Origin of the sequence: Prauserella sp. PE36 (assembly GCF_003311655.1) — a bacterium.
In the GTDB taxonomy this organism is placed as follows: Bacteria; Actinomycetota; Actinomycetes; order Mycobacteriales; family Pseudonocardiaceae; genus Prauserella_A; species Prauserella_A endophytica.
Map to the genome: position 1 here is coordinate 111,063 of NZ_QEQT01000087.1, position 56,645 is coordinate 167,707.

54 protein-coding genes (2 of these 54 cut by a window edge) are annotated in these 56,645 nt (G+C 72.3%); 32 read left to right on the forward strand and 22 right to left on the reverse strand.

The window, feature by feature from the left end:
- The 3 genes in view from DI005_RS25900 to DI005_RS25910 are tightly spaced (each overlapping or abutting the next) and all read right to left on the reverse strand, a layout consistent with a single transcriptional unit that may run on beyond the window.
- Nucleotides 1–209, reverse strand: the 5' portion of a protein-coding gene (locus DI005_RS25900; protein ID WP_112267331.1) for a TetR/AcrR family transcriptional regulator. It extends 400 nt beyond the left edge of the window; only the first 209 of its 609 coding nucleotides appear in the window; it begins with the start codon at nt 207–209; its stop codon lies beyond the left edge, outside the window.
- Nucleotides 206–2,569 carry an acetyl-CoA acetyltransferase gene (locus DI005_RS25905; RefSeq protein WP_113643912.1) on the reverse strand — a complete coding sequence of 788 codons (2,364 nt, stop codon included), beginning with the start codon at nt 2,567–2,569 and terminating at the stop codon, nt 206–208. The genes DI005_RS25900 and DI005_RS25905 overlap by 4 nt, the downstream gene beginning before the upstream one ends.
- Complete coding sequence (locus tag DI005_RS25910) at nt 2,566–3,663, reverse strand: MBL fold metallo-hydrolase (protein WP_112267327.1); 1,098 nt, start codon at nt 3,661–3,663, stop codon at nt 2,566–2,568. Before DI005_RS25910 ends, DI005_RS25905 begins: the two co-directional genes overlap by 4 nt.
- Nucleotides 3,664–3,871: 208 nt before the next feature.
- Between DI005_RS25910 and DI005_RS25915 the strand changes: the two genes are divergently transcribed.
- Nucleotides 3,872–4,486, forward strand: a complete 615-nt coding sequence (locus tag DI005_RS25915; protein WP_112267325.1) for a vitamin K epoxide reductase family protein — start codon at nt 3,872–3,874, stop codon at nt 4,484–4,486.
- A 140-nt stretch (nt 4,487–4,626) separates the two neighbouring features.
- Here the strand turns inward: DI005_RS25915 and DI005_RS25920 are convergent, their stop codons facing one another.
- A complete protein-coding gene (locus tag DI005_RS25920; protein ID WP_113643913.1) occupies nt 4,627–5,805 on the reverse strand; it encodes an HNH endonuclease signature motif containing protein in 1,179 nt (392 codons plus the stop codon).
- Nucleotides 5,806–6,002: 197 nt separating this feature from the next.
- On the opposite strand from DI005_RS25920, the gene DI005_RS25925 reads away from it, so the two are divergent.
- The 3 genes from DI005_RS25925 to DI005_RS25935 are packed head-to-tail and all read left to right on the forward strand — an operon-like array spanning nt 6,003 to nt 7,701.
- Nucleotides 6,003–6,368: a VOC family protein gene (locus tag DI005_RS25925; RefSeq protein WP_113643914.1), complete on the forward strand. Its 366-nt coding sequence runs from the start codon at nt 6,003–6,005 to the stop codon at nt 6,366–6,368.
- On the forward strand, nt 6,365–6,922 hold the full coding sequence (locus tag DI005_RS25930) for a class I SAM-dependent methyltransferase (protein ID WP_113643915.1): 558 nt from the start codon (nt 6,365–6,367) through the stop codon (nt 6,920–6,922). Before DI005_RS25925 ends, DI005_RS25930 begins: the two co-directional genes overlap by 4 nt.
- On the forward strand, nt 6,919–7,701 hold the full coding sequence (locus DI005_RS25935) for a 2-keto-4-pentenoate hydratase (RefSeq protein WP_112267317.1): 783 nt from the start codon (nt 6,919–6,921) through the stop codon (nt 7,699–7,701). Before DI005_RS25930 ends, DI005_RS25935 begins: the two co-directional genes overlap by 4 nt.
- Nucleotides 7,702–7,815: 114 nt before the next feature.
- Here DI005_RS25935 and DI005_RS25940 read toward each other — a convergent pair whose 3' ends face one another.
- The 4 genes from DI005_RS25940 to DI005_RS25955 form a co-directional block, all read right to left on the reverse strand.
- Complete coding sequence (locus DI005_RS25940; protein WP_113643916.1) at nt 7,816–8,583, reverse strand: tyrosine-protein phosphatase; 768 nt, start codon at nt 8,581–8,583, stop codon at nt 7,816–7,818.
- Nucleotides 8,584–8,635: 52 nt separating this feature from the next.
- Nucleotides 8,636–9,451 (reverse strand): thioesterase family protein, encoded by an 816-nt coding sequence (locus DI005_RS25945; RefSeq protein ID WP_113643917.1) that lies wholly within the window; start codon nt 9,449–9,451, stop codon nt 8,636–8,638.
- Entirely contained in the window at nt 9,448–11,010 is a 1,563-nt protein-coding gene (locus tag DI005_RS25950; protein ID WP_369973625.1) for a long-chain-fatty-acid--CoA ligase, read from the reverse strand. The genes DI005_RS25945 and DI005_RS25950 overlap by 4 nt, the downstream gene beginning before the upstream one ends.
- A 141-nt stretch (nt 11,011–11,151) precedes the next feature.
- A complete protein-coding gene (locus DI005_RS25955) occupies nt 11,152–11,790 on the reverse strand; it encodes a TetR/AcrR family transcriptional regulator (RefSeq protein WP_112267309.1) in 639 nt (212 codons plus the stop codon).
- A gap of 106 nt (nt 11,791–11,896) precedes the next feature.
- Between DI005_RS25955 and DI005_RS25960 the strand changes: the two genes are divergently transcribed.
- From DI005_RS25960 to DI005_RS25975, 4 genes are read left to right on the forward strand one after another with little or no spacing between them, the layout of a single operon-like run.
- Nucleotides 11,897–13,441, forward strand: coding sequence for an acyl-CoA synthetase (locus DI005_RS25960; RefSeq protein WP_113643919.1), 1,545 nt, complete (start codon nt 11,897–11,899; stop codon nt 13,439–13,441).
- A 12-nt stretch (nt 13,442–13,453) separates the two neighbouring features.
- Nucleotides 13,454–14,638: an acyl-CoA dehydrogenase family protein gene (locus DI005_RS25965; RefSeq protein ID WP_113643920.1), complete on the forward strand. Its 1,185-nt coding sequence runs from the start codon at nt 13,454–13,456 to the stop codon at nt 14,636–14,638.
- Nucleotides 14,639–14,649: 11 nt separating this feature from the next.
- Complete coding sequence (locus tag DI005_RS25970; protein WP_113643921.1) at nt 14,650–15,759, forward strand: acyl-CoA dehydrogenase family protein; 1,110 nt, start codon at nt 14,650–14,652, stop codon at nt 15,757–15,759.
- 15 nt (nt 15,760–15,774) lie between these two features.
- The gene (locus DI005_RS25975) at nt 15,775–16,656 is read left to right on the forward strand and encodes a crotonase/enoyl-CoA hydratase family protein (RefSeq protein WP_113643922.1); all 882 of its coding nucleotides are present in this window, start codon (nt 15,775–15,777) and stop codon (nt 16,654–16,656) included.
- Nucleotides 16,657–16,661: 5 nt separating this feature from the next.
- Here DI005_RS25975 and DI005_RS25980 read toward each other — a convergent pair whose 3' ends face one another.
- Both DI005_RS25980 and DI005_RS25985 read right to left on the reverse strand, forming a co-directional pair.
- Nucleotides 16,662–17,426, reverse strand: coding sequence for an SDR family NAD(P)-dependent oxidoreductase (locus DI005_RS25980; RefSeq protein WP_233520318.1), 765 nt, complete (start codon nt 17,424–17,426; stop codon nt 16,662–16,664).
- On the reverse strand, nt 17,423–18,259 hold the full coding sequence (locus DI005_RS25985; protein WP_233520319.1) for a crotonase/enoyl-CoA hydratase family protein: 837 nt from the start codon (nt 18,257–18,259) through the stop codon (nt 17,423–17,425). Before DI005_RS25985 ends, DI005_RS25980 begins: the two co-directional genes overlap by 4 nt.
- 111 nt (nt 18,260–18,370) lie before the next feature.
- On the opposite strand from DI005_RS25985, the gene DI005_RS25990 reads away from it, so the two are divergent.
- The 3 genes from DI005_RS25990 to DI005_RS26000 all read left to right on the forward strand — a co-directional run bounded on the left by DI005_RS25990 (nt 18,371) and on the right by DI005_RS26000 (nt 21,471).
- A complete protein-coding gene (locus DI005_RS25990; protein ID WP_113643924.1) occupies nt 18,371–19,648 on the forward strand; it encodes an acyl-CoA dehydrogenase family protein in 1,278 nt (425 codons plus the stop codon).
- Nucleotides 19,648–20,991 (forward strand): phosphotransferase family protein, encoded by a 1,344-nt coding sequence (locus DI005_RS25995; RefSeq protein WP_113643925.1) that lies wholly within the window; start codon nt 19,648–19,650, stop codon nt 20,989–20,991. Before DI005_RS25990 ends, DI005_RS25995 begins: the two co-directional genes overlap by 1 nt.
- A gap of 72 nt (nt 20,992–21,063) precedes the next feature.
- Entirely contained in the window at nt 21,064–21,471 is a 408-nt protein-coding gene (locus DI005_RS26000; protein ID WP_112267292.1) for a ChaB family protein, read from the forward strand.
- Between the two features lie 134 nt (nt 21,472–21,605).
- On the opposite strand, the gene DI005_RS26005 is transcribed toward DI005_RS26000, so the two are convergent.
- From DI005_RS26005 to DI005_RS26025, 5 genes are all read right to left on the reverse strand, one after another.
- Entirely contained in the window at nt 21,606–22,706 is a 1,101-nt protein-coding gene (locus tag DI005_RS26005; RefSeq protein WP_113643926.1) for an aromatic acid exporter family protein, read from the reverse strand.
- A gap of 45 nt (nt 22,707–22,751) precedes the next feature.
- Complete coding sequence (gene ligD, locus DI005_RS26010; RefSeq protein WP_113643927.1) at nt 22,752–23,756, reverse strand: non-homologous end-joining DNA ligase; 1,005 nt, start codon at nt 23,754–23,756, stop codon at nt 22,752–22,754.
- Nucleotides 23,753–24,832, reverse strand: a complete 1,080-nt coding sequence (locus DI005_RS26015) for an ATP-dependent DNA ligase (protein WP_113643928.1) — start codon at nt 24,830–24,832, stop codon at nt 23,753–23,755. Before DI005_RS26015 ends, ligD begins: the two co-directional genes overlap by 4 nt.
- 128 nt (nt 24,833–24,960) lie before the next feature.
- Nucleotides 24,961–25,917, reverse strand: coding sequence for a sigma-70 family RNA polymerase sigma factor (locus DI005_RS26020; RefSeq protein ID WP_113643929.1), 957 nt, complete (start codon nt 25,915–25,917; stop codon nt 24,961–24,963).
- A 56-nt stretch (nt 25,918–25,973) separates the two neighbouring features.
- On the reverse strand, nt 25,974–26,969 hold the full coding sequence (locus tag DI005_RS26025; RefSeq protein ID WP_113643930.1) for a GlxA family transcriptional regulator: 996 nt from the start codon (nt 26,967–26,969) through the stop codon (nt 25,974–25,976).
- 44 nt (nt 26,970–27,013) lie between these two features.
- Here DI005_RS26025 and DI005_RS26030 point away from each other — a divergent pair, with 44 nt between their 5' ends.
- Nucleotides 27,014–27,781 (forward strand): NAD(P)H-dependent oxidoreductase, encoded by a 768-nt coding sequence (locus tag DI005_RS26030; RefSeq protein WP_112267280.1) that lies wholly within the window; start codon nt 27,014–27,016, stop codon nt 27,779–27,781.
- Between the two features lie 164 nt (nt 27,782–27,945).
- Nucleotides 27,946–29,676, forward strand: a complete 1,731-nt coding sequence (polX, locus tag DI005_RS26035; RefSeq protein ID WP_112267279.1) for a DNA polymerase/3'-5' exonuclease PolX — start codon at nt 27,946–27,948, stop codon at nt 29,674–29,676.
- Here the strand turns inward: polX and DI005_RS26040 are convergent.
- Nucleotides 29,656–30,081, reverse strand: coding sequence for a MarR family winged helix-turn-helix transcriptional regulator (locus tag DI005_RS26040; protein ID WP_113643931.1), 426 nt, complete (start codon nt 30,079–30,081; stop codon nt 29,656–29,658). The genes polX and DI005_RS26040 overlap by 21 nt on opposite strands.
- 102 nt (nt 30,082–30,183) lie before the next feature.
- On the opposite strand from DI005_RS26040, the gene DI005_RS26045 reads away from it, so the two are divergent.
- From DI005_RS26045 to DI005_RS26060, 4 genes are all read left to right on the forward strand, one after another.
- Nucleotides 30,184–31,092, forward strand: coding sequence for an SDR family NAD(P)-dependent oxidoreductase (locus tag DI005_RS26045; RefSeq protein ID WP_112267276.1), 909 nt, complete (start codon nt 30,184–30,186; stop codon nt 31,090–31,092).
- A gap of 14 nt (nt 31,093–31,106) precedes the next feature.
- Nucleotides 31,107–31,985, forward strand: a complete 879-nt coding sequence (locus DI005_RS26050; RefSeq protein WP_113644019.1) for an amidohydrolase family protein — start codon at nt 31,107–31,109, stop codon at nt 31,983–31,985.
- Complete coding sequence (locus DI005_RS26055) at nt 31,982–32,440, forward strand: MaoC family dehydratase (protein WP_113643932.1); 459 nt, start codon at nt 31,982–31,984, stop codon at nt 32,438–32,440. Before DI005_RS26050 ends, DI005_RS26055 begins: the two co-directional genes overlap by 4 nt.
- Before the next feature lie 135 nt (nt 32,441–32,575).
- A complete protein-coding gene (locus tag DI005_RS26060; RefSeq protein WP_113643933.1) occupies nt 32,576–34,126 on the forward strand; it encodes an AMP-binding protein in 1,551 nt (516 codons plus the stop codon).
- Between the two features lie 6 nt (nt 34,127–34,132).
- On the opposite strand, the gene DI005_RS26065 is transcribed toward DI005_RS26060, so the two are convergent.
- Both DI005_RS26065 and DI005_RS26070 read right to left on the reverse strand, forming a co-directional pair.
- Nucleotides 34,133–34,885 carry a maleylpyruvate isomerase family mycothiol-dependent enzyme gene (locus DI005_RS26065; RefSeq protein ID WP_113644020.1) on the reverse strand — a complete coding sequence of 251 codons (753 nt, stop codon included), beginning with the start codon at nt 34,883–34,885 and terminating at the stop codon, nt 34,133–34,135.
- A 36-nt stretch (nt 34,886–34,921) separates the two neighbouring features.
- Nucleotides 34,922–35,863, reverse strand: coding sequence for an AraC family transcriptional regulator (locus DI005_RS26070; RefSeq protein ID WP_113643934.1), 942 nt, complete (start codon nt 35,861–35,863; stop codon nt 34,922–34,924).
- Nucleotides 35,864–35,980: 117 nt separating this feature from the next.
- On the opposite strand from DI005_RS26070, the gene DI005_RS26075 reads away from it, so the two are divergent.
- Both DI005_RS26075 and DI005_RS26080 read left to right on the forward strand, forming a co-directional pair.
- Complete coding sequence (locus DI005_RS26075) at nt 35,981–37,087, forward strand: MBL fold metallo-hydrolase (protein ID WP_113643935.1); 1,107 nt, start codon at nt 35,981–35,983, stop codon at nt 37,085–37,087.
- A gap of 63 nt (nt 37,088–37,150) precedes the next feature.
- Nucleotides 37,151–38,287 (forward strand): CapA family protein, encoded by a 1,137-nt coding sequence (locus DI005_RS26080; protein WP_113643936.1) that lies wholly within the window; start codon nt 37,151–37,153, stop codon nt 38,285–38,287.
- Here DI005_RS26080 and DI005_RS26085 read toward each other — a convergent pair.
- Nucleotides 38,241–39,170 (reverse strand): LysR substrate-binding domain-containing protein, encoded by a 930-nt coding sequence (locus tag DI005_RS26085; protein ID WP_113643937.1) that lies wholly within the window; start codon nt 39,168–39,170, stop codon nt 38,241–38,243. The genes DI005_RS26080 and DI005_RS26085 overlap by 47 nt on opposite strands.
- A gap of 71 nt (nt 39,171–39,241) precedes the next feature.
- Here DI005_RS26085 and DI005_RS26090 point away from each other — a divergent pair, with 71 nt between their 5' ends.
- The 5 genes from DI005_RS26090 (at nt 39,242) to DI005_RS26110 (ending at nt 43,999) form a co-directional block, all read left to right on the forward strand.
- Nucleotides 39,242–40,189 carry a threonine/serine dehydratase gene (locus DI005_RS26090; protein ID WP_113643938.1) on the forward strand — a complete coding sequence of 316 codons (948 nt, stop codon included), beginning with the start codon at nt 39,242–39,244 and terminating at the stop codon, nt 40,187–40,189.
- Between the two features lie 53 nt (nt 40,190–40,242).
- A complete protein-coding gene (locus tag DI005_RS26095) occupies nt 40,243–40,725 on the forward strand; it encodes a PH domain-containing protein (protein WP_112268269.1) in 483 nt (160 codons plus the stop codon).
- On the forward strand, nt 40,722–42,227 hold the full coding sequence (locus tag DI005_RS26100) for a PH domain-containing protein (protein ID WP_113643939.1): 1,506 nt from the start codon (nt 40,722–40,724) through the stop codon (nt 42,225–42,227). Before DI005_RS26095 ends, DI005_RS26100 begins: the two co-directional genes overlap by 4 nt.
- Nucleotides 42,228–42,237: 10 nt before the next feature.
- Nucleotides 42,238–43,266 carry an aminotransferase class V-fold PLP-dependent enzyme gene (locus tag DI005_RS26105; protein ID WP_112267260.1) on the forward strand — a complete coding sequence of 343 codons (1,029 nt, stop codon included), beginning with the start codon at nt 42,238–42,240 and terminating at the stop codon, nt 43,264–43,266.
- 73 nt (nt 43,267–43,339) lie between these two features.
- A complete protein-coding gene (locus DI005_RS26110) occupies nt 43,340–43,999 on the forward strand; it encodes a hypothetical protein (protein ID WP_369973626.1) in 660 nt (219 codons plus the stop codon).
- Between the two features lie 129 nt (nt 44,000–44,128).
- Here the strand turns inward: DI005_RS26110 and DI005_RS26115 are convergent, their stop codons facing one another.
- Complete coding sequence (locus tag DI005_RS26115) at nt 44,129–45,076, reverse strand: ferritin-like domain-containing protein (RefSeq protein WP_233520321.1); 948 nt, start codon at nt 45,074–45,076, stop codon at nt 44,129–44,131.
- Between the two features lie 100 nt (nt 45,077–45,176).
- On the opposite strand from DI005_RS26115, the gene rimP reads away from it, so the two are divergent.
- The 7 genes from rimP to DI005_RS26150 all read left to right on the forward strand — a co-directional run bounded on the left by rimP (nt 45,177) and on the right by DI005_RS26150 (nt 52,819).
- Complete coding sequence (gene rimP, locus DI005_RS26120) at nt 45,177–45,716, forward strand: ribosome maturation factor RimP (RefSeq protein WP_112267259.1); 540 nt, start codon at nt 45,177–45,179, stop codon at nt 45,714–45,716.
- On the forward strand, nt 45,713–46,762 hold the full coding sequence (gene nusA, locus DI005_RS26125; RefSeq protein WP_112267257.1) for a transcription termination factor NusA: 1,050 nt from the start codon (nt 45,713–45,715) through the stop codon (nt 46,760–46,762). The genes rimP and nusA overlap by 4 nt, the downstream gene beginning before the upstream one ends.
- A 140-nt stretch (nt 46,763–46,902) precedes the next feature.
- Nucleotides 46,903–47,145 (forward strand): YlxR family protein, encoded by a 243-nt coding sequence (locus DI005_RS26130; protein ID WP_233520324.1) that lies wholly within the window; start codon nt 46,903–46,905, stop codon nt 47,143–47,145.
- Between the two features lie 89 nt (nt 47,146–47,234).
- The gene (gene infB / locus DI005_RS26135) at nt 47,235–50,087 is read left to right on the forward strand and encodes a translation initiation factor IF-2 (RefSeq protein WP_113643940.1); all 2,853 of its coding nucleotides are present in this window, start codon (nt 47,235–47,237) and stop codon (nt 50,085–50,087) included.
- A gap of 70 nt (nt 50,088–50,157) precedes the next feature.
- Nucleotides 50,158–50,454 (forward strand): DUF503 domain-containing protein, encoded by a 297-nt coding sequence (locus DI005_RS26140; RefSeq protein ID WP_112267253.1) that lies wholly within the window; start codon nt 50,158–50,160, stop codon nt 50,452–50,454.
- 34 nt (nt 50,455–50,488) lie between these two features.
- Nucleotides 50,489–50,941: a 30S ribosome-binding factor RbfA gene (gene rbfA / locus DI005_RS26145; RefSeq protein WP_113643941.1), complete on the forward strand. Its 453-nt coding sequence runs from the start codon at nt 50,489–50,491 to the stop codon at nt 50,939–50,941.
- Nucleotides 50,942–51,229: 288 nt separating this feature from the next.
- Nucleotides 51,230–52,819, forward strand: coding sequence for an alkaline phosphatase (locus tag DI005_RS26150; protein ID WP_113643942.1), 1,590 nt, complete (start codon nt 51,230–51,232; stop codon nt 52,817–52,819).
- A 93-nt stretch (nt 52,820–52,912) separates the two neighbouring features.
- On the opposite strand, the gene DI005_RS26155 is transcribed toward DI005_RS26150, so the two are convergent.
- Both DI005_RS26155 and DI005_RS26160 read right to left on the reverse strand, forming a co-directional pair.
- Complete coding sequence (locus tag DI005_RS26155) at nt 52,913–53,947, reverse strand: TRM11 family methyltransferase (protein ID WP_113643943.1); 1,035 nt, start codon at nt 53,945–53,947, stop codon at nt 52,913–52,915.
- Between the two features lie 71 nt (nt 53,948–54,018).
- Nucleotides 54,019–55,551, reverse strand: coding sequence for an SDR family oxidoreductase (locus DI005_RS26160; protein WP_113643944.1), 1,533 nt, complete (start codon nt 55,549–55,551; stop codon nt 54,019–54,021).
- 81 nt (nt 55,552–55,632) lie between these two features.
- On the opposite strand from DI005_RS26160, the gene DI005_RS26165 reads away from it, so the two are divergent.
- Nucleotides 55,633–56,645: the 5' portion of an MATE family efflux transporter gene (locus tag DI005_RS26165; protein ID WP_112267243.1), read on the forward strand. It continues 304 nt past the right edge of the window; 1,013 of the gene's 1,317 nt are visible here — the first part of the coding sequence; its start codon is at nt 55,633–55,635; its stop codon lies beyond the right edge, outside the window.

The window sequence follows — 56,645 nt, forward strand, 5'->3', positions numbered from 1 at the left end:
GCGGCGAGCGCGTCGAGCAGCAGCTGCTCCTTCGTCTGCCAGCGCAGGTAGATCGACGCCTTGCCGACACCCGCAAGGCGCGCGACCGACTCCACACTGAACCCGGCCCAGCCCGCCTCGCCGAACAACTCCACCGCGGCGAGCGCGATGCGCCGGTCCACCTCCGGGTCACGGGGCCGGCCGGTGTGCGGAGAGGCGGACGCGGTCATCGGTTCCGCCACCGCGGCGGGCGTTTCTGGGCGAAGGCGGTGACGCCCTCGATGGTGTCCTCACTGACGAGCAGGTCGTCGAGCGCTGCCGATGGGTGGTTCACGGCCTCGATTGTGTCAGCGATGCCCTCGGTCTCGGCCATCATGCGCAGCGACGCGCGAACCGAGGTGGGGGAGCCCTCCAGGATCTCGGCGGCGAGCGCACGCGCTCCCTCCAGCGCCGTGCCCGCCCCCACCACCCGGTTGACCAGCCCGTACGAGCGCGCCTCGTCCACGCCCATCCGCCTGCCGGTGAGGATCAGCTCCGTCGCCACGGCCTTCGGGATCGCCCTCGGCAGCCGCACCAGCCCGCCCGCCGCGGCGGCGAGCCCCACCCTCACCTCGGTGAGCCCGAACTGCGCCGTCGCGTCGGCCACGACCAGGTGGCAGGCGAGCGCGATCTCCAGCCCGCCGCCGAGTGCGTAGCCGTTCACCGCCGCGATCACCGGCTTCGGCAGCTCGCGGCGCGACGTGAGCCCCGCGAAGCCGTTCTTGGGCATCCACAACGACTTCCCGGACGCGGTGTGAGCGAGGTCGTTGCCCGCGCTGAACGCCTTTTCGCCGGCGCCGGTGAGGATCGCGACCCACAGTTCGTCGTCGGCGAAGTAGGCGTCGAAGATCTCGTCGAGCTCGGTGTTGGCCTCCGGGTGCAGGCTGTTGCGGGCCTGCGGCCGGTTGATCGTCACCTCCAGCACGTGCCCGTCGCGGCGCACCAGCACGTGCTCGTAGGACTCGCGCAGCACGGCCGGTCTCGGCGGGAACAGCTCGGCCATCCGCGCCTCGCTCGTGGTGACACGGTTGCCGAAGCCGAACGAGCGCGCGAACACCCTCGTCCCGATGGGTTCACCGGTGCCGAGCAGGTCGAGCATCTCGTCGTCGCCGCGCAGGGTGTTGGCCAGGAACCGCTCACCGGACTCGAGGCGCCCGATCACCACGCCCGTGCGCGAGCCGTCGCGGCCGTACTTCACGGTGTAGGTCTCGATCGTCGCCCACCCGTCGGCGTGCATCACGTCCTCGGGCGCGGCCCCCGCGTCGATCCCGGCCTGCAGCTCGGCGTCGCGGCTCGTCCGCCATTCCGTTGGCGTCGTGGAGTAGACCCCGGCCGAGTACTTGCTCAGCAGTCCGCCGTTGGCCCCGATGAGTCCGTAGGCGCCAGGCTGCTCGCGCAGCCGCTGCACCAGCTCCGCGATGGCGTGCATCGAGTAGTTGTTGCCCGCGCCGCCGAAGAACGGCAGGCCGCCGGTGAGCGTGAGGCCGCGTGCGTCGTCGGTCGCGAGGCCGAGCCCGTCACACAGGGCGAACACCGCGATCGGGAAGCAGCTGTAGAGGTCCATGGCCGCGACGTCGTCGAGATCGATGCCCGCGACCTCCAGCGCGTGCCGCACGGCCAGCACGGCGGCAGGTGCCGCGCTGAAGTCCGCCCGCCGCAGCAGGTCCCGCTCACGCAGGTCCGCGTGCCCGTGCAGGAAGACCCACTTCTCGCGCGGAATCCCGAGCCTTCGCGCGGCGGCCACGGACATCACCAGCACCGCGGCGCCCTGGTTCACCTTCTCGCGCGCGACGACGTAGCGCGGGTACGGGTCGGTGATCGGCCGATTCGACTCCGACGGCGTCACCAGCTCGGCCGCGGTCCGCTCGACCGGCGCCGCCGAGTGCGGGTTGGTCGCCGCGATCTTGCTGAACGGCGCGAACAACTCGCCCATCGCCGCGGCATAGTCCACACGCGACAGTCCCAGCCGTGCCCTGCGCGCGTTCTCGAACAACGAATACTGGGTGGGTGGGTCGATCAGCTCGTGCAGCACCTGCTGCCGTGTGGCCAGCCCCCGCAGCCCGAGCCCCCGGTCCTCGAGGCTGCCCTCGACGTGCTCGGTGAAGTCCGGCTTGTCCTCCGCGCCGAGCAGGTGGGCCACGGTGGAGATCGCCTCGGACCCGAACGCGAGCGCCACCTCCGCGCCACCGCCGGCGATCGTGGCGGCCAGCTCGGTCACGAGATGCTGCGGTCCCTGCCCGCCCACGACCTCCAGGATCGCCCTCGCCGGCGACGCGCCGAGCCGGTTCGCCACCGACCGAGGGTAGTTGTCCGAGCGGCCCAGCGGAGCGAACGCCCCCGGCGTGGAGATCTCGAACTGCCGGATCCCGGCCACGGTGTCGATGGCGTCGGCTATCGCCGCGGTTTCGGCGCCCGTGTCGGCGAGCGCCTCCCGAGCGGCCGCGGCGGCCAGCTCCACCGCCGACAGCCCGCGGTAGCCGGGTTCCCCGATGCGCTCGGAGGACTGCCCCACGCCGACAAGGACGGGGGTGCGGGCGTCGAGATCGGTCACGTGGTGCTCCTGACGCGGATCGGGCTGCCGTTCTCCCCGTGCCGCCAGGCCAGCTCTCCCCGGCGCACGAGGTGGTCGATGTGGGCGCCCGTCTCCGCGAGGGCGCCGAAGCGCATGCGGCCGATCCGCTCCCATGGCCGGGACCACGTGAGGTGGCGGGCGACCTCCCACACCGTGGGCTCGCCCAGCCCGGCGACGACCGCGACCACCTCGCGGCAGCGCTCCTCGTGGTGCTCCCGCAGGAGCCGCGTGCGCGCGGCGAGCCCCCGGAAGCGGTACTCGTGCGCGGGCAGCGCGTCGTGGTCGTCGTACTCGCCCACTCGCTCCAGCGACTCGAGGAACCGGCCGAGCGGGGAGTCGGCCGAGTTCGGGTACAGCCCGATGTTCGGCGTGATCCGGGGCAGCACGTGGTCGCCCGTCAGCAGGAGCCGGGCGTCGGGCTCCTGCAGGCAGAGGTGGCCCGGCGTGTGCCCGGGCGTCCAGACGGCGCGGAGCCTGCGCCCCGCCATCGGCACCAGGTCGCCGTCCTCCAGCAGCACGTCCGGCTCAGCCATCGCCGCGCGGTCGTCGGCGGTGGCCGACTCGTCGAGTGGGCTCACGAGCTCCGCGATCTCGTCCTCCTCCGCCCCGGAGAGCCGCAGCCAGCCACCCGCGGTCGGCAGGGAGTTCCGGCTCGCCGCCACGGCGATGCGTTGCGGCAGCGTGTCGCGCTCAGCGGGGTGCATCGCCACCCAGGCGCCCGACTCCTCGCGCAGGCGGCCGGAGAGGCCGTGGTGGTCGGGGTGCACGTGGGTCGCCACGATGCCCGTCACGTCGGCCGTCGTCGCACCTGCCTCGGCCAGTCCGGCGAGCAGCGTGTCCCAGCCCTCGCGCGTGTTCCAGCCGGGATCCACCACCACGATGCCGTCGTCGCCGGGAACCAGGTAGCAGAGCGTGTACCGCAGCGGGTTGTCCGGAATCGGCACCGGCACCGACCACAGCCCGCCGGGAAGTCGTTCGACCGGCGGCAGCGTCCGGTCGAGCCAGGCGGCGCGCTGCGCCGTCCCGAGGACGCTGATCCCGGGCACCCCGGGATCGGTGGGGTCCGCTGTCATGGCTCACCGACTTCCTAGACGGCCTTCGTCTGTAATGACCTCGAACATAACGTGCCGTGGTGAGGCCGATCAACGAGTGCTCGATCACGTCACCCCTTGTGGCCGGTGCTCGAGGGGGTACCCGGAGCCCTGCCTCGGCGCCCCGCGCACCGAGTGCGTACCTTCGTAGGCGAAAGACGTTGACCTGCGACGCGAGGGAGTTCCCGGCATGTCCGCACCGGCGACGGAACCGCTCGTCGAGACCGGCGTGCCGCCGCGCCTGCGCACGATCGTCGCCTGGGTGCTCGTCGTCGGCGGCCTCATCGGAACCATTGCCGCGCTCGTGCTCACCGTCGAGAAGATGGCGCTGCTCGAGGACCCGTTCTACCAGCCGTCGTGTTCCATCGACACCACTCTTTCCTGCGGCTCCGTAATGCAGAGCGACCAAGCCGCCGCGTTCGGTTTTCCCAACCCCCTCATCGGCCTCGCGGCGTTCCCCGTCGTCGCCACCGTCGGCGTCGCACTCCTCGCCGGCGCCCGCCTGCCACGCTGGTTCTGGCTCGGTCTCCAAGCGGGCACCCTGTTCGGCGTCGGGTTCGTGCACTGGCTGATCGCTCAGAGCCTCTACAACATCGGCGCGCTCTGCCCGTACTGCGTGGTCGTGTGGGCGGTGACCATCCCGATCTTCTGGTACACCACCGTGCACAACCTCGCGGCCGGTCACCTCCCCGGCGGTTCCACGCTCGTCAGGCGGCACCTCGCACCCCTGCTGTTCTGGTTGCTGCTCATCGTGATCCTCATCGTGCAGCGCTTCTGGTCGTACTGGTCGGGCCTGTTCAGCTGAGCCGGTCGAACGGCCTTGTCCACTCTGGCCGCTGTCGCCGGAGCAACCCTGGCCCGACTGGCTCGGTTTACAACCGCGACGACCAGGCGTGGCGGTTCTACAAGTGCCGGCCAGTGACTGCGCGAACGAGGCATTGATGTTCACGCTCCAGCCCGAACAGTGAAAGAACGGCGTCGAGCTGATGGACCCCGTCGTCTATTGGGACTGAGGCAGACCGGTTCCTGAGCGCCCGGCGTGCTGGCGTATCGCATTCCCGCGGGTGTGGTGATCGTCAGCACGCCGGTGTCGCGCTCCAACTCGTAGCGCCAGCCGGGCCGGTCCTTGAGGCGGTGGTGCCGTCGGCAGTAGTTGACGAGCTGGTCGGTGTCGGTATCACCGTGACGGCCCCACGGCCGGTGATGGTCGTTGTCTCCGAACTGGGCGGGCCGGTTACAGCCAGGGAAGCGGCACTCCCGGTCCCGCACCCGCACGAACCGGTCCGTGACAGCGGGTGGACGATAGCGTTGCCGCCCCACGTCGATTGGTCGGCCGTTGAGCGGATCGGTGACGATCCGCCTCCAGGTACTTCCGGAATCGTGGGCGATCTGCCGCGCCAGCCATGCGGGAATCGGCCCGTACCCGGCCAGCTCGGCCGGCTGCTCATCGGCTCCGGCCAGCGTCTTGGCGTCGACGTAGACGAAGATCTCCGCCTTCGCGCCGCCGCCGCCGGACGAGCCGAGAACGAGATCGGCGAACACGTCGGCCCGCAACTGATCCAATGTCCGGCCTTCACCGTCGCCCCGAAGCTGCCGCGCAAGGCGATCCACCCGTGCATAGGCGGCTGAAGCGACCTCGGCGGGCAGCTCGGCCACGAGCGTCGACATGCCGTCGAAACCGGGTAACAGCTCGACTTTTCGCTCCTGGCGACGGGCCTGAGCCCGGGCCGCAGCACCATCAGGATCGACCCGGTGCACCGCGCGTGCAGCTGCTCGACGCAGCTGCCCGGGATTCCTGCCCTCCAGCCGATCGGCCATCAGGACATCGACCTGCCGGGCGTGCTCGTCGCTCAGCCAGGCAGTGGGCCCGGCAATGGCGCCGGCCCTCACCGAGTCGACGTCCCCACGCCGCATGGCCGCGAACGTGAGTGGCAGCCGATGAACGAGCGTGGTCGCGAGGTCTACCATCCGCTGTGCCTTGTGGACGGTGACCGCCAACACCAGGGCCAGCTCCTCGGCCACGTCATCCCGCTGCTCGGCAAGCATGGCGATTGCCTTGTACTGCAAGGCTTCCAGTTTCGCGCGTTGTCGTTCAAGCGCGATGATCTCAATGATTTCCCCCATGCCACAACCATAACACCACACGTAGCCGCCTACCATTAGTCGATCCGGGTGAACAAGGTGATGTGCGTGCCCCTCCGTGTATGACTGTCGATAGTGGACAGTGAGCGTACGCCGACCCGTGGAGCGACGGTTTCCCGCGGCGCGCCGGATTCGTGCTGGAAACGCCTCGCCGCATCGCAAAGGGCTACCGTATCGGCATGCGCCGCATCGACTACGTGATCTGGTACGTGCAATCGCTCAGCCGCTCCACCGCCTTCTATCGCGACGTCATCGGACTGGACGTCCGTAAGGAAGGCGACGGCTACGTCGAGTTTTCCATGGAGAACACCAAGTTCTCGCTCTTCGAACGTTCGAGACTGCCCGAGCTGATCAACCGGGAGCCGGGCCGAGCGCCATGCGGAGAGATCGGTTTCATCGTCGAGGACGTGGACGCCGAAGCGGCTCGCCTCCGCGCCGCGGGAGCGGACATCCTGACCGGCCCGGTCGACCGCCCGTGGCGCGAACGGACCCTTCACGTCGCCGATCCGGATGGCAACGTCGTCGAGTTCGCCCAGAAGCTGTGAACGACGCAGACCGGCTGCGCTGGAACGAGCGGTACGCCGCCAGCCCGCCCGATTTCGCCCCGCACCCGATACTCGCCCAGGTCCTCGAAGCCGGCATCCCCGAAGGGCCTGTCCTCGAACTAGCCTGCGGCCGCTCGGGAAACGCGCTCGCACTCGCCGTCGCGGGCCGGACCGTGACGGCCGTGGACATCTCGGGCGTCGCCCTCGCGCAACTCCGCGAGGAAGCGGTCAACCGAAGCCTGCGGCACGCGATCCGGCTCGTCGAAGCCGACGTGCCCACCTACATCGCCGCCGACCCCGGCCGCTACGCACTCGTCCTGGCCACCCGGTACTGGGACGCGGCGGCGTTCGAAGCGGCATGCCACGCGGTCGCGGACGGTGGCCTCCTGGCGTGGGAGGCGCTCGCGCTCGAACCCGGCGAATCGGACCGCCCGTTCCGCGTCCCCCACGGCGAGCTGGGCAGGCGACTACCACCCGGCTTCGAGGTCGTCACCGAACAGCCCGGCGAGCGCACGACCCGACTGCTGGCGCGCCGGGCTAGGGTGCGGACATGACCGAGTGGGGCATCGAGCGCGCCGTGACGGAACTCCTCGACCGCGAGGCGACGCGCCGCGTCGGCGGCCGGATCACCACCGAATGGCCCGGCCTCGACCTTGCGACGGCGTACGACGTGCAGGACGCGTTGGTGCGGCGCAAGGTCGACGCGGGGGAGAGCGTGGTCGGGGTGAAGCTCGGCCTGACGTCGCGCGCGAAGCAGGAGCGGATGGGCATCGACTCGCCGCTCACGGCGTGGCTCACGGACGCGATGGTGCTGCCAGCGGGGGAACCGGTGCCGCTCGGCGAGCTGATCCATCCCCGGGTGGAGCCCGAGATCGTCTTCGTGCTGGGTGAGCAGCTCCGCGGCCCCGGTGTGACGGCCGCGACCGCGCTCGCGGCGGTGCGCAGCGTGCACGCGGGCTTCGAGGTGATCGACAGCCGGTACCGGGACTTCAGTTTCGCGCTCCCGGACGTCGTGGCGGACAACGCGTCGTCGGCCCGGTTCGTGGTGGGCGCCAAGGGACTCCCGCCGTCGGCGATCGATCTCGGACTCGAGGCGTGCCTGCTCGGGGTCGACGGCAAGGTGGTGGCGTCGGCGACGGGGGCCGCCGTGCAGGGCCACCCCGCCGAAGCGCTGGCTCTCGCGGCCAACGCGCTCGGCCGAAGGGGTGTCGCCTTGGAACCGGGGTGGATCGTGCTGACCGGCGGCCTGACCGACGCGGTGTTCGTGGAACGCGGCCAGGAGGTCACGGCGGACTTCACCAGCCTCGGCTCGCTGAGCGTCACGGGTCGGTAGACGCCGCGCGGGAGCGCAGAACTCGCGGTCCGGAGCGGGGCACTCGCGGTCGGGAGCGGGGGACTCGCGGTCGGGAGCGGGGGACTCGCCGTCGGGAGCGGGGGACTCGCGCGGTCAGCTGCGCAGTTTCGTGCGGAGGGCGCTCGTCTCCTCGGCGGTGAAGCCGTTGGCGGTGAGCACCTCGGTGACCCCGCCGTAGCGGGCGTCGATCTGCTCGAGGAACTCGGCCATCGACTCCGGTTTCGGGGTGTGCCGGTCGAGGGACACGCGCATGACGTCCTCGGCGTAGGTCTGGGAGGCGGTCAGCCGTCGGACGATCGCCTCGATCCGCTCGGCGGTCGCGGCGTAGTCGGCGACGATGGCCTCCCGCCGTGCACCGGCCACGCTGAGTGCGAACGCCGTCACCACGCCGGTGCGGTCCTTGCCTGCCGCGCAGTGCACGAGCGCCGGCCCCTCGGAGCGCAGGATCGCGCGCAGGGCGCCGACGATGCTGTCCGGGCGTTTCTCGACGTAGCCGAGGTAGTGCGAACAGGTGCGGTCACCCGCGTAGCGGGCCTCGTCCTCCCGCCTGCGCGTGAGCAGCGCGTCCGGGGAATTGTCGCCCCACGCCTGCTCGGGTAGCAGCGAGTGGTGGACGTGCGCCACGTGGGCGTACTTGGTCAGCGGCGCGGGACCCTCCGCCTCGATCTCCGACGCGGTGCGCAGGTCGACCACGGTGCTCAGGCCGATCGTGTCCACGAGGTAGTCGAGGTCGCCGCGCGACAGGTCCTGGAGGTTGTCCGCGCGGAGCAGCCGGTTGCGGGCGGTCGTGCCGCCGTCCTCGGTGGGGATGCCCCCGACGTCGCGGATGTTGACGGCGCCTTCGAGCTCGAGCCACAGCACGTCGCCAGTCTGGCAGCTTCCCGCCCCGGCCCCACCCGGTTTCCGGCCCATCTCACAACCGCCGCGCCGAGTTCGCGTCGGCGAGGGCGAGCTGGCGGGACATGACGACGAGCCTGCCGCTCTCGTCCCACAGCAGTCCGTCCTCCTCGAGGTACGGCTCGTTGACGACCCGTGTGGTGAACCGCCCGGCGAGCCACGAGCTCGACGGCTTGGCGCGCACGTGCACGGTCAGCTCCAGCGTCGGCACGTGGGCGACGGGCAGGGCGTCGAAGATCGCGGGCGGGAACCCGTCGGCGAGCACGGCCAGCGACGCGTCGTCGTGGGGCCGGTCGTCGGACATGCGAGCCCACCCGGTCACCTCGGCGCGCCCGCTCGGCCTGCCGTGCGGCCACCCGACGTCGGGGTGGATCCGCACGTCGAGCGTCGAGCGGTAGTCGGGCGGCCCGTCCCCGGGTGGCGCGCCGTGGACCTGCACGCACTCCTGCGGCGGCGGCAGGATCGGAGGCTTCAGCTCGGTGTCCGGCGGTCCCGGCGGCAGCGTGCCGAACACGGCGAGCACGCGCACGGTCTCCTTGCCGTCCTGGCTCAGCGTCGCCTGCGTCGTCGCGTGCGCCCTGCCGGAGCGCAGCACCTCGGCGGTCACGTGCGCGGCGCCGGGCATCGTCGGGCGCAGGAAGTGGGCGGTCGCCGTGAGCAGGTCCGGATGCGGCGCGCGGCGCCCCATCGCGGTGACGGCCATGCCGAACAGGACGCCGCCATGCGCCGCGCCCGCCGGTGTCCACGCCGGTGGCACGTCCACCGCCCAGCCGTCGCCGGAGGGCATCAGCGTCAGGAAGTGATCGAGCGCGTGACGGGAGGGCGTGCTCAAGCGCCCTCCACACCGAGCTTGCCCGCCGCGCGGTCGGCGCGCAGCTGTGTCTTGAGCACCTTGCCGCTGGGGTTGCGGGGCAGTGCGGGCACGACCGCGATGTGGCGCGGCCGTTTGTACCCGGCGAGCCGGTCGGCGCACCATTCGTGCAGGTCGGCCACCGTGGGCGGGTCGTCGGCCTCGCGGGGCGCGAGGACTGCGAGCGGGGTTTCGCCCCACTTCTCGTCCGGGATCCCGATGAGCGCGACCTCTGAGATCTTCGGGTGCGCGGCGAGCACGTTCTCCACCTCGGCGCAGTAGATGTTCTCACCACCGGAAATGATCATGTCCTTCTTGCGGTCGACCACGAAGTAGTAGCCGTCCCCGTCCTGTCGCACCAGGTCGCCGGAGTGGAACCAGCCGCCGCGGAACGCCTCCGCCGTCTCCTCGGGCTTGTTCCAGTACTCCTTCATCACCATCGGGCTGCGGTAGACGATCTCGCCGACCTCGCCCCGCGGCACGTCGTTCATGTGGTCGTCCACCACGCGCACCTCGACGTTGAGCATGGGCGTGCCGACCGAGCCGATCTTGCGGATGGAGTCCTCGCCGCGCAGCAGCGTCGTCACGGGGCTGCACTCGGTCTGCCCGAACGCCGTGGTGATCTCGGCCTGGGGGAACGTGTCGATCATCGTGCGCAGCAGCGTGGTCGACGCGGGCGCCGCGCCCCAGGACGCCTGCCGCAGCGCGGACAGGTCGCGTTCGGCCAGCCCCGGCACCGCGCAGATCGCCTGCCACTGCGCGGGAACGAAGAAGACCGCCGACACGCGCTCGCGCTCGAGGAGGTCCACGGTCGCCACCGGGTCGAACTGACCGGAGGGCAGCAGCACCGTGCGCCCGCCGCGCAGCAGGCACGGCAGCATGCCCGAGAGCCCCGCGATGTGGAACAGCGGCGCGGCGGCGAGCCACACGCGGTCCTCCGGCGGTGAGCCGAGTGTCGCCATGTTGCTGAACGCGTGCATGAGCAGGTTGAAGTGCGTCAGCACGGCGCCTTTCGGCCTGCCCGTGGTGCCCGACGTGTACATGATGAACGCGGCGTCGTGCTCGTTCACCCTCCGCTCGGGGAACGTGGCAGGTGCGTCGGCGAGCGCGCGCTCGTAGTCCTCGGCGCCCGGGCCCGCGGCCTCGGCGGGGCCGCCGAAGGTGAGGCACACCGTGTCGGCCGACAGCTGTTCGCGCGCCTTGGCCATCGCCTGCGCGAGCGCCGCGTGCACGACGATCGCCGTGGTGCCGCTGTCCTCGAGCGCGTAGGCGATCTCGTCGGCGACGAGCCGGAAGTTCACGGGCACGCACACGGCGCCGAGCCGGGTCGAGGCGAAGAACGTCTCGATCACCTCGAGCGTGTTGAGCCCGAGCACGGCGACGCGGTCGCCGGCCGACACGCCCCGGTCACGCAGTGCGCCCGCGAGCCTGCTGACGCGCTCGTCCAGCTCGGCGTAGGTGCGGTTGGTGCCCTCGAAGGTGAAGGCGACCTCGTCGCCGATGGTGCGCGCGTGCCGGGCGAGCTGGTCGCCCATGGTCATGCCGCGGCCGAGCAGCCGCGGGATCTCGGGGGAGACGGGGGACGAGGCGGTGCTGGACTCTGACATCGGCAACCTCGGCGATGGTCGGGAGTGGCGGACCTCATGCTGACGCGGCCGCCAGCGCGCAGTCAACCCTGACTGTTATTCGGGGCCGTCGGCGAAGAGCAACGTGCGTGCCACCGACTTCCAGATCGCGACGTGCTTGTCGCCGGCGGGGGAGCGGTCCTCGAACGCGTACGGCAGTGCCGCGCCGCGCATGCTCGTGAACAGCAGCTCGCGCAGCTCGTCGTAACGCGGGTGGGCGCACACCTCGGGGCCCCAGATCCGGTCGGCGACGCCCCGGATCGCCTCGCGCAGCGCGCGTTCCGCAGGCCGCAGCGCCTCGGCGAGCGCGGGGTTGGTCCGCGCCGCCGTCCACAGCTCCATCGCCGCCCAGAAGTGCGGCTCATGGAAGGTCACCCACAGCAGCTCGATGCACCGTTCGACGCGCGCGGGGCCCTCGGGTTCACCGGTGAGCGCCTCGGCGACGCGCTCCTCGGTCCGGGCGAGCCTTCCGGTGGCAAGGTGTTGCGCCGCCGCGACGAGCAGCCCGTCGCGCGAGGGGAAGTGGTGCAGCAGCCTGCCCCGCGAGACGCCAGCCTTCGCCTGGATCGCCAGCGTCGAGGCGCCCGCGTAGCCCAGCTCCACGAGGCAGTCCACGGCGGCGTCGAGGATCAGCGCACGGCTGTCCTCGGTGCGCTCCTTACGGCTGCGCGGAGCCGTGGACACGGATCGGGTCATCGGGACAGCCTACCCACCGCGTGCGAGAAAAACAGTCGGCATTGACTGTCCGGGTCCGGGACTGACAGGCTGCGAGGAGGAACACGCCGGTTCGAGGAGGAGCCGAATGTATCCGGGCACCCACGCGGCCGTACGGCCCGACCACCCCGCCGTGATCATGGCGGGCTCCGGGGAGACACTGACCTACCGCGAGCTCGACGAGCGCTCCGCGCGACTCGCGAACGCCTTGCGCGACAAGGGTTTCCGGCCCGGCGACACCGTCGCGCTGCTCACCGACAACACGATGCGCGCCTACGAGGTGTACTGGGCCGGCGTGCGCTCCGGCTGCTACATCGCCGCGGTGAACAACCACCTTTCGCCGTCCGAGGTCGCCTACGTCGTCGAGGACTCCGGTGCGAAGGCGCTCGTCGTCTCGGCCGCGCTGGGGGAGTTGCCCCGCGAGGTCGCGGAGCTCGTCCCCGGCGTCGGCGTCCGGCTGGCCTACGGGGGCGAGGTCCCCGGGTTCGACGACTACGACGCCGTGCTCGCCGCGGCGTCGGCCGCGGTTCCCGACGACCAGCCCGCCGGGGCCGACCTGCTGTACTCGTCTGGCACCACCGGGCGGCCCAAGGGCGTCCGCGTCGCACTGCCCGAACGGCAGATCGACGAGCCGGGCGACCTGCTGCGCCCGCTGCTGGAGGCGATGTACGGCTTCGACTCGGGCATCGTGTACCTCTCACCGGCGCCGGTCTACCACGCCGCGCCGCTGCGGTTCGGCGCGTGCGTGCACGCCGTCGGCGGCACGCTGGTGATGATGGAGCGCTTCGAGCCCGAGGCCGCCCTGCGCGCGATCGAAACCCACCGCGTCACCCACAGCCAGTGGGTGCCCACGATGTTCGTGCGCATGCTCAAGCTGCCCGAGGACGTGCGCACGCGTTACGACCTGTCGAGCCACCGGGTCGCCGTGCACGCCGCGGCGCCGTGCCCCGAGGAGGTCAAGCGCGCCATGATGGACTGGTGGGGGCCGATCCTCTACGAGTACTACAGCTCCACCGAGGGCGCGGGGCTGACGTTCATCTCGCCACAGGAGTGGCTCGCCAAGCCGGGTTCCGTCGGCAGGGCAGGACTCGGCATCCTGCACGTGTGCGCCGACAACGGCGACGAGCTGCCTCCCGGCGAGATCGGCACCGTCTACTTCGAACGCGACGAAGTGCCCTTCAGCTACCACAACGCGCCCGAGAAGACCCGCGAGGCGCAGCATCCGGCGCACCCGACGTGGGCGACCAACGGCGACGTCGGCTACGTGGACGAAGAGGGCTACCTCTTCCTCACCGACCGCAAGGCGTTCATGATCATCTCCGGCGGCGTGAACATCTACCCGCAGGAGGTGGAGAACGTGCTCACGCTCCACCCCGCCGTTGACGACGTCGCCGTGATCGGCGTGCAAGATCCGGAGATGGGCGAGTCGGTCAAGGCCGTCGTGCAACCGTCGTCCACGGTGGAACCGGGGCCGGAGCTGGCCGACGAGCTGCTGGCCTACGTGCGGGAACGGATCGCCCACTACAAGGCGCCGCGCAGCGTGGACTTCGTCGACGAGCTGCCACGGACGCCCACCGGCAAGCTCGTCAAGGGCAAGCTCAAGGAACGGTACGCGGCCACCACCGCGCGCTGAGAGGAGACGCACATGTCGTTCCGGGAAACGGTGCGCGCCTGGCTCGCGGAGAACGTGCCGAAGACCGTCGAGAACGCGTCCGCCGAGGAGCGGATCGCGACCGCTAAGCGGTTCCAGGCCGCGCTGCACGACGCGGGGCTCGCGGGCCTGACGTGGCCCGCCGAGTACGGCGGGCAAGGCCGCACGGCCGCCGACCAGCAGGTGTTCGACGAGGAGGCCGCGGCCTACGACCTGCCGACCGACGTGTTCATGATCAGCATGGGCATGTGCGGCCCGACGATCGTCGACCTCGGCACCCACGAGCAGAAGGCCCGCTACGTCCGGCCGCTGCTGCGCGGCGAGGAGATCTGGTGCCAGCTGTTCTCCGAGCCGGGCGCGGGCTCCGACGTCGCGAGCCTGCAGACGCGGGCCGTGCGTGACGGCGAGAGCTGGGTCGTCAACGGGCAGAAGGTGTGGACGTCCGGCGCCCAGCACGCCGACTTCGGCGCGCTGCTCGCCCGCACCAACCCCGACGTGCCGAAGCACAAGGGCATCACGATGTTCATCGTGGACATGCACGCGCCGGGCGTGACCGTGCGGCCGCTGAAGGACATGACGGGCCAGGCACCGTTCAACGAGGTGTTCTTCGACAACGTGCGGCTGCCCGCCGACGCCGTGCTGGGCGAGGTGGACGCGGGCTGGTTCGCCGCGGTGACGATGCTCGGGCACGAGCGCGTGTCGATCGGCGGCTCGGTGCGCCGCCGCTACGACCCGCTCACCTATGCCAACCTCGCGGACCTGGCGCGGCGGCTCGGCCGCGCGCGGGATCCCGTGGTGCGCACGGAACTGGCCGGGCTCTACGCCGCCGAGCGGGCCCTGTCGCTGTTCAACACCCGCCTGCGGCAGGAGGCCGACGCGGGCTCCCCGCCCGGCGCGCGGGGTTCGGTCGCCAAGCTGGCCGGTGCGGAGCTGCTGTGGCGCGCCGTGCGCGTCGCCGGCCTGATCGCCGGCGTGCGGGCGGCGGCATGGGACGAGGGCGACCCCGCCGCCGAAGAGCTGGCCATCGCGATCAACGCCACCCCCGCGTCGAGCATCGCGGGCGGCACCAACCAGATCCAGCGCGGGATCATCGGCGAGCGCGTGCTCGGCCTGCCGAAGGAACCACAGGTCGACCGCGACGTGCCGTTCCGCGAGCTGCGCGTCGGCACACAGGCTTAGGAGGCGTTGGCATGGAACTGGTGCTCGACTCCGAGCAGCGGCAGCTGCGCGAGGCCGTGCGGGAGCTGCTCGCCGACCACTGCCCGCCCGCGCGCGTGCGCGAGATCATGGGGGGCGACGAGGGCTGGGACCGTGCACTGTGGTCCCGCCTGGCCGGGCTGGGCGTCGCGGGGCTGGTGATCCCGGAGGAACACGGCGGGTCGGGCGCGGGCCACGTGGAGCGGTGCGTGGTGCTGGAGGAACTGGGCAGGGCGCTCGCACCCGTGCCGTTCCTCGCCTCGGCCGTGCTCGCCGTGGACACCGTGCTGGCGCTGGGCGACGCGGAGCTGTCGGCGGAGCTGCTGCCGCAGCTCGCCACAGGGGAGCTGGTTGCCGCCGTGGCGGTTGCGGGCGACGAGGGCACGTGGGGCTCGGCCGCGCACAGCATCGCGGTGACGCGCCGCAACGGGGTCTTCGCGCTGGACGGGCACGCGTCCTTCGTGGTCTCCGGCGACGCCGCGCACCTCGTGCTCGTCTACGCGGGCACGCCCGACGGCCCGGGTTGGTTCGTGGTCTCCGGCGAGGCCGCCGGGCTGCGCACCACCCGCCTGCGCACCCTCGACCCCACGAGGGCACTCGCCCGTCTCGACTTCGCAGGCACTCCCGCGCGGGCCGTCGCCGCCGCCGACCCCGCCGCCGTGCTGGAGGCCGTGCGCGACCGCGCCGCCTTCGCGCTCGCCGCCGAGCAGCTCGGCGGGCTCGACCACGTGCTGGAGACCACTGTGGACTACGCAAAGGTACGCGTGCAGTTCGGCAGGCCCATCGGCTCCTACCAGGCCGTGAAGCACGCCTGCGCCGACCTGTACTCCACCGCGGAGCAGGCGCGCTCGGTGGTGCGCCACGCGGCGTGGACCGCCGACCACGATCCCGGCGCGCTACCCGTGGCCGCCGCGCTGGCACAGGTGGTGCTCGGCCCCGGCTACTTCGACTCCGCCGCGGCGGGCGTGCAGCTGCACGGCGGGGTCGGCTACACGTGGGAGCACGACGCGCACCTGTACTACAAGCGCGCCAAGACCAGCGAGCTGCTGCTCGGAGCGCCCGAGGAGCAGCGGGCACGCCTCGCCGACCGCCTCGCCCTCTGAGCCGGGAGCACCGACTTGACCTACCGAGAGATCGACTACGACGTCACCGACGGCATCGCGACCGTCACCCTGAATCGGCCCGACCGGCTCAACGCCTACACGATCACGATGGCGCGGGAGCTGATCGACGCCTTCGACCGCGTCGACGCCGACGACGGCGTGCGCGTGGTGCTCGTGACCGGTGCGGGCAGAGGCTTCTGCGCCGGAGCCGACCTCGGCCGCGGCGCTGACACGTTCAACGCGGGAAAGAAGGACCACGACGTCCGTGAGCTCCTCGGCGAGATCGGCGGCGCGCCCAGGGACTCCGGCGGCGCCGTGTCCCTGCGGATCGCCGCGAGCCGCAAACCCGTGATCGCCGCGGTCAACGGCCCCGCCGTGGGGGTCGGGGTGACCATGACGCTGCCGATGGACATCCGGATCGCCGCGCAGTCCGCGCGCTTCGGTTTCGTCTTCACCCGCCGTGGCATCGTGCCCGAGGCGGCGTCGACGTGGTTCCTGCCCCGGATCGTGGGCATCTCGCAGGCAATGGAGTGGGTGGCGACGGGCCGCGTGTTCGACGCGGAGGAGGCGAAGGCCGGTGGACTCGTCTCGCGCGTGGTCCCCGATGCCGACCTGCTGACCGAGGCGCGCGGGCTCGCCGCGGAGATCGCTGACAACACCTCCGCCGTGTCGGTCGCCGTGGCCAGGCAGCTGCTGTGGGGCATGCTGGGCTCCCCGACTCCGTGGGAGGCGCACCGCCACGACTCCCTCGCGCTGTACGAGCTCGGCGCCGCCGCGGACGCCGCCGAGGGCGTGACGGCGTTCCTCGAGAAGCGCAAGCCCGATTTCCCCCTGCGGGTCAGCGAGGATGTTCCGTCCACAGTGCCTCGCTGGCCCCTTCGGCCCGAGGAGTACTGACGCGCTCAGAAGGCCAGGTAACCGCCGTCGACGGTGATGCTGTCGGCGGTGTGGAACGCGCTCGCCGGGCTCGCCAGGTACACGGCGAGGGAGCTGAAGTCGCCGGGGCGGCCCCAGCGGCCGACCGGCATCCGCGGCAGTACCTTCCGCTGGAAACCCTCGGACCGCAGTGCGGGATCGGCCAGCGGCGTGCTGACCCACCCGGGCAGGATGCTGTTGGCCCTGATCCCGTGCCGGGCCAGCTCCACCGCGATGCCGTTGACCATCGAGATCAGCCCGCCCTTCGCCGCCGCGTAGGCGTGCCCGCGCGGCTGACCCTGCCTGGCCGCGACGCTCGACGTGGCGACGAGGCTGCCGCCCTCGCCCTGCGCGACGAGCACCCGCGCGGCGGCCCGAAGCGTGAGGAACGCGCCGTCGAGGTCGACCCGGGTCACGCGGCGGAACTCGCTCAGCTCCGTGTCGACGAGCCTCGCAGGCACCCCGGTGACGCCCGCGTTGACGAAGCACGAGTCCAGCCGTCCGAAGTGGCCGGTGACTCGCTCCATGGCCGCGTCGACCTGCTCCTCGTCGCCGACGTCGCAGGGCACCGCGAGCACCTCGCCACCGTGACGGCGCAGCCGCCCGGCCGCATCGGTGTTGCGCTCGGTGCTGGTGCCCCAGACACACACGCCCGCCCCGGCCGCGGCGAGCGCGTCCGCCATAGCGAGCCCGATGCCGGAGTTGCCACCGGTGACCACCGCGACGTGTCCGGTGAGGTCGAACGGGTTCACGCGTACCCCTCCTCGCCGGGGTCGGTGAACACGGGGGCCCGCTCCTCCAGGTTGGCCCGCACCGCCTCCACCTGGTTGGGACTGCCGATCAACGCGCCGATCTCGCGCTGCTCGGCGGTGAAGCCGTCGGCCAGCCCGGTCCGGCCCGCGAGGTCGAGCAGCCGCTTGGCTCCCCGGATCGCGTCCGGATTCTTCCCCGCGATCTCGGCCGCCAGCGCCAGCGCCGCCTTCCTCGGGTCGTCGGCGACCTTCGTCGCCAGCCCGATCCGCGCGGCCTCCTCGCCGTTCACGACCCGGCCGGTAAAGGTCAGCTCCTTGGCGACGTCGCGGCCCACCAGCTCCGGTAGCAGCTGCGAGCCCGTCATGTCGGGGACGAGTCCCCAGCGGATCTCCATCACCGACAGCCGCGCATCCGGTGCCACCACTCGGATATCGGCACCGAGGGCGATCTGCAGACCGCCGCCGAAGGCCACGCCGTGCACCGCGGCGATCACCGGCACCGGCAGCTCGGCCCACACGTACGCGGCGCGCTGTCCCGTCGCCCGAGCGGGTCCGGTGTACGGGTACTCCTCCTGGTGGTTCAGGCGAACCGGTTCGTTGTCGGCCATGGCCTGGAACGAGCTCATGTCCAGGCCTGCGCAGAACGCGCGGCCGTTGCCCGACAACACGACCGCGCGCACGCCGGTGTCGCGCCGCAGCCGTTGCCCCGTGGTGATGAGCGCCGATGCCATCGCGGGGTCGAGCGCGTTCAGCTTCGCCTCCCGGTCGAGTCGCACGTCGGCGACTCCGTCGGTGACGGTGCAGCTCACGCGCCGCTCATCCGGATCGGTCACGGTGCCCTCCCACTTGATCGGCAGAACCATGCTGTGCCACGGCTTTCGCTCGTAGTCTGGCCTCCGTCCGGTCGCGAGGGCAAGGCGTGTCAACTCACGAAAGGAGCGTGCATGGACTTCGAACTGCCCGCCGGCCTCCGGGATCGGCTGTCGGCATTGGACGAGTTCATCGAGACCGAGATCCGCCCGTTGCAGGAGCAGGACGACAACGAGCGGTTCTTCGACCACCGTAGGGAGTTCTCCCGCACCGACTTCGAGAACGGCGGCACGCCGCGTCCGGAATGGGAGGCGCTGCTGGGCGAGATGTCCGACCGCGCCGACCGCGCGGGCTGGCTGCGTTACGGACTTCCGGAAGAGGTGGGCGGCAGCGGTGGCTCGAACCTCGACATGGCGGTGATCCGCGAGCACCTCGCCGCGAAGGGGCTCGGCCTGCACAACGACCTGCAGAACGAGTCCTCCGTCGTCGGCAACTTCCCGTTCGTGCACATGTTCCTCGCGTTCGGCACCCCGGAGCAGCGCGAGGAGTTCGTCGAGGGCATGATCACGCGCACGCGGCGGGTCGCGTTCGGACTGACCGAACCGGACCACGGCAGCGACGCCACATGGCTGGAGACCACCGCCGTCTCCGACGGCGGTGACTGGGTCCTCAACGGACGGAAGCGGTTCAACTCCGGGCTGCACTCGGCGACCCACGACGTCATCTTCGCCCGCACGTCGGGCAAGGCCGGTGACGCGAGGGGGATCACCGCGTTCATCGTGCCGACCGACGCCGAGGGCTTCTCCGTCGACTTCCACTGGTGGACGTTCAACATGCCCACCGACCACGCCGAGGTGACCCTGCGCGACGTGCGCGTGCCCGGCTCGGCCGTGTTCGGCGAGGTCGGCGCCGGGCTCGCGCTCGCGCAGCACTTCGTGCACGAGAACCGCATCCGGCAGGCCGCGTCCGGGGTCGGCGTCGCGCAGTACTGCATCGACCGCAGCGTCGCCTATGCCCGCGAGCGCGTGGCGTTCGGCAGCCCGCTCGCCACCCGGCAGGCCATCCAGTGGCCGCTCGTCGAGCTGCACACCGAGGCCGAGCTGGTGCGCACGCTCGTCCGCAAGACCGCATGGGAGCTCGACCGCACCGACCACCTGTTGCTCAGCGACAAGGTGTCGATGTGCAACTACCGCGCCAACCGGCTCGCGTGCGACGCGGCCGACCGCGCCATGCAGGTGCACGGCGGCCTCGGATACACGCGGCACACCCCGTTCGAGCACCTCTACCGGCACCACCGCCGCTACCGCATCACCGAGGGCTCCGAGGAAATCCAGCTGCGCAAGGTCGCCGGGTACCTCTTCGGCTTCGCCGGCCCTCGGCAGCGTCGTCCACATGCGACCGGTGAGCGCTGATGGACGCGGAACGGCTCGGCGCGCGGCTCGGCGAGCTGTGGGCGACCCCGACCGAGATCGCCGGGCTGCGCAGGCTCAGCGGCGGCGCCAGCAAGCAGACGTGGGTGTTCGAGGCCCGGCCGCGCGGCGGCTCGCCGGTCCGGCTCGTGCTGCGCTGCGACCAGCCGGGCCAGGGGAGACCGGGCGAACCGGCGCTTGAGGCCGCGCTGCTGCGGGCCGCCACCGCGGCCGGGGTGCCGGTGCCCGCGCTCGTCGACCACTGCGCGGACGACGGTGCGCTCGGCGTGCCGTACGTGCTCACGGAGTTCCTCGACGGCGAGACCATCCCCAGGCGCCTGCTGCGCGAACCCCGTTACGCGGCGGCGAGAGCCGGGCTGGCGCGAGAACTGGGGCGCGTGCTCGCACGGCTGCACCGCGTTCCCGTGGCGGACGTGCCCGGGTTGCCGGCGTTCGACCCGCTCGACTGGCTCACCGCCCGCTACGACGCGACGGGCGAACCGCTGCCCGCCGTGGAGATCGCGCTGCGCTGGCTGCGCGAGAGCCGGCCCGCGTCCTTCGGCGACGCCGTGGTGCACGGGGACTTCCGCAACGGCAACCTGATCGTCGGCGACGACGGGCTCCGCGCCGTGCTCGACTGGGAGCTGGCGCATCGCGGCGATCCGCTCGAGGATCTCGGCTGGCTCTGCGTCAAGGCGTGGCGCTTCGGCACCGCGCCACCGGTTGGGGGGTTCGGGCGGCGGGAGGAGTTGTTCGACGGCTACGCCGAGGTGGCAGGGAGACGTCCCGACCCTGATGCCGTGCGCTGGTGGGAGGTCTACGGCACCGCGAAGTGGGCCGTGCTCTGCCGCGTGCAGGCCGAACGGCACCTGAGCGGCCAGACCCGGTCGGTCGAGCTCGCGGCCGTGGGCAGGCGGGCGTGCGAGCAGGAGCACGACCTGCTGCTCGCGCTGGGAGCCGGCCCCGGTGAGATCCCCGGAGAGGTCACGGCACCGCCGTCCGACCTGCACGGCAGGCCCACGGCGGGGGAGCTGGTCACCTCGGTCGCCGAGTTCCTGCGCTCAGACGTGGTTCCCGGCACCGAGGGCACGCTGAGCTTCCACGCCAGGGTCGCCGCCAACGTGCTGGGCATCGTGGCGCGGCAGCTGCGTCTCGGCGAGGAGCAGGAGCGGCGGCACGCTCGGCGGCTCGCCGCGCTCGGCGTGGGCAGCACGGCGGAGCTCGCGGCCGCCCTGCGGGCAGGGAAGCTCGACCCGGCCGATCCGTCGGTGCTCGCGGCCGTCCGCGCCGACGTCACCGACCGGCTGGCCGTCGCCGATCCGCGCTACTTCGAGCACCCGGCGTAACCAGGCCGGGGCGATGGCACGTTTGGACCGGAGCTGCGTGGCAAACCTTCTGCCAGAGGCGAGGAGGTTGCGATGCCTGGACGTGAGGAACTCCCGAGTACGGTACGCCGCTCTCCGGAGAAGGCACGGCGAACCTGGGTCAAGGCACACGACTCCGCGGTGGAGAGCTACGGCGAGGGCAGGCGCGCGCACCAGACCGCGTACGCCGCGCTCAAGCACTCCTATGAGAAGGTCGGCGACCGCTGGGAGCCCAAGCAGCACGAGGGGCCGTCCGACGCGCAGGCCGAGGGGGGCGCGGGTCAGCGGCCGAAGCCCACCGCCGGGGGTGTGGACACCTCCGCCAGCAAGGAGCACCTGTACCGCCGGGCCAAGGAACTCGGCATCAGCGGCCGCTCCAGGATGAGCAAGCCGGAGCTCGTGCGGGCCCTCGAGAAGGCCAGCGAGCGCGAGACCGCGAAGGCCCGCGACAAGGGCAGGTGAGCCCCCACAGTCCGCGGGCACGTGTCCGCCCCGCAAGGCCCCTCAGGTGTCTGTCCCCCAAGGCCACCTTTGTTGCGTTCAACGCAACAAAGGTGGCCTTGGGGGACTTTCGCGGGGCCGATTCGGCGGGCGCCTCAGCGGGCTTCGAGCTCGCGTAGCGTGCGGCGCACCGGGATCAGCATGCCGACCAGGCCCATCGCCGGGCCGATCGGCGAGTCCGCCGTCAGGTACCCGTCCAGCTCGTCCAGCCGCTCGCGGCTGTCCTCGAGCGACTTCGTCAGGTCCTCCTCGGACGCCTCGGGGTCGCCGCGCAGGCGGACGGTCCGGGCGACCGCGTCGAGCAGCTCGGCGAAGCGGCGCCGCTCGTCCTCGCCGGGATGTCGGCTCGGCAGCTCCTCGTCCGCCATCGCGCGCAGCGCGTCGGTCAGCTGGCGGACGTAGGGCGCGAGGGAACGCAGCGTCGCCAACGGGAACCGGTACTGGTCGTCCGGCACCTTCACCCGTGAGCTGTGGGTGCGGATGTTGAGCCTGCGGCTCTCCTGCCCCCACTGCACGGCCTGCTCCGCCTGCACGACGAACCGCTCGACGTGCTCGGCCTCGCTCACCCAGTCCTGCGCGCGGTCGGCGACCTCGTCGCGGCGCAGCCCTTCGGCGACACCGGTGAGCAGCTCGGCCAGCCGGTCGGCGAGGCGCTGGACGGCCTCCCGCGCCCCACCCGCGTAGACGGGCGGGAACAGCACGGCGTTGACGAACGTGCCCACCGCAACGCCGAGCGCGCTCTCCAGCAAGCGGTCCAGCAGCAGGGATGCGCTCGTCGACGTGCCGAACGTGATGATGACGAGCGCCGTGATGCCCACCCACGGGCCCGAGGAGCCGAGCCGGTGCCACTGCCCGATCAGCAGCCCGGCCAGCGTCGCGACGCCGATGCTCGCGATGGTGGACGGGATCAGCAGGTTCGTCAGCCCGGCGACCACGACCGCGCCCACGATGGCCGCGAGCTGCTGGGCCGCGTAGCGCACGGACCGGTAGACGGTCGCCTCGACGACGAACACCGCCGTGTACGGGGCGAGAAACGGCTGGGGCAGCGACAGCAGCTCGGCGGCGATGACCCACGAGATCACCGCCGCGATGGCGGCCTTGGCGCTCTGCGCGAAGGCCCCGCGCTCGGTGCCGTTGTACCGCGCGGCCCGGCCGAGCCAGGCGACCGGCGCGCTCAGGGACTGCCGGATACGCACCAGAACCTGCTACCCGGCCGCCGGATCGGCAAACCCGCGCCGGGGTCAGCCGCGTTTCGCCCTGCTGGGCGCCACCCTTGGCGGCTCGCCGGGCTGCTTCGGGTACACCGGGGGCCACGGGGCGTCCATCAGTCCCGACGCCAGGTCGCGGCGCGACCACTCCAGCAGCGGCTCCAGCGACTGCGGCCGCTCGCTCATCCCCGCCCACGGATCGCCTCGCTCGGCGACGCGGGCCGGCACGGTCGCGATCGTCAGCTCGGCGGGCTCGACCGCGGCCAGCTCGTCCCAGCCGATCGGCGTGGACACCTGCGCGCCCGCCCTCGGCCGCACGCACCAGGCTCCGAAGACCGTCTTGTGCGGGGCGTTCTGGTTGAAGTCGACGAACACGCGGGCGCCGCGTTCCTCCTTCCACCACTGCGCGGTGACGAGCGACGGGTGGCGCCGTTCCAGCTCGCGCGCGAGCGCGACCGCGGCGGCGCGCACCTCGTAGCTGTCCCAGCGCGGCTCCAGCGCCACGTAGATGTGCAGACCACGCGAGCCCGTGGTCTTCAGGTGCGGCTCGATGCCGAGCGCGCCGAGCAGTTCCCTCGTCAGCACCGCCGCCTCCCGCACCTGGTCGAACGTGACGCCGGGGGAGGGGTCCAGGTCGATGCGCAGCTCGTCGGTGACCTCGGGCCGATCGGCGTGGTAGGGCCAGACGTGGAACCCGAGGCAGCCCAGGTTCACCGCCCAGAGCACGTGAGCGAGGTCGGCGGCCACCAGCGCGTCGCTCGTGGTGCCGTTCGGCGTCGACACCACGGTGGTGCGCAGCCAGTCCGGCACCGACTTCGGAACCCGTTTCTGGAACCACGACTTCCCACCGGCTCCCTGCGGGTAGCGCTCCATCAGCAGTGGCCTGCCGCCGAGCGTGGCCAGCAGCGGTCCCGCCACGGCCTGGTAGTAGCGCACCAGGTCCAGTTTGGTCTCCCCGCGTTCGGCGAAGAACACCTTGTCCGGGCTGGACACCGTCACCTGGGTGCCGTCGACGTCGAGCGTCACCGCCTCGCTCACCGGGACGCCACCTCCTCGAACAGGGCCGCCAGCTCGGCGGGCGGCGCCTCCTCCAGCTGGGCGTAGGTGCACGACTCGGGCGTGCGGTCCGGCCGGAACCGCACGAGCCTGCCGCCGTGACGGAACCGGCCGGCCTGCAGGTGCTCGTAGCGCACCTCGGCGACCAGCTCGGTGCGCAGCGGCTCCCACGACAGGTCCTTGCCCGCGCTCCACCGGCTCAGCCCACCGGGCATGCGGCCGCCCGCCTCGGCGTGCGCGGCCGCCCACTCGCGCCACGGGTGGTTCGCGAGCGCGTTCTCCCGCAGCGGCTCCAGCTCGGTGACCAGCTCCCTCCGCCGCGCCACGGAGAACCCGCTCGCGACACCGACGTGGTGCAGGGTGCCCTCGTCGTCGAAAAGGCCGAGCAGCAGCGAGCCCACCCCCTGGCCGTCCTTGTGCCAGCGGAACCCGGCCACCACGCAGTCGGCCGTGCGCTCGTGCTTGACCTTCCACATCACGCGGCGGTCCTGCTCGTAGGGCACGTCGGTGGCCTTGGCCATCACACCGTCGAAGCCCGCGCCCTCGAAGCGAGTGAACCAGTCTCTCGCCACCTCGGGGTCGGCGGAGAGCGGCGTGAGGTGCACGCGGGACTGCGCGGTGTCGAGGATGTCCTCCAGCAGTCGCCGCCGTTCGGCGAACGGCTCGCCCGTGAGGTCGCGGTCACCGAGTGCGAGCAGGTCGAACGCGACGAAGCTCGCCGGCGTCTCGGCGGCGAGCTTGCGGACCCGCGACGCCGCGGGGTGCAGGCGCAGCTGCAGCGCGTCGAAGTCCAGCCCGGCCTCGGTGACGATCACGATCTCGCCGTCCACCACACAGCGGGGCGGCAGCGCCTCGGCGAGCAGCTCGGCCAGCTCGGGGAAGTACCGGGTCAGCGGCCGGTCGTTGCGCGAGCCCAGCTCCACCTCCGCGCCGTCGCGGAACACGATGCAGCGGAACCCGTCCCACTTCGGCTCGTAGACCAGCCCCGGTCCGGTCGGCAGCTCGCGCACGAGTGTCGCGAGCATCGGCTTGACCGGCGGCCGCACGGGAAGATCCACGACCCGATCCTATGACCTGCGGCGACCCCGGGCACGCGCTTTCGAGGGCAGACAACTGCAGTGAAGGCCACCTTCACTGCGTTGAACGCAGGCAAGGTGGCCTTCACTGCGGTCAGGCCGGGCAGGGGTCAGCTTGCCCAGGCGAGCAGCGGCCGGTGCTGCTCGGGATCGCGGAGCCGGGCGAGGGCGCGCTCCTCGAGCGTGCGCACGCGCTTGCGGGTCAGCCCCAGCCTGCGCGCGATGTCGGGCACCGTGTGCTGGTTGCCGTCCGTGAGGCCGTAGCGCAGCGACACGACCGTGGCCTCGGCGGGCTCCAGCGTCTCCAGCGCGGCGTTGAGGTCGGCGACCATCAGCTCGTGCTCCAGCGCGTCACCGACCTCGGGCACGGAGCCCGCGGTCACCAGGTCGCCGAGGTGCAGCTCGCCGTCCTCGTCGAGCGGCACGTCGAGGCTGACGGTCGACTGCCCGGCCTGGCGCAGGGCGACGACCTTCTCCACCGGCATCCCGGCGGCCTCGGCCAGCTCCTCCACGGTCGGGCTCTGCTGCCCACTCGCTTCGAGCGACCGTGCGAGGCGGTCGAGCTTGGCGACCTGCTCCGCGGTGTGCAGCGGCAACCGGATGGTGTTGCTGTGGAACGCGTTGCCCTTCTGGATCGCCTGCCGGATCCACCACATCGCGTAGGTGGAGAACTTGAACCCCTTGGCGTAGTCGAACTTCTCCACCGCGTGCAGCAGGCCGAGGTTGCCCTCCTGCACGGCGTCGAGCAGCGGCAGGTTGGTGTTGCGGCTCTTGCGCGCGGCGGTCACCACCAGGCGCAGGTTCGCGCGGATCATGTGGTCCTTGGCGAGCTCGCCGTCGTGCGCGACGGCCTCCAGGTCACGCCGGTCGGCGGGCAGGGCGCGGCCGCCTGCGTCGGCCTGCCTGATCAGCTCGGCGGCGTACACGCCGGCCTCGATGCGCTTGGCGAGCTCTACCTCCTCGGTCGCCGTCAGCAGGGGCGTCGCACCGATCTCGTCGAGGTAGACTCGAACCAGGTCGGTGTCGTCGCGGGTGCCGCGGCGGCGCGTCACAGTGGCGTTGGCCAATCGTTGTCACCTCTCTCCGCTGCTGACAACGCTTTTCAGGCCGAGGTAATTCCACGTCAGCCGATGCCGCGAAACGTCGTGCGGTAAGCGCTCGGTGACACTCCGAGGACGGCGTGCATGTGCTGGCGCAGCGACGCCGCGGTGCCGAACCCGGAGTCCTCCGCGACCCGGTCCACGGGCAGGTCGGTCTCCTCCAGCAGCTGCCGCGCTCGCGAGATCCTCTGCTGCGTGAGCCACTGTCCCGGCGAGAGGCCCACCTCCTCCCGGAAGCGCCGCGTGAACGTCCGCACACTCATCGACTCCTGCCCGGCCAGCTCACGCAGCGACAGCGGCCGGTGCAGCCGCCGCAGCGCCCACGCCCTCGCCGCCCCAGTGGAGGAGATGTGCGGTTCGGCGACGGGCCTGGGCACGTACTGTGCCTGCCCGCCGTCCCGGTGCGGCGGCACGACCGTGCGCCGGGCCACGTCGTTGGCGACCGCGGCGCCGTGGTCGCGGCGGATCAGATGCAGGCACAGGTCGATGCCGGACGCCTCGCCCGCCGACGTGAGGATGTCGCCGGCGTCGGTGTAGAGCACGTCCGGGTCCAGCTCCACCCGCGGGTACAGGCGGCGGAACTGCTCGGCCGACTGCCAGTGCGTGGTGGCCGTGCGCCCGTCGAGCAGGCCCGCCGCGGCCAGCACGAACGCGCCCGTGCAGATCGAGGCGATCCGCGTGCCCGGCCGGATCCGGGCGAGCGCCCCCGCCAGGGCGTCGCCGAGCCTGCCCTCGGTCTCCGTCTCGTCCGGCTCGTGGGTCGCCGGCACCACGACGGTGCCCGCCCCGTCCAGCGCCTCCGGCCCGTGGGCGACGTGGATGGGGAAGTCGGCGTCGGTGCGCACCAGGCCTCGTTCGAGTGCGCACGTGACCACCTCGTACAGCGGCTCGCCCGCCGGCGAGCGCGCTGTCCCGAACAGCTGGTGCACCAGGCCCAGCTCGAGCGGCATCACGCCGTGCCGGACGAACACGGCGACCCGGTGAAGCGTCATGGCCCGATTCTTGCACATATTGACCATCGGGCCACTCGTTGCGAGCACGGGCTCCGTCGACCATCGAAGGCATGCATGTTCTGTGGGTTGTGGCTCATCCGGACCAGCGCTCGCTCACCGTCGCGCTCAAGGACGAGGGCGTGCGCGGGCTCACCGGTCTCGGCCACGAGGTACTCGTCTCAGACCTGTACGCCATGAAATGGGACCCGGTGGTGGGCGCGGGAGACTTCGGCGACGACACCGGCGAGCGCCTGCTCGTCGGCGAGGCCGCCCAGCACGCCTACACCGCCGGCACGCTGAAGGCCGACATCGTCGCCGAGCAGGAGAAGCTGCGCTGGGCCGACGCGCTCGTGGTGCAGTTCCCGCTGTGGTGGATGGGCATGCCGGCGATCCTCAAGGGCTGGTTCGACCGGGTTTTCCTCAACGGCTTCGCCTTCGGCGTCAAGGACCCGGCCACCGGCCGGACCCTGCGCTACGGCGACGGCGGGCTACGCGGCAAGCGGGCGCTGCTCGTCACCACCATCGGCGCGCGGGCGGCGTCGTTCGGGCCGCGTGGCATCCACGGCGAGCTCAACGACGTGCTGTTCCCCATCCAGCACGGCATCTTCTGGTACACGGGCATGGACGTGTTGCCGCCGCTCGCGGTGTACGGCGCCGACCGCGCCACGCCCGCCGATTTCGCCGTCGCCGCCGAACGCCTGCGGGCCCGGCTCGCCGAGCTGCCCACGGCCGATCCGGTGCCGTTCCGCTACCAGGACGGCGGGGACTACGACGACGATCTCGTGCTGCGACCCCGCTTCGCTCCCGGCCGGGGCGGCATCGGGGTGCACTACGCCTGACCCCCGACCCGTCCGCCCGCAGTGAAGGCCACCTTCACTGCGTGGAATCGGGCACAGCGGCGCGCAGCGTCTCCGTCTGGGCGGTGGAGGGAGACGGGCGGGCGCAGGCAAGGTGGCCTTCACTGCAGCGGGCTCTGGCGAGTGCCGCTGGGTAGGCTGGGCGCATGGCTCGGCCGAACGACGAGGTCGAAGACCTGTTCCAGGAGTACGCCGACCTCCTCTCCATCACCGGCGGCGACGCGTTCAAGGTGCGCTCGTACGAGAAGGCCGCGCGCGCGATCGGCGGGCACCACGAGGACGTGTCCACGCTCGACGCGAAGGCGCTGCGGGCCATTCCCGGTGTCGGCAAGTCCATCGCCGACAAGGTCGCCGAGTACTTCGCCACCGGCAGCGTGCGGGCCGTGGAGGAGGCCAGGGCGAAGATCCCCGACGGCGTCCGCAGGCTCGTCGCCATCCCGACTCTTGGCCCGAAGAAGGCCGCCGCGCTCTACCACGACCTCGGCATCTCCTCGGTCGACGAACTCGTCGCCGCTATCCACGGCGAGCGGCTGCGCGGGCTCAAGGGGTTCGGCCCGCGCACGGAGGAGAACATCCTGCGCGGGGTGGAGCTGCTGCGGCAGTCGGGCGGACGGGTGCTGCTCGACGCCGCCCTCGCGGTCGCCGACGAGATCGTCGCCGTGCTCTCGGCCGTGCCGGGCTGCGAGCGGTGCGAGCACGCCGGGTCGCTGCGCCGGTTCCGGGAGACCATCGGCGACGTCGATGTGCTCGCCGCCGCCCATGACTCGGCTCCGCTGATGCGCGCGTTCCGCGAGCTGCCGCTGGTGGCCGAGGTGATCGTGGCGGGGGAGAAGAAGACCTCCATCCGCACCGCCGAGGGGCTCCAGGTCGACCTGCGCGTGGTGCCCCCCAGCGCGTGGGGCGCGGCACTGCAGTACTTCACCGGCTCGCAGGCCCACAACGTGCGCACCCGCGTGCTGGCCGTGCACGCCGGGCTCAAGCTCTCCGAGTACGGCCTGTTCGACGCCGCCTCCGGTGAGCTGATCGTGTCCGAGACCGAGGACGAGGTGTACGACCGCCTCGGCCTGCCGTGGATCCCGCCCACGCTGCGCGAGGACCGGGGCGAGATCGAGGCCGCCCAGCGCGGCGAGCTGCCGGAGCTGGTGACCGAGACGGATCTGCTCGGCGACCTGCACACCCACACCGACCTCACCGACGGTGTCGCCTCGCTGGAGGACATGGTGCGGGCGGCGGCCGCGCGCGGCTACGCCTACTACGCGATCACCGACCACGCGCCGGACATGGCCATGCAGCGCATGTCGGACGAGAAGATCCTCGCCCAGCGAGAGCGGGTGCGGAAGCTCGACGGCACGGTCGCGGGGATGCGCCTGCTGCACGGCACCGAGCTGAACATCGGTCCCGACGGCGAGGTGGACTGGCCGGAGTCGTTCCTGCGCGGCTTCGACCTCTGCGTCGCCTCGATCCACTCCCACTTCACGCAGGACCGCGCGACGATCACGCGGCGGCTGGTGCGGGCGGCCGAGAACCCGTGCGTGCACGTCATCGGCCACCCCACCACGCGCCTCATCGGCAGGCGAGGGCCCGTCGACGTCGACCTCGCCGAGGTGTTCCGGGCGTGTGCCCGCACCGGCACCGCGCTGGAGATCAATTCGGCGCCCGACCGGCTCGACCTTCGCGACGAGGACATTCTGCTCGCCAAGCGCTTCGGGGTGCGGTTCGCCATCAACAGCGACGCGCACGCGGTGCACCATCTCGGCTTCGTGCGCTACGGCGCCGGCACGGCGCAGCGCGGCTGGCTCACGAAGGACGACGTGATCAACACCTGGCCGCTGGAGCGGCTGCGGGAGTTCCTCGGCTCAGCGCAGGCGCAGCAGTAGTTCCTCCAGCGTGCGCCTCTCGGCCGGGCCGAGGTCCGCGAGGAGCTCGTCGTCAACACCGTGGGCCAGCTTCCGCGTCTCGGCGAGTGTGCGGGCGCCCTCCTCGGTGACCACGACGAGGCGGGTCCGCCGGTCCTCCGGATGCGGGTCCCGCCGCACGAGGCCCTTCCGCTGCAGGTCGTCGACGAGCGTGACCACCGCGCTCGGGTCGGCGCCGAGCACCAGCCCCAGCTCGCGCTGGGAGAGCCCACCGTGCTCGGCCGACGCGGACAGCACCGTGTAGTGCCTGCTGCGCAGGCCGTACGGCTCCAGCGCGCGGTTGAGGTTGCGAATCGCCCGACCGCCCGCACGCGCGAGCAGGTAGCCGACCCGGCCCGACGGAACGGGCGGAGGTTCCTGCGTCATCTCCTGCTCCCCGGTCAGTTGGCAAAGACAACCATTGACAAACATAACAGTTAATGAGTACACCTTTATATCAGGAAACCTGACATCAAGGAGGCGTCAACGATGGACCTGACCGGGAAGGTCGCGATCGTGACCGGCAGTGGTCGCGGGCTCGGTCTCGCCTACGCCAAGGAACTCGCCGCGGCGGGTGCGCGCGTCGTGGTCAACGACGTGGACGCCGCGACCGCCGAGGCCGCCGTCAAGGAGCTCACCGAGGCGGGCGGCACGGCCGTGGCCGAGGTCGCCGCCGTCGGCGGCACCGAGGCCGCCGAGGCGCTGGTCTCACGTGCGGTCTCCGAGTTCGGCAGGCTCGACATCCTCGTCACCAACGCGGGCGTGCTGCGGGACAAGGTGCTCTGGAAGATGTCGGACGACGACTTCGACACGGTGATCAACGTCCATCTGCGCGGCACCTTCACCTGCGCGCGAGCGGCGGTGCGACGCATGCGCGAACAGGGCGAGGGCGGGCGGCTCGTGCTCGTCGGCTCGCCCGCGGGTCAGCGCGGCAATTTCGGCCAGACCAACTACTCCGCCGCCAAGGCCGGCATCGCCGCGTTCGCCAGGACCTGGTCGATGGAGCTCGCGCGCGCCGGGATCACCGTCAACGCCGTCATCCCCGTCGCCGCCACCGCCATGACGGAGACCATCCCCGCGCTCAAGGGCTACGTCGACGCGATGCGCGCCGGGGAGCCGATGCCGCGCTTCGCCCGGCAGGCGCTCGCCTTCGGCAGCCCCGAGGACGCGGCTGGCCTCGTCGCGTTCCTCGCCTCGGACGCCGCGAAGGACGTCACCGGCCAGTGCATCGGTATCGGCGGCGACCGGCTCTCGTTGTGGTCACATCCGAAGCTTCTCGCCTCGGCCTACGCCGACGGCGGCTGGAGCGCCGACGCGATCGCGCTGGCGTGGCCCACCACGGTCGGCGCCGAACCGGAGAGCGTCGGCGAGAAACTGCCCGAACCGCCCTCACAGTGAGCAGAGTGAACACCATGGACCACACGAAGCTCGACGCCATCGACGTTCACGTGCACGTGGAGACCGACGTGCACGGGCACCTCTCCCTGCCGGACGACTTCCTGGAGGCCTCGGCCAAGTACTTCTCGGCCGACCACCGGGCGCCGACCCTGCCGGAGATCGCCACGCACTACCGCGAGCGCAACATCGGCGCCGTCGTCTTCACCGTCGACATCGAGGCCGCAACCGGCCACCCGCCGCTGTCGAACGAGGAGATCGCCCGTGCCGCGGCCGAGCACGCGGACGTGCTCATCCCGTTCGCGAGCGTAGACCCGGCGAAGGGCGCGGCGGGCGCGCGGCGATTCCGCGAGCTGGTGACGGGCCACGGGATGCGCGGCATCAAGTTCCACCCGAGTCTGCAGGACTTCGCGCCCAACGACGGCAGCGCCTACCCGCTGCTGGAGGTGGCGCAGGAACTCGGCGTGCCCGCGCTGTTCCACACTGGACAGACAGGCATCGGCGCCGGGATGCGCGGTGGGGGAGGGATCAAGCTCGGGCTGTCGAACCCGATGCTGCTCGACGAGGTGGCCGTGGCGTTTCCCGATCTGACGATCATCATGGCCCACCCCTCGTTTCCGTGGCAGGACGAGGCGCTGGCCGTCGCCACGCACAAACCGAACGTCTACATCGACCTGTCCGGCTGGTCGCCCAAGTACTTCCCGCCGCAGCTCGTGCGCTACGCCAACAGCCTGCTGCAGGACAAGGTGCTCTTCGGCTCCGACTACCCGCTCATCACGCCGGACCGGTGGCTGGCCGACTTCGGCAAGCTCGACATCAAACCGCACGTGCGGCCCAAGATTCTCAAGGACAACGCCGTGCGCGCGCTCGGCCTGGAGGAGGAACGACGACTGTGAAGACTCTGAAGGTCACGTTCGACGAGGTCGCCAAGCTGGCCGGAACCGAGCTCGGGGTCAGCGACTGGATCGAGGTCGGCCAGGACCGCATCGACACGTTCGCCGACGCGACCGGCGACCACCAGTGGATCCACGTGGACGCCGAGAAGGCCAAGGAGGGTCCGTTCGGCGGCACGATCGCGCACGGGTACCTCACGCTCTCGCTGATCATTCCACTGTGGACCGATCTGCTCGAGGTGGAGGGCGTGACCACGAAGGTCAACTACGGGCTCAACAAGGTCCGCTTCCCCTCGCCCGTTCGCGCGGGCTCGCGAGTGCGCCTGTCGGCGAAGCTCGCCGACGTGGAGGAGGTGGCGGGCAACGGCCTGCAGCTGACCGTCGACGTCGTGGTCGGGATCGAGAACGGCGACAAGCCCGCCTGCGTCGCCCAGCCGGTGTTCCGCTTCTACGCCTGACCACCCGCGAGTCCCCCGCTCCCGACCGCGAGTTCCCCGCTCCCGACCGCGAGTTCCCCGCTCCCGACCGCGAGTTCCCCGTTCAGGACCGCGAGTTCTGCGTTCCCGACACCCCCGGCTCGACGAGGAGTCACCTTGATCTACCGCAGTCCCCTTCCCGATGTGGAGATCCCCGGCGGCACGCTCACCGAGCTGGTGCTCGGCACGGCCGGGCGCCACGGCGACAAGCCCGCTCTCGTCGACGGCGTGACGGGGGAGACGCTCACCTACGCCGAGCTGGCCGAGGGCGCCGAGGCGGGCGCGGGCGGGCTCGCCGCCCTCGGCGTGGGCCCCGGCGACGTCGTCGGCCTGCTCAGCCACAACCAGCCGCGCTACGCGCTCGCGGTGCACGCCGCCCTCGGCGCGGGCGCGGCGGTGACGCCGATGAACCCCGTGCTCACGGCAGGCGAGATCGGCAAGCAGCTGCGGGCCTCGCGCGCGAAGGTGCTCGTCACGGCGGAGCCCGTCGCGGAAAAGGCCGCCGACGTCGCCCGCGAGCACGGCATCGAGCACGTCTACGTTCTCGGCGAGCACGAGCGTGCCCGCCCCTTCGCGGAGCTGCTCGCCGGGGGCAACGCCGCACCGCGGCTCGACCTCGACCCGGAAACGGCCGTGGCCGTGCTGCCGTTCTCCAGCGGCACCACGGGCGCCGCCAAGGGCGTGCGGCTGACCCACCGCAACCTCGTCGCCAACCTCGTGCAGACGCGGGCGGGCTGGCGGGTCGGGCCCGGCGACGTGCAGGCCGCCGTGCTGCCGTTCTTCCACATCTACGGCTTCACGATCATCCTGCACTCCGGGCTGCTCGGCGGCGCGACCGTGCTGACACTCCCGAGGTTCGAGCCGGACGCCTACCTCGCGGCGCTCGCCGAGCACCGCGTCACCCGCGCCTACTTCGCGCCTCCGATGGTGCTGGCGCTGGCGAACGCGCCGGACGTGGAGAACTACGACCTCTCCGCAATGCGGTACGCCTTCTGCGGCGCCGCCCCGCTCGACGTCGAGGTCACCGAGCGCGCCGAGCGACGACTCGGCTGCCGCATCCGCCAGGGCTACGGCATGACCGAGGCGAGCCCCGGCACCCACCAGGTGTACGACGACGCCTTCGCCACCACCCCGGCGGGCAGCGTCGGCAGGCTGTCTCCGAACACCGAGGCGCGGCTCGTGCAGCCGGGCACCGACACCGACGTCGCACCAGGCGAGGACGGCGAGCTGCTCGTGCGCGGGCCGCAGGTGATGCTCGGCTACCTCGACAACCCCGAGGCCACCGCGAGCACCATCACCGACGGCTGGCTGCACACCGGCGACATCGCCCGCGTCGACGACGACGGCGTGTTCTGGATCGTCGACCGGCTCAAGGAGCTGATCAAGTACAAGGGCTACCAGGTGGCCCCGGCGGAGCTGGAAGCCGTGCTGCTGAGCCATCCCGGCGTGCTCGACGCCGCCGTGGTGGGCGTGCCGCACGCGGAGGGCGGCGAGGCCCCGAAGGCGTTCGTCGTGGCGCGCCGGGGGGTGGAGGCCGACGACGTGCTCCGCTGGGTCGCCGAGCGGGTCGCCCCGTACAAGAAGGTGCGGGCGCTCGAGTTCGTGGACACCATCCCCAAGTCGCCGACGGGCAAGATCCTGCGCCGCGTGCTCAAGGAACGCGGCTGAGGAGTCTCACCACCGGATGGCGTGGATCTGCGGCCACTTCTCCACGACCGTGTCGTCGCCGGTGACCTCCAGCCCGCGCAGCGGCGCCCGGTTCCACAGCGAGAGGTACAGCAGCTCGGCCGGTCCGCGCACCGTGCTGTCGGCACTGTCCTCGGGCTCGGCACGGGTCACCACCGCGCGCTCGGTGCTGATCCGCGCCGTCCAGTGGTCGCCGGTGTCGGTGGCGTGGACGTGCAGCGTGCGCGGCGGGTCGAGGCGCAGCCGCCGCGAGCGCACGCCGAAGCAGGCGAGCAGCTCGTCGACGCCGTCGGCGGCCAGGCCCGGGTCCACCGGGGTCACCGCGCCCGCCGCCGACTCCACGTCCACGCGGTGGACCGTCGTCTCATGGGCCTGGCGGCGCGCCCAGTGGGCGAGCGGGGACGCGGCCTTGAGGAAGGTCCAGCACTGCAGATCCTCCGGTGCCGCGCGCAACGCGGCGACGAGCGCGGCGTGCCCGTCGCGGAACCACGGCACCAGCTCCTCGTCGCCGGGAAGCTCGTCGACGATGTCCTCGGCGTTGGCGAGCGGGAGCGGCTCGGTGCGGCCGGTCGCGACGAACGTGGTGGCCCAGCGGTGCACGCCGCCGGTGTGCCGCAGCACGTCCCGCACCCGCCAGCCGGGACAGGGCGGCACGTCGGCGTCGAGACCCGTGCGTTCCGCCGTGTCGGCGAGCCTGGTGCCCGCTTCGTCGAGCGCGCTGATCCACGAGGCCACGTCCATGATCGGCAGTATGGCACCGGGCACCGACTTTCCCGCTCAGCCGACGGAGCTCACCGTGCTGTCGCGATGCTGCTGCGGGCTGACGCCACGGACCCGCTTGAACGCCGTGCTGAGCGCGAAGGCGCTGCCGTAGCCCACCTTGCGGGCCACCGCGTCGACGGTCGTGTCCGGCTCGCGTAGCAGGTCGGCGGCCAGCGCAAGCCGCCAGCCCGTCAGGTACGCCATGGGCGACTCGCCCACGAGCTCGGTGAACCGCCGCGCCAGCACCGCCCGCGACACGCCCGTCTTCGCCGCCAGCGTGGCGACCGTCCACGGCAGCGCGGGGTTGTCGTGCAGCAGCCGGAGCGCGTGGCTGACCACCGGGTCGCTGTGCGCGTGGTACCAGGCACTTCCCGCCGCGTCCGCACGGGCGAGATGCGTCCGCAGCGCCGTGATGACGAGCAGGTCCAGCAGCCGGTCCAGCACCACGGTCTGCCCCGGCTCCTCCCGGCCGATCTCGGCCGCCAGCAACGGGACCAGCGGCGACTCCCACTCCGCGTGCGGCAGCACCAGGCGCTCCGGCAACGCGGCGAGCAGCCGCCGGCTGATCGCCCCCGGCAGCTCGTAGGCGCCGACGAGCAGCGTCGTGTCACCCCCGGTGCCCCACGTGCGCACCCCGAGCCGCAGCACCTCACACAGTTCCTCGCCGTCCGGCGTCGTGCAGCGCTGCCCGGGATGCACGATCACCGTCGGCTCGGTGGCCGGGTCGTCGGCGACCGTGTACGGCTCCGGCCCGCGCACCAGGGCGATGTCGTTCTCCCGCAGCCGCACCGCCTCGCCGTCGCCGGGCACGAGCCACGCCTCGCCCGTCGCCACCGCGACGAGCGTGAGCGGCGACCGGTCCCGCACGTGGATCGACCACGGCGGGTCGAGCAGTGCCCTCAGCACGAAGGCGCCGTGTGCCCTCGGCCCGTCGAGCAGGCGGCCCAGCGCGTCCATGGGATCGAGAGTAGCCGGGGGGCGTGGGTAGCGGCGGAAGTCGTGACCGGGCAGCGGCCGGAACACCTCGCGCCGATCACGCGTTGATTCCGGCAGGCGAGGGGAAAGGACTGGCACATGGCGAGGATCCGCGCGGTGGTGGCCGCGGGAGTGGGCACGTTCGTCGCGGTGGGAACGGCGCTGGCCGCCCGAGGGGTACTTCCGGCGCTCGGCGGCCGTCCGGTGGCGGAGTCGCTGCTGGACTCGCCGCAGTACCGCGACGGCGCGTTCCGCAACACCGCTCCGCCGCGCTGGCTGCCGCCCGGCAGCGGCAAGGCCGCGCTGCGCGAGTTCCTCTTCGGCGGGCGGCAGCGGCGCCCGGCAGGCACCGTGCCGCTGCTGGCCGCGGACGGCACCCCACCCCCGGAGGGGCTGCACCTCACGTGGTTCGGCCACGCCTCGACGCTCGTCGAGCTCGACGGAGTGCGGGTGCTGCTCGATCCGTTGTGGAGCGACCGCGCGTCACCGTCGCGGCTGCTCGGCCCGCGCCGTCTGCACCCGGCGCCGCACCGGCTCGAGGACCTGCCCCGGCTCGACGCCATCGTGATCTCTCATGACCATTACGACCACCTCGACATGCCCACGGTGCGCAGGCTCACGAGGTTGCAGGACGCGCCATTCGTCGTTCCGCTGGGCGTCGGGGCCCACCTGCGGCGCTGGCGGGTGCCCGAGTCCCGCATCGTCGAGCTCGACTGGGGAGGTGAGACCGAGGTGGCGGGCGTGCGGCTGGTCGCCACGCCTGCCCAGCACTTCTCCGGACGGGGCTTCAAGCGCAACAACACGCTGTGGGCCTCGTGGACGATCGCCGGGCCCCGGCACCGGGTCTTCTACAGCGGCGACACCGGTTACTTCCCCGGCTTCGCCGACATCGGGCGCGACCACGGCCCGTTCGACGCGACGCTCATCCAGATCGGCGCCTACGCACCCAGCTGGCCCGACATCCACATGCTCCCGGAGGAAGGGGTCGCGGCCCATGTCGACGTGCGCGGCGGGTTGCTCGTCCCGGTCCACTGGGGCACGTTCAACCTGGCCCCGCACGGCTGGACCGACCCGGTGGACCGGGCGTGGAAGGAAGCCAAGGCACGGGGAGTGACCATGGCGATCCCACGTCCCGGGGAGCGGATCGACGTCGCCGCCCAGCGAGGCGCCCAGCAGGTCGAGGCCTGGTGGCAGACGCTCACCTGACCACGTCCTGATCACGCGGGGTAACCGGGCAGGATGGCGACGCCGTCCCCGAAAGGCTGATCGATGATGCGTCGTGCCGCGTGTGCGGTACTGGGCGTGGCGCTCGTGGCAGGCGCCTGCAGCTCCCCGCCCGCCGAGCAGAAGCCCGTCCAGCCGTCACCGGAGGCGAGCGCGCCGCCGTCGACGAGTGCGCGGCCGGAGTCGTTCAGCGTCGTCGCCACCGGTGACGTGCTCATCCACCCGCCGCTCACCGACCAGGCCGCCGCCGAGGCGGGCGGGAAAGCCGACGACTTCGACTACGGACCGCTCTTCGAGGGCGTGCGACCGCTCGTGTCCGGCGCCGACCTCGCCCTGTGCCACCTGGAGGTGCCGCTCTCCCCGGACGGCGGCCCCTACAGCGGCTACCCACAGTTCAGCTCGCCGCCCGAGCTGGCGGGCGACCTCGCCGACGTCGGCTACGACGGCTGCTCCACGGCCTCCAACCACGTCCTCGACCAGGGCGAGGAGGGCGTCACGCACACGCTCGACGCGCTCGACGAGGCCGGGCTGCGGCACACGGGCTCCGCCCGCACCGAGCGGGAGGCCGCGACCCCGCTCGTCTACGACGTCGGGGGCGTCAAGGTCGGCCACGTCTCGTTCACGTTCGGCTTCAACGGCTTCGAGCTGCCCGACGGCAAGCCGTGGATGTCGAACCCGCTCGACGCCGAGGCCGTGACCGAGGCCGCGCGCGCCGCCCGCGAGGCCGGCGCCGAGGTGGTGCTCGCGAGCCTGCACTGGGGCGAGGAGTACGTCCACGATCCGACGCAGGAGCAGCGGGAGCTGGCCGAACAGCTGCTCACCGGCGGCTCCGTCGACCTGATCCTCGGCCACCACGCCCACGTCGTGCAGCCCATCGAGCGCATCGGCGACAAGTGGGTCGCCTACGGCCACGGCAACTCGGTGGCCCGGCACGAGGAACCGAAGGGCGTGTCCGAGGAGGGCATCGCGTCGCGGTTCGAGTTCACACGCGAGGACGGGACCTGGCGGGTCACCTCCGCCGAGTACGTCCCGACGCTCGTGGAGCTGGGCCCTCCGATCCGGCTCACCGACCTCACCGCCGCCGCGCCGGACGCCCGCCGCGCCGAGGCGCTGCGGCGCACCGACGAGATCGTGCTCAGCCGGGGCGCCGCCGGCGAGGGGCTGACCCGCCCGGGGCGCTGACCCGCTCCACCAGCAACTCCAGCAGCTGCTCGACGGCTGGTGAGGTGCTGCCCGCGCGCGTGGTCGCGTGCACCTCCCGCGCGAGCTGCGTCGGCCTGGCCACCTCGAGGAACGTCACGCCCTGCGTCGGCACCGCCGCCGGCTCCGGCACCAGCGCGACGCCGAAGTCCGCGGCCACGAGGGTCCGCATCGTGTCGAAGTTGTCGGTGCGGAAACCGACCTTCGGCTCGAACCCCGCCGCCCGGCACGTCAGCTCCACCACCGCCTGGAAACCGGCGACCGGACGGGGAGCTATCCACCGCGCGCCCGCGTAGTCACGCAGCCGCACCGGGCTCTCGTCGCCGGGGCGCAGGCTCGGCGGCACGGCGAGCAGCAGCCGTTCGCTGCGCAGCGGCGTCTGCCGCAGCCCGCGCAGGTCCGGCTTGGGCAGCTGGGCGTACTGGTGCGTCACGGCAAGGTCCACCTCGCCCGCGCGCACGGCCGGCACGGCCTCCTCGGGCTCCAGCTCCACGAACGTCAGCTCCACTCCGGGATGGCGCCGCTGGAACGCGCCCAGCGCCGGGACGGTGAAACCGGCCGCCGTGCCGAACACCGACACCCGCAACCTGCCGCCGCGCAGACCCGCCACGGACAGCAGCGCCTGCTCCGCACTGTCCAGTTCGGACAGAACCCGGTCGGCGTGCTCCGCCAACACCCGGCCGGCCTCGGTGAGCCGCACGCTGCGGGCGCCGCGTTCGAGCAGCCGCACGCCGGTCTGCCGCTCCAGTGCGGCGAGCTGCTGCGACGCCGCCGCGGCCGTGCGGCCGTCCCGCTGCGCCGCACCGGCGATGGAGCCGGTTCTCGCGACATCGCGCAGCAGCCGTAGCCGACGAGGATCGAGCACAACGAAAGCTTACGCTCAGCCGTAGAAGCCCGCCCTGGTAGCGACCCTGCCGCCGGGCGCAGGCTGAGCACATGGCACATCGTGAGGTACGCACCCCGGTTCCGCAGGACGTCGAGCGCGCGTGGGAGATCGTCCGCGCGACGTTGCCGCCGACCCCGCTCGTGACTGCGCCGCCCGGTCCCGCGCTCAAGCTGGAGACCATGCAGCCCACCGGCTCGTTCAAGGTGCGTGGCGCGCTCACCGCGCTGGCCGGTGCCGGGCAGGACGACCACGTGGTCACCGCCTCGGCCGGCAACCACGGGCTCGGCGTCGCGTTCGCCGCCACGCGGCTGGGCAGGCGCGCCACCGTCGTGGTGCCCGGCAACGCCTCACCCGCGAAGGTCGCCGCCCTGCGGGCCTTCGACGTCGAGCTGGTGCGCACCGGATCCTCCTACGCCGAGGCGGAGGCACACGCGCTGGAACTCGCCGCCCGCGGCGCCCGGTACGTGTCCCCGTACAACGACCCCGACGTGATCGCCGGCCAGGGCACGCTCGGCCACGAGCTGGCCACGCAGACCTCCGGCCCGCTCACGGTCGTCTGCGCCGTCGGCGGTGGCGGGCTGATCTCCGGCATCGGGCTGTGGGCGGCCGGCCGCGACGACGTCCGGCTCGTCGGCGTCGAGTCCGCCGCCGCTCCCTCCATGGCGGCGGCCGTGCGCGCGGGCCACCAGGTGCCGATCGAGGTCGGTCCCACGCTCGCCGACGGCATCGCCGCGAACCTCGAACCGGGCTCGGTGACGATCGACCTCGTCGCCAAGCACGTCGACGAGCTGCTCACCGTCACCGAGCCCGAACTGCACGCGGCGCTGCGGCACCTCGCGAGCGCGCACGGCCTCGTCGCCGAGGGCGCGGGCGCCGCCGCGCTCGCCGCGGTGCTGGCCGGGAAGGTCCACACGGAGCACCCGGTCGTGGTCGTGGTGTCGGGCCGCAACATCGCACTCCCAGCACTGGCGGAGGTGCTAACCTCCAGCCACTCGTAGGGGGAACCGGGAGGAATCGGGTGTCGGGGACGTCTCAGGGGGAGGGCGCCCGGATGCGGCTGCGCCCTCCGCGCAATCAGGTCGACCGCAGGGCCGTGGCGTGGTGGCGCGCCGGAATCCTCGTGTTCTGGGCGGTTCCCGTGCTGGTGCTCGTGGTGCTCGGCATCCTGCTGCCGGGAGCGCGGTTCTGGTTGCTCGCTCCCGCGGTGGCGATCATGGTGGTGATCGTGCCGCTCGCGATCGGCATGCCGCTGTGGTGGTACCGCGTACACCGCTGGGAGGTCACCGACGAGGCCGTCTACACCCGCACGGGCGCGGTGTGGCAGGAGTGGCGCGTGGCGCCGATGTCGCGCATCCAGACCGTGGACACCCAGCGCGGGCCGCTGGAGCAGTACTTCGGGCTGGCGACCGTCACGGTCACCACCGCATCGGCCAAGGGCGCCGTGAAGATCCCCGGTCTGGACCACGAGCTGGCCTCGGACCTCGTGCGGCAGCTGACCGAGACCACGCACGCGACACCCGGTGATGCCACGTGACGACCTCCGAGGTCGCCTGGCAACGGCTCGACCGGCGCACCGTCATCGTCAACACCCTCAACGCCGCGGGCGTGTGCGTCGTCGCCGGGGTGCCGACCGGTATCGGTGTCGGCGGCGCGACCTCGCCCTGGCTCGCGTTGGCCATAATCGTGCCGGCCGCGCTGCTGATCGTCGGCGTGGTGGCCCTCGCCGACCACCTGCGCTGGCACAAGACCCGCTACCGCGTGCTGACCGACCGCGTCGAGCTGCACAAGGGCATCCTCGTGCGCTCGCGCCGCTCGCTCTCCCGCGAGCGCATCCGCAGCGTCGACCTCACCGCGAACCTGTTGCTGCGGTTCTTCGGCCTGGTGACCGTCAAGATCGGTACGGGCGAGCAGACCGGAACGGGAACCTCGCTGGCGCTGTACCCGGTGAGCAAGGCCGAGGGGGAGCGGCTGCGGACGGAGCTGCTCGACCGCACCCCCTCCGGGACAGGGGACGGTCGCCGCAACGGTGTGCTTGCGGCCATCGACCTCGGCTGGGTCCGCTTCGCGCCGATGTCCTTCGTGACGCCCACGCTCGGCGTCGCGGCGTTCGGCGCCGTGCTCCAGGTCGCCGAGTGGTTCGGCCTGCAGGAGGGCGTGATCACCTGGACGATCGACCGGATGCGGGACCTGCCGCTGGTGGCGGCCATCCTCGTGCTCGTGGTGATCGGCATGGTCGTCGGCGTCATCGGCGCGACCGGGCTGTTCGTGGAGATGTGGTGGCAGTACCGCCTCGAACGGGAACCCGGCGGCACCCTGCGGGTGCGCAGGGGACTGCTCACGTCCCGCTCGATCTCGCTGGAGGAGCGGCGGCTGCGCGGCGTCGAGCTCGTCGAGCCGCTCGGCAACCGGCTCGTGGGCGCGGCCAGGGTCGACGCCGTCGCGACGGGCCTGGCGAAGCAGAAGGAGAGCGAGAAGACCGACCACAAGACCCTGCTGCCCTCGGCGCCGAGGGACGTGGCGGACCGTGTGGCGGCGGAGGTTCTGCGTGAGGACGTGTCGCCGACCTCGGCGGTCCGGCTGCGGCCGCACCCGGTCGCGGCGCGCGGCAGGCGGGTCCGCTGGGGCCTCGCGTGCGTCGCCGCGGTGGTGGCGCCGCTGCTCGTGCTGGGCTGGCTGCTCTCGGTGGAGGTGCTGCTGCACCTGGCGTGGATCTGCGCGGTCGTGCTCGTCCCGGTCGCCGTCGTGCTCGCGATCGACGCCTACCGCAACCTCGGCCACGGTCTCACCGGCGACTACCTCGTCGCACGCAGCGGCACGGTGCGCCGGGGCACGGTCGCGCTGCAACGCCGCGGGGTGATCGGCTGGACGGCCCGGCAGTCGATCTTCCAGCGCCGCAAGGGCCTGCTGACCCTCACGGCGACCACCGCGGCCGGCACGGGCGCCTACTCGGTCCACGACGTCGGCGAGAGCGACGGGCTCTCCTTCGCCGAGTCGGCCGTTCCCGATCTCTTCGGTCCCTTCCTCGAACGCGGCTAGTGTCGGTGGCATGCGGCATGCCTTCGACGCGGACTTCGACGTCCCGCCCGGTTACCTCAACACGCCCAGCATCGGCATCCCACCCGCCCACGTCGCCGACGCCGTCGCCGAAACGGTCGCGCGCTGGCGCACCGGCGCGGACGCGCCGCCCGACTTCGACGCCGCCGTGCACACCTCGCGGGAGGGGTTCGCGACGCTCACCGGCGTGCCAGCCGACCGGGTCGCCATCGGCGGGAGCGTGTCGCAGGCGATCTCGGTGGTCGCCGCGGGCCTTCCGGACGGCGCCAGTGTGCTCGTGGCCGAGCAGGAGTTCACGAGCGTCACCTTCCCGTTCGCGGCGCATCGGCACCGCGGCGTCACCGTTCGGGAGGTTCCCCTCGCCGACCTTCCGTCCACAGTGGAGGGACACGATCTCGTCGCCGTGAGCGTGGCACAGTCGGCGGACGGCGCCCTGGTGGACCTCGCCGCGCTGCGCGACTCCGCCGCGTCCGCCGGTGTCCCCGTGCTGCTCGACGTGACCCAGGCGGCGGGCTGGCTGCCGCTGGAACTGGAGTGGGCCGACTGGGTTGTCGGTGGTTCGTACAAATGGCTGCTCGCGCCGCGAGGGGCCGCGTGGCTCGCCGTGCACCCGCGCGTGCTGGAGCGCGGCGTGCCCGTCGCCGCCAACTGGTACGCGGGCGAGGACCCCTGGCAGGCCGTCTACGGGCTGCCCCTGCGGCTCGCCGAGGGCCCGCGCCGCTACGACCTCTCCCCGGCCTGGCTCTGCTTCGCCGGTGCCGCGGTGTCGCTGCGGTACCTCACCTCGCTCGACCGCAAGGCCGTCCACGCCCACTGCACGGGACTCGCCGACCGTCTCCGGTCCGGGCTCGGCCTGCCGCCCGCCGGCAGCGCCATCGTCGCACTGGCCGTGGAGAACGCGGGGCCGCGCCTGAGCGAGGCGGGGGTGAGGGCGAGCCTGCGAGCGGGCCGGATTCGCGTCGGTTTCCACCTCTACAACACCGTCGAGGACGTCGAGCGGGTGCTGGACGCTCTGGCGTGACGCGCGTCGACTACCGTCCGGTTGCGTGGCTGGACAGCAGCGGTACAACCCCGGAGTGAGCGACACCGCGCCGATGGGCGCGGTCCGGCAGCAGTATCCGCCGCCACCACCCCAGCGGCAACTCCGGCAGTCTCCGCAGCAGCCGGGCCGTGGCGGAGGGCCGAGCAGGCTGCTGCGGGGCGCGGGCCTGGTCGCCGTCGCGCTCGTGGCCGGGCTCGTGTGGTGGTTCGTCCGCTCGCCGGGAGAGGAGCCGCCGCCCACCGAACCGACGCAGGCGGCCGAGGACCCGCTCACCAGCGGCGAGTTCGACTACACCACCGTCGCGGGCCCCGAGGTGTCGGATGACTGCGCCGGCAATTCCTACGGCGACGTCGCGGACTGGTTCGCCGACCACCCGTGCGAGCAGGTGTCCCGCGCGCTCTACACCACGGAGAGCGGCGACGCCCGCGCGCTCGTGTCCGTGGTGGTGGTGACCATGCCCGACGCAGGCGGGGCGCAACAGCTCAAGGCCGTCACCGACACCGACGGCACGGGCAACGTCAACGACCTCGTCCGCGACGAGACGGTGTCGCTGCCCGGTGCGCCGAACGTCGCGCAGGGCGAGTACGAGTCCCGCGCCGAGGGCACCGAGGTGACCATCGTGGAGGCGGCCTTCTACGCCGACCACACCGACGACGAGCTGCTGGCGCGCATCGGCACCGACGCCCTCCGGCTGGCCGACGCCCACGCCTGACCCACCCACCAGGCCCGCCCGAATGCAGTGAAGGCCACCTTCACTGCGTTGAGCGCAGGCATGGTGGCCTTCACTGCGTTGAAACAGCACCGCGGCGCGGAGTAGGGGCAGGCCGGTGCCGGGGTGGGGTCACGTGCGGCCGGGCAGGGCCACCGCGGCGGGCTGCTCGCCCGCCTCCATCCGCCAGCTCGTGCAGCGGGTGGCGGAGCCGATCAGGGCCTGGGTGGCGAGTCTGCGCAGCGCGGCGTCGTCGGTGCGCTCCAGCACGCCGTGCCACGCCGAGGCCGCGTCGGTCTCGGCCGTGACGACCAGCCTGGCCGCCGACGCCTCGTCGGTCACCGGCTCCGGCGGCGGGTAGGCGGGCTCGGGCGGTCGTGGGTCGGCGCCCGCGCCGGTGAGCACCCGCTCGCACGCGTCGCGGCGGTCGCGGTGCGCGGCGGCGCCCGCGCCGAGGCCCTTCTCGAAGTCGGCGGGCAGGAACGCGCTCACGAGCCCGTACACCCACACGGCCGCGTGCTCGGCCGCGAGCGCCTGCTGCAGCGCGTCCACCGCCTCGGCAGGAAGCGACCCGGTCGACGGCCGCTCCACCTCGCCCGGTTGCCCAGCCCCCAGCTCGGGCGCCAGCTGCTGCACGGCGGCGCAGCCCGCCGCGACCGAGCCGACCAGGCCCGCGCGGTACGCCGGCAACCCCGGCACCAGCCCGGCGGCCCGCTCGCGCGCGTCCGCGAGGCGCCGCGCCAGCGCCGCGACGTCGGCCACGCTCCGCGACGGCGGGGTGCTCTGCTCTGGCCTCGGCTTGTTGAGCCGGTCTACCTCGGTGCGCAGCGCGTCGGCCTGCGTCGTCCTCGCCGTGGCCACCTGGCGGGCGAGCTCGGCGACGCCGGGGTCCGACCCGGCGAGCGCGCTCGCCGCGGCGGCGTCGGCCTCGGCCTGCTCGAGGAGGGGCAGCAGCGGGTCGGGGCTGTCGTCGTAACCGGTGTCGCAGGCGGAGGCGGTGGCCGCCACGGGGATCGCCAGGGCGGCCAGCGCCGCGCCACGCAGAAGGGCACGCCGGTTCAGCGGGGCACGGGAGGTCACGGTGAGCCATCCTGCCAGGCGGTGCCTGCTGGTCGGCGAGACCCGGCCCAGGCACGATAAGCTGGACCACCACTTCGAATAGGACAACAGGAGCATCACGGTGCCCAACGAACTCGCCAGCCGGCTGGAGCCCGTCGTGGCCGAGGCCGTCACGGCCGCGGGTTTCGATCTCGACGCGCTCGACGTGCAGCAGGCAGGCAGGCGCAAGCTGGTCAAGGTCGTCGTCGACGGCGACGACGGGGTCGGCCTCGACGAGGTCGCCGAGGTCAGCAGGGCGGTCTCCGCGGTGCTCGACGCCCACGACCACCTGATCGCGGGCGCGTACACCCTCGAGGTCACCTCACCGGGCGTCGACCGCCCACTCACCTCCCGGCGCCACTGGCGCCGCGCGAAGTTCCGCCTCGTCCGCGTCACTCCCACGGAGGGCGCCGAGTTCGTCGGCAGAGTCGGCGAGGCGGGGGAGAACTCGGCGCGGGTGCTCGTCGACGGGACCGTCCGCGACGTCCGCTACGCCGACGTGGCCAAGGCGGTCATCGAGATCGAGTTCAAGCAACCCCCGGCGGAGGAGCTCAAGCTGCTGGAAGCCGACGCCTGCGGCAAGATCGACGAGAACGCGGGACCGAAGGAGGAGTCGAGGTGAACGTCGACATCGCGGCGTTGCGCGCGATCGAACGCGACAAGGACATCCCCTTCGACACGGTGCTGGAGGCGATCGAGACCGCCCTCCTCACGGCGTACAAGCACACCGAGGGCCACCAGCCCCACGCCAAGATCGACATCGACCGCAAGACCGGCTACGTCCGCGTGCTCGCGCGCACCCTCGACGAGAACGGTGAGGTCGCCGAGGAGTGGGACGACACGCCCGAGGGCTTCGGCCGGATCGCCGCCACCACCGCGCGGCAGGTGATCCTGCAGCGGCTCCGGGACGCCGAGCACGAGAAGACCTACGGCGAGTTCTCCGCGAAGGAGGGCGAGATCGTCGCCGGCGTGATCCAGCGTGACGCGCGCGCCAACGCCCGAGGGATGGTGATCGTCCAGGTCGGTGACACCGAGGGCGTGCTGCCCGCCGCCGAGCAGGTGCCCGGCGAGTCCTACCAGCACGGCAGCCGGATCAAGGCCTACGTGGTCGGGGTGTCGCGCAGCGCGCGGGGCCCGCAGATCACGTTGTCGCGCACGCACCCGAACCTCGTCCGCAAGCTGTTCGCGCTCGAGGTCCCCGAGATCGCCGACGGCACGGTGGAGATCGCGGCCGTGGCACGTGAGGCGGGGCACCGGTCGAAGATCGCCGTCCGGTCGACCGTCCCCGGCGTCAACGCCAAGGGCGCGTGCATCGGTCCGGTGGGTGCGCGTGTGCGCAACGTCATGAGCGAGCTCGGTGGTGAGAAGATCGACATCATCGACCACTCCGACGACCCGGCCCGCTTCGTCGGGAATGCGCTCTCGCCCGCGAAGGTTGTGTCGGTCAAGGTCGTGGACGAGCGCGCCAAGACGGCGCGGGTCGTCGTCCCCGACTTCCAGTTGTCCCTGGCCATCGGCAAGGAAGGGCAGAACGCGCGCCTCGCCGCGCGGCTGACCGGATGGCGGATCGACATCCGCAGCGACGCGGCTCCGGAGGCGGGCGCCGGCCAGCGGCCGGTCACGCCGGACGAGTCGCCACACGCGGCGGCAACCGGTTCGGCTGAGTGACAGGCCACGGGCTAAACTGGGAAGTGGTGCAGCGCCCGCGGTCGGATTCCGCACGCCAGGGTCACGGAGAGACACCGATCCGTACCTGTGTGGGGTGTCGACGGCGGGCGTTGATCAGCGAGCTGCTGCGCGTGGTCGCGGTGGACGGGGCACTGGTCGTCGACGAACGTCGGCGCCTCCCGGGACGCGGTGCTTGGTTGCATCTCGATCCGGGGTGTCTCGCCAAGGCCGAACGGCGGCGGGCGTTCCCCAGGGCCCTCAGGGTCCAGGGGCCGCTCGAGGCCGAGGGCCTGCGGCAACACCTGGAGCGGTTCGCGAAGAGTGAGGACACGGGACCTTCCCGGGTCCGAGTCGGAACAAGGAAGCAGGTCGACCCGTCATGAGTCAGCCGTGAAGCTGAAGCCATGAACGCGCGACGATAGGACGAGGTCTGCGGGTGCTGCCTGTCAGACCTCATCAGTTGAGGAGAGCAGTGGCAGGCAAGGCCCGCGTGCATGAGCTCGCGAAAGAGCTCGGTGTCACGAGCAAGGAAGTACTCGCCAAGCTGAAGGAGCAGGGCGAGTTCGTGAAGTCAGCGTCGTCCACCGTCGAGGCGCCCGTCGCCCGTCGGCTGCGCGACGCGTTCGCCGCCAGGGAAGGCAAGGGTGGCCGCGGTGGGCGGTCGTCCGCTGCCGGTGGGAACGGCTCCGCGCCCGCCGCGAAGCCGTCCGGGCCGCAGCAGCAGGCGCGCCCAGGGCCCCCGGCTCCGAAGCCGGGTCCCAAGCCGGGCCCGAAGCCTCCGGCCCAGCGCCCGGAAGAGCAGGCCCCGGCGGCGAAGGCGGCTCCGCCCAGGCAGGAGCCCCAGCAGCAACAGCAGCAGCCCTCCGGCGGCTCGGTCGTTCCGCCGAAGCCGCAGGGCCCCAAGCCCGGTCCGAAGCCGGGCCCGAGGCCGCCCAGGGTGGGCAACAACCCGTTCGGCGTCGGCTCCGGTTCGCCGGCTCCGCGCCCGGCCCCGCCGCGTCCCGGCGGAGGCCAGCAGGGTGAGCGTGGCCCGCGTCCCGGCGGCGACCGCCCGGCGGGCGGCCCTCGTGGCGGTGCTCCCGGTGGCAACCGGCCGAGCCCCGGCAGCATGCCGCCGCGCCCGAACCCCGGCATGATGCCGACTCGTCCCGCCCGTCCCGCGGGCGGTCCCGGTGGCCGCGGTGGCCCCGGTGGCCGTGGTGGACCCGGCGGTGGCGCCGGTGCCGGCCGCGGCGGACCCCGCGGTGGCGGTGGCGGCGGTGGCGGTGGCGGCTTCCGCGGCGGTGGCGGCGGCGGCGGCGGCTTCCGCGGCGGCCCCGGTGGCGCTCCCGCCGGCGGTGGCGGTGGCGGCGGTTTCCGCGGCGGTCCCGGTGGCCGTGGCGGTCCCGGTGGCCGCGGTGGCGCGGCCGGCGCGTTCGGCCGTCCCGGTGGTCCCTCGCGCAAGGGCCGCAAGTCGAAGCGGCAGAAGCGCCAGGAGTACATGGAGAACATGCAGGCGCCGAGCGTCGGTGGCGTCCGCCTGCCCAAGGGCAACGGCGAGACGATCCGGCTGCCGCGGGGTGCCTCGCTGACCGACTTCGCGGAGAAGATCGACGCCAACCCGGCCTCGCTGGTGCAGGTGTTGTTCCACCTCGGCGAGATGGTCACCGCGACACAGTCCGTCTCCGAGGACGTGCTCGAGCTGCTCGGCACGGAGATGAACTACAACGTCCAGGTGGTCAGCCCCGAGGAGGAGGACCGCGAGCTGCTCGAGGCCTTCGACATCACCTACGGCGAGGACGCCGGTGACGAGGAGGACCTGCAGGTCCGGCCGCCGGTCGTGACCGTCATGGGTCACGTCGACCACGGTAAGACCCGCCTGCTGGACACGATCCGGAAGACGAAGGTCCACGAGGGCGAGGCCGGTGGCATCACCCAGCACATCGGTGCCTACCAGGTGGAGACCGAGCTGGAGGGCGACCCCCGGCTCATCACCTTCATCGACACCCCTGGTCACGAGGCGTTCACCGCCATGCGTGCCCGCGGTGCGCAGGCCACCGACATCGCGGTGATCGTGGTCGCCGCCGACGACGGCGTCATGCCGCAGACGGTGGAGGCCATCAACCACGCGCAGGCCGCCAAGGCGCCGATCGTGGTCGCGGTCAACAAGATCGACAAGGAGGGTGCGAACCCTCAGAAGATCCGGCAGCAGCTCACCGAGTACAACCTCATCGCCGAGGAGTACGGCGGCGACACGATGTTCGTCGACATCTCGGCGCGCGAGAACATCAACATCGACGGGCTGCTCGAGGCGATCCTGCTGACGGCCGACGCGGCGCTGGACCTCAGGGCCAACCCGGACATGGAGGCCCAGGGTGTCGCGATCGAGGCGCACCTCGACCGCGGGCGCGGTCCGGTGGCGACGGTGCTGGTCCAGCGCGGCACGCTGCGCATGGGCGACTCCGTGGTCGCCGGCGACGCCTACGGCCGTGTGCGCCGCATGGTCGACGAGTACAACCGCGACGTCACCGAGGCGACGCCGTCGCGTCCGGTGCAGGTCATCGGCTTCACTTCGGTGCCGCGCGCCGGTGACACGTTCCTCGTGGTGGAGGAGGACCGGGTGGCCCGGCAGATCGCCGAGCGCCGCCAGGCCCGCATCCGCAACGCGGAGAACGCGGCCAAGCGCAAGCGCGTCAGCCTGGAGGACCTGGACTCCGCGCTGAAGGAGACCAACACCCTCAACCTGATCATCAAGGGTGACAACTCGGGTACCGTCGAGGCCCTCGAGGCGTCGCTCATGCAGATCGACGTGGGTGACGAGGTCGAGCTCAACGTCGTCCACCGCGGCGTTGGTGGCGTCACGGAGAGCGACATCGACCTCGCGACGGCCTCCGACGCGATCGTCCTCGGGTTCAACGTGCGGGCACAGGGCAAGGCGACCGAGCGGGCCACCCGCGAGGGCGTCGACGTCCGGTACTACACGGTGATCTACCAGGCGATCGAGGAGATCGAGCAGGCCCTCAAGGGCATGCTCAAGCCGGAGTACGAGGAGGTCGAGCTCGGCCGCGCCGAGGTTCGCGAGGTCTTCAAGTCCTCCAAGCACGGCACGATCGCCGGTTGCCTCGTCGTCTCGGGCCAGATCAGGCGCAACGCCAAGGCGCGCCTGCTCCGCGACAACGTCGTGGTGGCCCAGGACCTGCCGGTCAACTCGCTGCGCCGGTTCAAGGACGACGTGGTGGAGGTCCGGGACGGCTACGAGTGCGGTCTGACGCTCGGCAGGTTCTCGGACATCAAGGTCGACGACGTGATCGAGACCTACGAGCAGCGCGAGAAGCCGCGCGAGTGACGTGGACGGATCGGCTGGGCGGGGACGCGAGTCCCCGCCCAGCGGTCTCTCGTGCGAGGGGTGACGACCGGTGTTCGTGGGTTCCCTTGAGCTTGATGTGCTGCTCGGCGACATCCGGTCGCTGAAGCAGAAGCGGTCCGCCCTGCGGCCGCTGCTCGCCGACGTGCGCAAGCGCTTCGACGTGTCCGTGGCCGAGGCGGGCCACCTCGATCTCCACCGGCGCGCGCTGGTTGGAGTGGCCGTCGTGGCGGCGGACGGCGAGCATGTGAGAGACGTGCTCGACGCGTGTGAACGCTTCGTCGCGGCACGACCCGAGCTGGAGCTGCTGTCGGCCCGCCGCCGGCTGCTCGGCCCGGATGACGACTAGTGGCTGGTTTGCGAAACGAGTAAGGGGGTGCGTCGTGGCCGATCAGGCTCGCGCACGGAGGCTGGCCAAGCGGATCGCGCAGATCGTCGCGTCCGCGCTCGAGCACGAGGTCAAGGACCCGCGTCTCGGCAACGTGACCGTCACCGACGCCAAGATCACCGGTGACCTGAGGGACGCCACCGTCTACTACACGGTGCTCGGCGAGAACCTCGACTCCGCGCCGGACTTCGCCGGTGCTGCGGCGGCGCTCGAGTCCGCCCGCGGCGTCCTGCGGACCAAGGTCGGGCAGGGCACCGGCGTGCGCTACACGCCGACGCTGACGTTCGTTCCCGACAACGTGCCCGCCGACGCGCGCCACATCGACGAGCTGCTCGCCAGGGCCCGCGAGGCCGACGCCGAGGTCGCGCGCCAGGCGACCGGCGCGAAGCCCGCGGGCGATCCCGACCCCTACCGCGTTCCCCGCGAGGAGAAGGCCGAGGACGAGTAGCGAGCCCCGCCTCGCTCCCGGGCCGCCGTGCAGTGAAGGCCACCTGCCTGCGCCCGCCCGTCTCCCTCCACCGCCCGGACGGAGACGCTGCGCGCCGCTGTGCCCGATTCCACGCAGTGAAGGTGGCCTTCACCGCGGGAGCGTGAGGCACCACGGCTGCCCGCTTCTCGCCCGTGCCGACGGCGCCGAAGGTTGGCCGCCGCGTCACGTCCCGTTCCGGCGGCGCTGGTCTTCGCGTTGCCCTGCCCTGGCTGGATGAGCCGGATCCGCCACGGCAGAGGGAGAGACATGGCTGAGAAATCGGACTTCGACCGTCGGCGCTTCCTGGCACTCGCGGGCGGTGGCACGCTCGCCACGGCGCTCGCCGTGGCCGGGGCGTCCTCGGGCCCGGTGTGGGCGACCCCGCGGTTCCGGGAGGACCCGTTCGCGCTGGGCGTCGCCTCGGGGGAGCCCACGTCCTCGGGTGTCGTGCTGTGGACCCGGCTCGCGCCCGACCCGGTGGCCGAGGACGGAACGGGCGGCATGCCAGGTAAGGCCGTCAACGTCGCGTGGCAGATCGCCGAGGACCCGCGCTTCCGCCGCGTGGTGCGCGCCGGGACACAGCAGGCGTCGCCGGAGCTCGCGCACTCGGTGCACGTCGAGGCCGAGGGACTGCGCCCCGACCGCGAGTACTGGTACCGCTTCCGCGCCGGCGGCGAGCTGAGCCCGGTCGGGCGCACGAGGACCGCCCCGTGGGCCGGCGCCGCGCTCTCGTCGCTCGCCTTCGGCGTCGTGAGCTGCCAGAGCTATCCGGACGGCTACTACACCGCCTACCGGCACCTGGCGGAGGAGGACCTGGACCTGGTGCTGCACCTCGGCGACTACATCTACGAGGGCGGCGGCCAGGGCAGCATCGGCCGGGGCCACCTGCCCGCGGCCGAGACGTTCTCGCTCACCGACTACCGGATCCGCTACGGCCAGTACAAGAGCGACACCGACCTCAAGGCCGCGCACGCGGCCGCCCCGTGGCTCGTGGTGCTCGACGACCACGAGGTGGAGAACAACTGGGCCGGCGACGTCTCTCAGGCCGACACCGAGCCGGACCAGGATCCCGCGGTGTTCCTGCAGCGCAGGGCGGCTGCGTTTCAGGCCTACTACGAGAACCAGCCGTTGCGCCGCGTGCAGCGCCCGCACGGGCCGGACATGCGGCTCCACCGCCGGGTGCCCTACGGCAGGCTCGCCGAGTTCACCATGGTCGACACCCGCCAGTACCGCGACGACCAGGCGTGCGGTGACGGCCTGCGCAGCGGCTGCGCCGACCGGCTCGACCCCACGCGCACGATGCTCGGTGAGGAGCAGGAGGCTTGGGTGCTGCGCGGCCTCGAGCGCTCGCGCGCGACGTGGAACCTCCTCGGCAACCAGGTGTTCATGATGCAGGCCGACCACCTCGACGGCGAGGAGCGGGGCTTCGGCATGGACACCTGGGACGGTTACGCGGCGGCACGGCGCGACCTCCTGGACGGGGTGCGGCGCCGGAAGGTCGACAACTTCGTCGTGCTCACCGGCGACGCCCACCGCAGCGTCGCCGCCGACCTGAAGGTCGACTTCGACGACCCCGACGCGCCCGCCGTGGGCACCGAATTCCTCGGCACGTCGGTCAGCTCCGGCGGCAACGGCCAGGACATGGACACGCTCGGCCACACCTGGCTGCGGGAGAACCCGCACATGCGCTTCCACAACGCCCAGCGCGGGTACATGCGCTGCGAGCTGACCCCGGGCCGGCTGCGCACCGACTACCGCGTGCTCGGCCAGGTGACCACACCCGGCGCGCCGGTCACCACGCGAGCGAGCGTCTACGTCGAGGCGGGCAGGTCCGGCGTCGCGCACGTGGAGGACTGACACCGCCCACAGGGCACTCTGGTCGCGCCCGCCCGTCTCCGGCCACCGCCGCGACCCAGTGCGCTACCAGCGTGCCCTGGGGGCGATCACCCGTCACTTCCGCGCGATCAGCACGTCGCGGACGATGGCCTGGTCCACGCGGTGGGCCAGGCCGTCGAACGGGCCGCCCTCGCGCACCGTGAGCCCCGCCTTGGTGAGGATCGCCGCCAGTTCGTCGCGCGTGATCACGTGCGTGTTCCACGAGATGCCCAGTGCGCCGCCGGTGCGCAGCACCCTGGTCCAGACCGGCACGGCCGCGGCGAGCAGGTCCCTCGGGCTCCGCGCCAGGCCCGCGTCCTGGGTCCGGCTGCCGTGCTGCACGCCGTAGGGCGCGTCGGTGACCACCACGTCGGCCGAGCCGCGGCGTAGCAGCTCGTCGGTGTGCAGCGTGTCGCAGCTGAGGTAGGTGAGCGTGCGCGTATCGCCCGCCTTGTACTCCTCCTTGGTGGCGGCGTAGGAGATGTCGAGCCGCCTGCCGAGGCGGACCTTGTTGCGGCGCAAGGAGGTCGCGTCGGCGGTGTGCTTGATCCGCTTGGTGCGCAGCCAGGTCTTGATGAACTGCTGGTAGGCGTCGAAGTCCTTGCCGTCGACGTCGAGGCCCGTGGCGTCGTAGCCGTACATCATCGCCTGGTTGAGCGTGGTTCCCCTGCCGCACAAGGGATCCAGCACGTGCAGGCGCCCGTCGAGCAGCGCGCGAGGACGGTCCGTGGCGAGCACGGTGAGGTTGAGCAGCAGCTTGGTGAACAGCTCGTTGGTCTTGCCCGTGTACTTCTGGATCGTCAGCAGGTCGGAGTCGAACCGGTCGCGCGGGGCCAGCGCCAGCGGCCGCAGCAGTTCGCCCGCGACCTCGAACAGCACGTAGGCCGACGACAGGTTCGACAGCGCCGCGACGTCGTCCCCCGTCAGCGCCGAGGAGGTGGTGAACGTGACGTAGTCGGCTCCGCCGATCGTGCGCACGCCGACGTCGGCCACGTCCGTCGAGACCACCGTCTCGCCGAACACGGTCAGCTCGGCGCACAGCAGGCGGCTCGACGTCTCGGTGTAGACGCGGTTGGCCGACGGCAGGATCAGGATCGCGTACTCGGGCATCGGATAGAGACTAGCCAGCGACCCGCGGCGTCCCCGCCCGGGCAGGGCGGGGACGCGCGAGCGTGGCGGGCTCAGCCGCGTCCGTACCGGGTGCCGTAGGGCAGGAACCGCTCGAATCCGAGTGGCGTAAGCCCCGGTGTGCCCGCGATCAGTCCGGGGACGTCGTCGCCGGCGCGGAGTCGGGTGTCCACGACCCGCTGATGTGCCGCCTCGTCGGTGAACTCGGCGTAGTTGAGCACGCGGCTGCCGTCGACCGCGAGGTGGAAGTGGTTGCCGCCCATGCCGTCCGGAGGCCGCTCACCGGTGTTTACGGGATGCCGGGTCAGCAGCGCATCGACGAATCGCGCGCCGACCGCGGCCGATTCGGTCGCGAACGATACGAGCACCACCATCCCGGGTTCGATCGGGCGGTCGGGCACGGCGCTGCGGTAGCGCCGGTAGCCGGTCGCCGTGAGGCGCTCGATGCCGGACACGACGGCGTCGATGTCGTCGTTGCGGCGCGTCCGGCCAGCGCGACGGAAGGCCTCGACGGCGCCGGAGTCCGTCCACTGCGAATAGTGGAGCAGGGTGTGGCCGTCCGTGCCGAGCAGCACGCTGTGGGCGAGCAGCCCTGGCGGCCACGGCCGGTCGCGCCAGTCGTCGAGCGCGGCGGCCGCGGCCGCGCGCTGCCGCGCCGGGTCCGCGACCCGCCAGGTGCTGGCCAGGACGAAGCCCGCGTCGTCCCGCCTCAACTCCGGCAGTGGGCCGGTGAGCTCGTGCGTGTGCTCGAACACCCACTCGCGAAACGTGCGCGCGGGCCTGCCGGTGACCCGCGTGATCGTGTCGGTGACCGACGACGCCGAGTCCTCGATGTTCGCGCGCATGCCGGCCACCTCGGCGTCGGTGGCGTCCCGGCCGAGGACCGTGCGGATCCAGTCCTCGGCCGGCCGCTCTGTCCAGGCGATGCGGCGCCCGGTGACCTCGCCGATGATCGCCAGCTGCCGCACGGGCGTCAGCGGCTCGGGACCGGTGAGCTCGTAGCGGGCGCCGGCGTGACCGTCCTCGGTGAGCGCGTGGACGGCGACGGCGGCGATGTCGCGTTCGTCCAGGAGCGTGACCGGTACGTGCGGCAGGACCACCGGCACCGGCGCACCGGCCCGGATGGCCTCACCCCAGCGCAGGATGTTGGCCGCGAACCGGTACGGGCGTAGGAACGTCCACGCGATCCCGGAGTCCCGGATCGCCTCCTCCACCTCGGCGTGCGCCCGGGCGATGGCACCGCTCTGCCCGGTCGCGGGGACGCCGTCCCGCACCGCGCCCGACGACAGGAAGACCACGTGCTCGGCGTGCCGCGCGATGACGCGGACGGTCTCGCGCACGGCGGCGATGTCGGCGAAGCGGGGCAGCATGAGGAAGACCCCGGACACGCCGTCCAGCCACGGTTCCAGCCCCGCCGGGTCGAACGGGCTGCCCGGCACGGCCTCGACGCGGGCGGGCAGGTCCGCTGCGGCGGGGTCGCGAGTCAGGGCGCGCACGCGCACGCCTCGGCTCGTCAGCCCGGCGGTCACGTGCCGCCCCACGGTGCCGGTCGCGCCGCTCACCAGGATCGTCCTCGGTTCGTTCATGCCCGTGACGGTAGGAACGGCGCTACCGGCACGGCATCTGTCGGATGACCGGTTGTCGTACCCACTGGCTACGCTCGGCGCGTGGCAAGCACGCTCGACGAACGCGTCCCCGCGCGCAAGGTATTCGGGCTCGCCGTCCCCGCGCTCGGGGTGCTGGCCGCCGAGCCGCTGTACGTGCTCGTGGACACGGCTGTCGTCGGGCATCTCGGCGCGCTGCCGCTGGCCGGGCTCGCGCTCGGGGGCGTGCTGCTGTCACTGGTCTCCACGCAGCTGACGTTCCTGTCCTACGGCACCACGGCCCGCACGGCGCGGCTGCACGGGGCGGGACGCCGCGCCGAGGCCGTCGAGGAGGGCGTGCAGGCGACGTGGCTCGCGCTCGCGGTCGGCTGCGTGATCCTGGGGCTCGGCCAGCTGCTGGCCGAACCGGTCGCGCGCGCGATGTCGGGCGACGAGGCGATCACCGCCGAGGCCGTCTCGTGGCTGCGGATCGCGCTCTGCGGCACGCCGATGATCCTGGTGACGATGGCGGGCAACGGCTGGATGCGCGGCGTGCAGGACGCCGTGCGGCCGCTGCGCTACGTCCTCGCGGGCAACGGCCTCTCCGCCGTGTTGTGCCCGCTGCTCGTCTACCCCGCCGGCATGGGCCTCGAGGGTTCGGCCGTCGCGAACGTCGTGGCGCAGACCGTCTCCGGCGCGCTGTTCCTCGGGGCGCTGGCGCGGGAACGGGCCAGGCTGCGCCCGCGCCCGTCGGTGATGTGGGCGCAGCTCAAGCTCGGCCGCGACCTCGTGCTGCGCAGCCTCGGCTTCCAGGCGTGCTTCCTGTCCGCGGCCACGGTCGCGGCCCGCACGTCCACCGAGGCCGTCGGCGCCCACCAGGTGGTGCTGCAGCTGTGGACGTTCCTGTCGCTCGTGCTCGACTCGGTGGCGATCGCCGCGCAGTCGCTCGTCGGCGCCGCGCTCGGCGCGGGCTCCGGGCGCAAGGCGCGGGGCGTGGCCGCGCAGATCACGCTGTACGGGCTGATCCTCGGCTGCGCGCTGTGCGTGGTCTTCGCGGCCCTGTCGCAGGTCCTGCCACACGCCTTCACGTCCGATCC

Coding starts and splice junctions, on each gene's coding strand:
- DI005_RS26075 (WP_113643935.1), top strand. CDS start 35,981: ATGGCGAGGATCCGCGCGGTGGTGGCCGCGGGAGTGGGCACGTTCGTC.
- DI005_RS25990 (WP_113643924.1), top strand. CDS start 18,371: ATGGACTTCGAACTGCCCGCCGGCCTCCGGGATCGGCTGTCGGCATTG.
- DI005_RS26050 (WP_113644019.1), top strand. CDS start 31,107: ATGGACCACACGAAGCTCGACGCCATCGACGTTCACGTGCACGTGGAG.
- DI005_RS26065 (WP_113644020.1), bottom strand. CDS start 34,885: ATGGACGTGGCCTCGTGGATCAGCGCGCTCGACGAAGCGGGCACCAGG.
- DI005_RS25920 (WP_113643913.1), bottom strand. CDS start 5,805: ATGGGGGAAATCATTGAGATCATCGCGCTTGAACGACAACGCGCGAAA.
- DI005_RS26025 (WP_113643930.1), bottom strand. CDS start 26,969: ATGGTCAATATGTGCAAGAATCGGGCCATGACGCTTCACCGGGTCGCC.
- DI005_RS26110 (WP_369973626.1), top strand. CDS start 43,340: ATGGGCGCGGTCCGGCAGCAGTATCCGCCGCCACCACCCCAGCGGCAA.
- DI005_RS26045 (WP_112267276.1), top strand. CDS start 30,184: ATGGACCTGACCGGGAAGGTCGCGATCGTGACCGGCAGTGGTCGCGGG.
- DI005_RS26080 (WP_113643936.1), top strand. CDS start 37,151: ATGATGCGTCGTGCCGCGTGTGCGGTACTGGGCGTGGCGCTCGTGGCA.
- DI005_RS26150 (WP_113643942.1), top strand. CDS start 51,230: ATGGCTGAGAAATCGGACTTCGACCGTCGGCGCTTCCTGGCACTCGCG.
- DI005_RS26040 (WP_113643931.1), bottom strand. CDS start 30,081: ATGACGCAGGAACCTCCGCCCGTTCCGTCGGGCCGGGTCGGCTACCTG.
- DI005_RS26000 (WP_112267292.1), top strand. CDS start 21,064: ATGCCTGGACGTGAGGAACTCCCGAGTACGGTACGCCGCTCTCCGGAG.
- DI005_RS25910 (WP_112267327.1), bottom strand. CDS start 3,663: ATGACAGCGGACCCCACCGATCCCGGGGTGCCCGGGATCAGCGTCCTC.
- DI005_RS25970 (WP_113643921.1), top strand. CDS start 14,650: ATGGAACTGGTGCTCGACTCCGAGCAGCGGCAGCTGCGCGAGGCCGTG.
- DI005_RS25915 (WP_112267325.1), top strand. CDS start 3,872: ATGTCCGCACCGGCGACGGAACCGCTCGTCGAGACCGGCGTGCCGCCG.
- DI005_RS25950 (WP_369973625.1), bottom strand. CDS start 11,010: ATGACCATGGGCGACCAGCTCGCCCGGCACGCGCGCACCATCGGCGAC.
- DI005_RS25995 (WP_113643925.1), top strand. CDS start 19,648: ATGGACGCGGAACGGCTCGGCGCGCGGCTCGGCGAGCTGTGGGCGACC.
- DI005_RS26105 (WP_112267260.1), top strand. CDS start 42,238: ATGCGGCATGCCTTCGACGCGGACTTCGACGTCCCGCCCGGTTACCTC.
- DI005_RS26030 (WP_112267280.1), top strand. CDS start 27,014: ATGCATGTTCTGTGGGTTGTGGCTCATCCGGACCAGCGCTCGCTCACC.
- DI005_RS25955 (WP_112267309.1), bottom strand. CDS start 11,790: ATGACCCGATCCGTGTCCACGGCTCCGCGCAGCCGTAAGGAGCGCACC.
- DI005_RS26090 (WP_113643938.1), top strand. CDS start 39,242: ATGGCACATCGTGAGGTACGCACCCCGGTTCCGCAGGACGTCGAGCGC.
- DI005_RS25935 (WP_112267317.1), top strand. CDS start 6,919: ATGACCGAGTGGGGCATCGAGCGCGCCGTGACGGAACTCCTCGACCGC.
- DI005_RS26095 (WP_112268269.1), top strand. CDS start 40,243: ATGCGGCTGCGCCCTCCGCGCAATCAGGTCGACCGCAGGGCCGTGGCG.
- DI005_RS26070 (WP_113643934.1), bottom strand. CDS start 35,863: ATGGACGCGCTGGGCCGCCTGCTCGACGGGCCGAGGGCACACGGCGCC.
- DI005_RS25965 (WP_113643920.1), top strand. CDS start 13,454: ATGTCGTTCCGGGAAACGGTGCGCGCCTGGCTCGCGGAGAACGTGCCG.
- DI005_RS26155 (WP_113643943.1), bottom strand. CDS start 53,947: ATGCCCGAGTACGCGATCCTGATCCTGCCGTCGGCCAACCGCGTCTAC.
- DI005_RS25925 (WP_113643914.1), top strand. CDS start 6,003: ATGCGCCGCATCGACTACGTGATCTGGTACGTGCAATCGCTCAGCCGC.
- DI005_RS25960 (WP_113643919.1), top strand. CDS start 11,897: ATGTATCCGGGCACCCACGCGGCCGTACGGCCCGACCACCCCGCCGTG.
- DI005_RS26160 (WP_113643944.1), bottom strand. CDS start 55,551: ATGAACGAACCGAGGACGATCCTGGTGAGCGGCGCGACCGGCACCGTG.
- polX (WP_112267279.1), top strand. CDS start 27,946: ATGGCTCGGCCGAACGACGAGGTCGAAGACCTGTTCCAGGAGTACGCC.